The sequence below is a fragment of the Pseudomarimonas arenosa genome, from assembly GCF_014841215.1.
GTDB lineage: Bacteria > Pseudomonadota > Gammaproteobacteria > Xanthomonadales > Xanthomonadaceae > Pseudomarimonas > Pseudomarimonas arenosa.
The window spans coordinates 1-45,794 of the sequence record NZ_JACYTR010000035.1 but is presented as its reverse complement, the minus strand read 5'-3'; the positions used below and the strand labels follow the sequence as shown (position 1 = coordinate 45,794).

The following is a 45,794-nucleotide window of genomic DNA, read 5'->3' as shown; positions in this document are numbered from 1 at the left end:
AACCCGCAGCGTTTTCCTGGGAAATTCCGCTTACCGAATTACCGTCGCAACGACGGTTGACGACGACGATCGAAAAATGGCCGAAAGCGGGGTGTTTGTTCGGTTGGAGTGTGGGAATCAACAGGGCGAGAGTTTCGACCGATGGTGTTGAGATAACAGAGTGTTCGCGATCTTTCGGCGCTGGCACGGCCCTCATTCGGCCGCTGCGCGGCTACGCAGAGCATTCGCCCTGAGGTCCTTTGCGCCGATTGCCTCGGTGATCATCCGCACCCCCTCATGAAATATCCGGGTTAGTGCCCCGGAAGCCTGAAGTCCGAACATGCTGTTCAACTTCAAGTTCAGGGGCTCGCGGCTGCAATGCGCCTGCGGCGTCGCTCGCGAGCCCATCCATGGGCTGACCTACTTGCTTCGGACAATTGAAACCACTGGTCCGGAGCAATAAAACGCTATTTGCGGCGAGCTCAGGCCAGACGAAACTTCTTCGCCGCATCGGACAACTGCTCAGCCTGCTCCTCCAACGCCCGCGCAGCGGCAGTGGCTTCTTCCACCAATGCGGCATTCTGCTGGGTGGCCTGATCGAGTTGCACCACGGTTTGATTGACCTGCTCGATACCAACGCTCTGCTCTTCGCTGGCCGCCGAGATCTCACTCATCAGGTCACTGACACGCTTCACCGACGTGACGATCTCATCCATGGTACGACCGGCATCGCCGACCAGATTGGCGCCCTTGCTGACGTTGTCGCTGGACTCCACGATCAGCGACTTGATCTCCTTGGCCGCTTCGGCTGAACGTTGCGCCAGGGAGCGCACTTCGGATGCCACCACTGCAAAACCGCGGCCCTGTTCACCCGCCCGCGCGGCCTCGACCGCGGCATTCAAGGCAAGAATGTTGGTCTGAAACGCGATGCCGTCAATCACCCCAATGATGTCGGCAATCTTGGTTGACGAAGCCGAGATATCGCTCATCGTGGACACCACCTGACCGACCACACTGCCGCCACGACTGGCGATATCAGTCGCTCCCGCGGCCAGTTGCCGCGCTTGCCTCGCATTGTCGGTATTCTGCTTTACCGTCGAGGTCAGCTCCTCCAGGGACGAGGCCGTTTCCTCCAGATTCGCCGCCTGCTGCTCGGTGCGCACCGACAGATCGGTATTGCCTGCGGCGATTTCGCCCGAGGCCTGGCGAATGGTGTCACAGCTCTGTTGGATACCGCCGATGATCGCCGCCAGGGCTTCGATTGAACTGTTCAATCCATCGCGGGCACGGCCGAACAATCCGGGATAGTCGCGCGTGATCTGCTGGGTCAGGTCGCCGTCGGCCATGCTCTGGCTGACCCGCAGGATGTCACTCAGACCGGTGTGGGTGACCTCGGCAAGACGGTTCAGTAGCTCGGCCAGACGCAGGCTGAAACCCTGCTTGCCAGCCAGATCCATACGCACGCTGAAATCACCACTGTTGGCAGCCGCGGTGACCAGGCCATCGATCTCGCTCACCACGCTGCGCAGCGAAGCGACCGTGCCATTCACGCCTTCGCCGGTCTGACCAAACACACCGGGATAGTTCTGCGTGATGGTCTGACTCAGGTCGCCCGCTGCCAATGCATGCGCCACTCGCTGAATATCGCGCAATCCCTCGTCGGTGACTCGCATCAATTCGTTAAGTGCGTTGGCAATCGACTGGGCAAAGCCGCGATGCGCCGCGGCATCGATGCTGCGGCTGAAGTCACCTCGGCCAGCGGCATCCATACAGCTCTGGATATCGGCGACGATACGCTGCAGTACCAACTGCATTTCCGCCATCGCCGCCAGCAAGCTACTTCGATCACCGTTGGCCACCTCGATCCGGAAGTCGACGTCACCGGCCGCAATGCGGCGTGCAATCGGCACCACATTGGACGGATCAGCGCCCAGCTGTCGCATCAGCCCGCGCACCAACCAGACCGCGAACAGCAGGCCTGCGACCATACCGGCCAACATGATGGTCAACGACAGATTGCGTACCCCGATGTAGTCTGCCTGGGCCTGCTGGTATTGACTCTCGGCCAGCTTCAGCTCGTAGTCGATCAGAAAATCAAAGGTCTCGGTCAGCGGCCCCAACGATGGATTAAGTTCGAGCATGACGAACTCGTTGATCTTGTCGCCGTCTTCGGCAGCCAGATACTGCAGCAGTCGCTTGAGGCTTTCAGCAGCCTTGTCGAGGTCTCGACCGGCCTGCTCGATCCACTCCCCTTCCTCCTTGTCGGATATCTCGACATCGCGCCGAAAAGTCTCCCACAGCTGGCGCGACTCGGCGCTGGCCGCATTGATCTTTTCAATCGCATCGCTGGGATAGATGTTACCCATCGCGGCATCCACCGCGGCGCGCGCCACCTTGATGCTATAGGCCTCAGACGCCTGACGCAGTAACTTCAAGGGCAGCAAGCGTTGCGTGTAGACCGCTTCCATGCTGGCATTGCTGGCCGCCATGCCGCGCAATGCAAAGATGCCGACCAGGGCCATTGCAAGTAGCAGCATCGCCAACAGCAAGTAGAGTCGGGCAGCCAATGACAAGCGCTCGATCCAGTTCATTCCGTTTCCTCGTCTGATGACCCGCCGACGCGAACGGACAACCCGACCGCGCCTCGCTCAAGTCGACTCGGCTACTTGCAGTCGGGCTTGTCGACGTACGGATAGTCCGGATGACCGACGCAGAAATCCTTGCCGCCTTCGACCGGCTCACCATCAAAGGTGGCGGTGATCGACTTGTATTTGGTGATCGTGCGGCGGCTATTGGCGCAGGAGATCTTGGTCTTGGTGGCGCAGATCGCTGCACTGGGTGCCGGCACCTTCTGTTCGCAGCTGGCCTTGCCATCGCATTTGCTGAAGCTCTCGGCCTCCTTACCCGGGCAGGCAGTGCGGGTGATGCTCATTACACAGTCGCCGGCCAGTACCGAACTATTGCCGATCAGCAGGGCCAGGGCACCTGCCACCGCAGTGAACCTAGATGTGAACATGACTCTCTCCTGTTGCTGCGTTCAACCGACTGAGGGCTGCGATCGAACTTGCCAACCGCAGCGGACTACCAGTAAAACTGCGCGCGAAATTCCAGGATGCTGGGATCATCCTGGATCGGCGTCGAGCCGCGTTCGCTGGAGACATCGACGTAGTTCAGGGCGAACTTGAAGTTGGCGTGCCAGTAGTAGTTGACGCCCACGGTCAGGTTCTGCTCATCGCCGCCGAACACCGAACCATCGTCCAGATCGGCGATGTCATAGCGCAGGCCGACTTGCCACATGCCTTTGGCCGGATCGTTCGGTGCATTGGTGCGGACCACGCCTTCCTTGTATCCCCAGCCTTCGCCGCTGATATTCCACACGCCCTGCAAATAGGCGCTATCGACGTCGTAGTCCGGATTGGCCGTGCGGCGAACCCGACTCTGCATGTACTCGCCTTGCAGCTTGAACGGACCGTTGGCCCAAGCCAATTCGGCGCCTACCGTTCGAATATCGTCGGCGTCGGAGAACTGACCCGAATCAATCAAACGAACCCCAGCCAGATCGGCATCCGGGCGCACTCGAATTCTAGCCCGATTGTCGGCAGTGGCGTCTTCCGCGTCGTACTGCACATAGCTCAGGCCAAGGTGCAGAAACTGACTCTCGAAGTCCTGAATCGGCGTGTAGGTGCCGCGGATGCCGAAACCATCGCCGCGCGCGAGTCGATGGGTCAGTTCCTTGCCAAACAGGCTGGCACTGGCGGTCCACAGCTCGCCGCTACTGGTACCCGACACGCCCAATCTGCGCGCTACGGCGAACAGATTGGTGGTCATCGACTTGGAAATGAAGTCGTTGTTCTTGGTACTGGTCAGCTCTTCCAGACTGTTCGGTTGCTTGTACTGGCCAACCATCAGGCTGTTCTGACTGGAAAACTTGTAGCGGAAGTTGACGTCGAGGAACTTGTCGGCCTTGGCGTCGTAGCCGACCACCCAGTTCCAGTCAGCAGTAGCACCTTTCAGCACCAGTTCGGCGCGACGCAGTTCGGCATCGCTGTCATCGCCGTCCAAGGCGTCGCCGTTCAGATTGGCGCGATCGCTGTCAAACTTGTTGTAGTCGGCCTGAATCAGTCCTTCGAAGCTGATCAGGGTCGAACCGAAGGCATCAAGTTCGATTTCGGCACTCGCGGGTGCACTGAGCAGTGCCACTACACATCCACCTGCAACGCGTGTTCCCAAGCTCATGGTTCCCCCTCCCCAAGCATGGACAGCCAGCAATGTGTTTCTTCGTGCTTGACATCATTTCGTCACAATTGCGTGGATTGCGACAGTTAAATTTTTATTTCCTTTTTGTGACAATCATCACGAACGTTGGCCAGACCGCTCTATCGCCACCCGGTTCAGCCGACTCGGCCCGGCGCGGGCTGCTTACCGGCCACGCGTCCGGCGCCACGCTTGATCAGCGCCCCGAAAGCCAGGCGGGTATCGTCAAGAACGCTGTAGATGGTGGGCAGGAACAGCAGGCTGACCACGGTCGAGAAGGCCAGACCACCGACGATGGCGCGCGCCATCGGATAGTAGGCAGGGCCATCACCGCCCATCTGGGTACCGCCAGCACATAGCGGCAGCATGCCGAGAATGGTGGTGCCCATGGTCATCAGAATCGGCCGGAATCGCTCTTTGGAGCCTTCCACCAAGGCATCGACCCGCCCCTTGCCCGCACGTCTCAACGCATTGATGTGTTCAAACATGACGATGCCGTTGTTCACCACCACGCCCATCAACACCAGGATGCCAATCGACGACATGATGGTGAACGTGGTGCCAGTCAAGGCGAAGAACCAGAACACACCCAGCGCCGAGAAGAAGATGCTGGTGATGATGGCAGTGGGCATCAGCATCGACTCAAACAACGCCGCCATTACGATATAGACCATCAGCAGCGCAATCAGGGTGTTACGCGCCATTTGCGCTCCGGCCTCATCATTGCGCTCAAAGTTCCCTGACAGGCTATGACGATAGCCATCGGGCAGAGTAACCGAGTCCATGACCTCCTGAATCGCCTTGCGTGCATCATCCGTGGTCTTGCCCTCGGCCAGATTGGCCTGAATAGTCAGCGCGGTCTGCCGGCTCTGACGATTGATCTGAGTTGCACCGCGCTTCACCTCGGCGCTGACTACTGACATGATCGGCACTTCGGTGCCATCAGCACGGCGCAGCATCAGCGACTGCAGATCCTGTACGCGAAAATCTTCCGCTCCTGCGAAGCGCACCCAGACCGGAATCTCCGCACCGTTCTGGCGGAACTCGCGCATTGGCGTACCACGCAACGCAATGCCCACATAACGTGCCACTTCATCGGCTGAGAAGCCGTAGGCCATGGCCCGCTCACGATCGACCTCGATGGTCAGCTCGCTGTTGGCATCGCCGGTATCCACTCGCACATCGCGCAGCTCCGGCCGCTGGGCAAGGATCGGGATGATCGACTCGGCCAGATCAGCCAGCACTTCGGTTGAGTCGCCTTGCAGCGAGAACTGAATGCCTTCCTCACTTTCGCCGCCACCCGGCCCGTCACCGCCAAAGCCAAGCTCGGCGCGCGCCGATTTCGGCACTTCCTCACGCAGCATTTCGGCCAACTGCTGGGTAGTCATCAGGCCGTCTTCGTAGTTGCGCAGACGCAGATAGTCCAACAGTCCCGGATTCGGCTCGCGCAGTTTCAGCCGGGTGCCGGCCCAGCCGCGTTCGCTGAACCAGGAGTAGATCTGCACCACCTGATACTTCTCACGATTGGCGTAAACGAAATCCTCAACGCGCTTCACTTCGTCGGAAATCACATCGAGGCTGTAGGCGCCCTTCCACTTGTAGTAGAACTCCAGCTCTCGGCCGGCATCGTCCTGGAACATATCGACCTTGACGAACTGGAAGGGCACGAAACTTGCCATCACGATCATCGCGATACCGACCACGGCGGGTCCACGGTGACGCAAGGTCCAGCGCAAGAAGCCGGCGTAGCGATCGCCCAACCAGGGAATGAAGCCGGTCTTGACACCGAGGTTCTTCGGCGTCGGAATCTTCGCCGAGAGCATCGGAATCAAGCTGACCGCCACGATCCAGGAAGTCAGCAGGGCGATGGTAATCGTAATTGCCACCTGCCCCAGATAGATGCTGATGAAGTTGCGCTCACCGAACAGATTGGGCGCAAACACGATGATGCTGGTCAACGTACCGGCGCTGATCGCCAGCTGCACGCCCTTGGTACCTTCCACCGCGCAACGATACGGATCATTTGGCCAACGCTCACGGTATTGATAAATGCTTTCCACCACCACCACGGCGTTGTCGACCAACATGCCGATGCCCAGCAACAGCCCCATCATGGTCAGCACATTGAGTGTCAGACCGAAGAAATACATGCTGCCCAGGGTCATTACGATGCATAGCGGAATCGCCAGCGCCACCATCAACGTCGATGGCCAGTGACGCAGGAAATAGAACAGCACCAGCACGGACAACATGGCGCCGATCAGCCCGGCCTTGACCAACTCGTTCAAGGAGCTGGAAACGCTCTCGGCCTGATCGGAAATCACCTTCAGCTGGATGCCCTGGAAATCGTTGGTGTCGGCAATCAGCTCGATCTCACTGAGCAATCGCTTCGACACATCAACCAGATTCGACTCGCGCTCGCGGAAGATATCCAGACCCACTGCGGCCTGGCCATCCAGTCGACGACCGAAATCGACGCGCTGCTGCTTCAATCGCACCACCGCGATATCACTGAGCTTGATGCCTTTGTCATTGATGACCAGATTGCGCAACTCATCGAGCTCACGCAGCTCGCCCACCGGCTGCACGCGCAGGCGACGCACGCCATCATCAATCTCACCGGCGGATACCGAGAAGTTGACCGCCTGCAGACGGGCAGCCAGTTCATTCAAGGCAATGCCGTGCGCGCCGAGTCGACTGGGGAAGACCGCCACCTCGACTTCCGGTGGCGGTGCCCCGGTGATATCGACGCGCGCCACGCCCGGCAGGCGCTCCAGCCGACGCTTCATCGCGCGTTCGATCAGATCGTACTCGCCGACCATATTGCGTTCGCCGGCAAAGCGTATCCGCAACACCGGCTCATCGCTGGGCGAGAACTTGAACACGAAGTAGCGTTGAAAATCGTCGGGGAGTTCATCGCGAATGGCGTCGAGACGCTCGCGCGCTTCGCTCGCGGTCAATTCGATATCGCGATCCCAATCGCTGAACTGAACGAAGACATTGCCGCCATCGGCACGACTCACCGAATTGATTCGGCGAATACTCGGCAAGGTGGCCAGCACCTCCTCGGCGGGCCGAATGATGGTGCGTTCGACCTCTTCTGGCGTCGAGCCGGGATAGGGCAGATCGACGAAGATAAACGGCACATTGACGTCAGGAAACTGCTCGAGCGGCAGTCTGAACATGGCGATGATGCCCACCACCACCAGCGAGACGTAGAACATCACCGCGCTGACTGGGCGCTTCAGACTGAGCTCGGCAAGACTCATACGACCTCCGCTTCGGTTCCGCTCACGCCGCGCTCGGCATCGAAGACTCGTTTGCGCAGGCGACCGCGCTCACGGTAGACCTCGTCACCGCGACGGTCCAGTAGGTCGTAGACGACCGGAATGACAATCAAGGTGAGCAGAGTGGAGACGGCCAATCCGCCAATCACCGTAATCGCCATCGGCGACTTCACCTCAGCGCCCTCGCCGCCCATCAGGGCCAGCGGCAGGAAGCCGAACAGGGTGGTCAGGGTGGTCATCACGATCGGCCGCAGGCGCGACTCGGCGCCACCGATGATGGCGTCGCGCTTGGCCACGCCTTCCATCCGCAGCTGATTGACCTTGTCGATCAGCACGATGGCGTTCTTCACCACAATGCCGACCAGCAAGATCAGGCCGATGAACACCACCACCGAGATCGGCGAATTGCTTGCCCAGAGCGCGACGGCGGCACCCACCAGGGCCAAGGGCACGGTGAACATGATGACGAACGGATGCAGCAGCGATTCGAACTGCGAGGCCATCACCAGATAGACCAGGAAGATTGCCAGGCCGAGCGCAAACACCAAGGAGTCGATCGAGCTCTTCAGTTCTTCACCCTGTCCACCAAAGTGCATGTAGACACCTGCACCCAGCGGATTTTCGGCCACCATCTCATTGATCATCTCGATCGCCGTCCCGAGATCGACGCCGCGCAGATTCGAGCGCACCAGCGCGACCTGACTCTGATCGGCACGATGAATCTCGCTGGCGCCCATCGTTTCCACCACCTCGGCAACCGCATCCAGAGTGATCGGACGTTCGCTCTGCGGATTGATGATCAACTTGCGGATATCGCTGACCGAGGAGCGACTGCTTTCCTTGGCGCGCACCAGCACATCGATCTTGCGATCGCGGAAGCTGTAACGGGTGGCGACTTCGCCGCGGACCTTCTTGACCACCTGATCGGCGATCTGACGCGTGGTCAGACCCAGCGCGGCGGCGCGCTCCTGGTCGAAGCGAATCTGGATTTCCGGGTAGCCTTCTTCAACGGTCGATTTGACATCGGCAAAGGCCGAATTCGAGTTCATCATCTCGGTGAGACGCCGAGCCGCGTCTTCCAGCGCTGGCAGTTCGGGCCCACTCAGCTCGATTTCCAGCGGCGTCGACAGGCTAAACAGTTCCGGCCGACCAAACTTCACTTCCACGCCGGGATAGCCGCTCATGGTTTCACGCAGGCGTTCGGTGACCTGGTGTTCGGTCTGTCGGCTGTAGTTCTTGCCCAACACCACGGTCAGCTTGGCAATGTTCTCACCCGACTCGGTAGGATTGGCATCCAGCCGCGTGCCGCTGCCCGACACGCCGTAGAGCACGTCGATATCGGCATCATCCGCATGCTTGGCCTGAATGGCGCGGACCAGGGAGTCGGTATCACGCAGCTGCGTGCCCGGCGACAGCTTGGCCGTCATCTCGAAGCGATCCTGGGCAAACTGCGGGATCAGGTCGGCCCCCAGACCGAGCACCAGGGACAGCGCGAAACCGAAGGCCACCGCGGCAGAACCGAGCACCAGGAACGGATGCTTCAACACCCGCGGCAGGCTGTCGGCATAGAAGCGCTCGACGCGTGCAAAGCCGCGCATCACATAGCCGGCCACCCAGGACAGCGGTTTGCCGATGACGATTTTCAGCACTCGCCAGATTCCGCCCAGTCCCAGACCGCCCGAAAACACCACCATCGGCAACAGCCAAAGCAGCCCAACCACGATCAAGGTGGCCACAGCAAAGAACAGGCGCACTGGCAAGGTCACCACAAAGCCAGCCCAGCGCCCGGGCGTCTTGATCTTGTTGCCCAGCCGCAGTCCATCGTCGCTGACTTGATTCACCAGCGGCCACATCACCAAGAGTTTCACGAACACCCAGGCCCGACGCCAGGCTGGCAGCTGCTGCTTCTTGGTTTCATCGCCCTGGTCCAGGGCCAAGGGCGAACGCTCTTTCAGCGAGGACAGCATCGGAATCAAGGTCATCGCAGCGACCAGGGAAATGATCAGGGCGATCGACACGGTCAGGGCCTGGTCCTTGAACAACTGACCGGCCACGCCTTCAACGAACACGAGAGGGAAGAACACCGCCACCGTAGTCAGCGTGCTGGCCACCACCGCCATGCTGACTTCGCTGGCACCGGTGATCGTTGCTTCGATGACGCCGAGACCGCGTTCGCGCGCCTTGGCAATGCTCTCCAGCACGACGATGGAATCGTCCACCACCATGCCGGTGGCCAGGGCCAGACCCGCCAGCGACATCACGTTCAAGCTCAGGCCAAGCTGACCCATGAAGAAGAACGTAGCGATGATCGACACCGGTAGCGACAGACCGATCACCAGGGTGCTCCAGCCATCGCGCAGGAACAGGAAGATGATCAGAATCGCCAGCATGCCACCCAACAAGGCTTCCTTCTTGACCTCGCTCAGGGCCGCCTGGATGAAGTTGGCCTGATTCTCCACCTCACGCAGTTCCGTTGCCGGCGGCAGATCGCGCTTCAGCCGCTCCACCGCCTTGATCACCTCCTCGGCCACGGCCACGGTGTTGGCATCGCCCTCCTTGTAGATGGCGACTTCAATGGCTTCCTTGCCGTCGAGCCGGATGATCGCCTCGCGCTCCTTGTAACTCTGCACCACATTGGCCACATCACGCAGTTTGATCGACACCCCGTTCTGGGTGGTGACCAACAGCTCGCGCATGGCCTCCAGGCCCTTGAACTGATTCACGGTGCGCACCAGGTAGCGCTGGGAGCCTTCCTCGATGCGGCCACCTGAGATATTGACGTTCTCCTGCGCCAGGCGTTGGATCACCTGGTCGACCGACAGCTTCAACTGCGCCAGGCGGCGGTCATCGATCAGCACCTGCACTTCATCTTCCAGACCGCCGGAAATCTTCACCGCGGCCACACCGGATACCGGCTCCAGACGCTTCTTGATTTCCTCATCGGCATAGCGACGCAGGCGCATCAGTTCGGCCTGTTCGCTGACATTGCCCTCAGCCTTGGAGGCGAGAATCCAGCGCATCACCGGCTCGGTGCTGGGATTGAAGCGCAGCAGCACCGGTGGCTTGACGTCGAGCGGCAAGCGAACGATCTCCAACTTATCACGCACTTCAAGCGAAGCGCGGTTCATGTCGGTGCCCCAGGCAAACTCCAGCACCACATCGCTCTGGCCGGTGCGCGAGATCGAGCGCAGCTTGCGCAAGCCCTTGACCACGCCGACCGCTTCCTCCATCGGCTCGGTGATCAGATTCTCGATTTCCGTGGGGGCCGCGCCGGTGTACTCGGTGCGAACGGTCAGCGTCGGAAAGCTGAGGTCAGGCAGCAGATTGACCTTAAGCTCCGACAGCGCGATCAGACCGAACAGCACCAAGGTGACCATCGCCATGGCGATGGTCACCCGGCGCTGGGTGGACAACGCAACGATGTTCATTATTCGCTGGCTCCGGCCAGGCTGTCTCCGCTCGGCGTGCTGGTATCAGCCACGGCAGCCGCGTTGATCACCTCCACCTTGGAACCGTCGCGCACCGCGACCTTGCCGGCCGTGATGACCTGATCACCTTCGCTGAGTCCAGAGGTAACCTCGGCGAACTCGCCGTTGACATAGCCCAGGGACACTGGCGTACGCACCACCTTGCCATCGGCCACGGTGAAAACCGCAGGCTCGGCCGCTTCTTCCAACAAGGCGACACGCGGCACCGACAGTACGCCGGCCTTGCGCTCATACACCACATTGATGCGACCGAACATGCCCGGCTTCAACATTCCACTCGGGTCAATAAACTCTGCCGTCACACGGAAGGTGCCGGTGGCGGCATCGACCACGGGCGCCAAACGGTCGATCTCGCCCATGAAGCGCCGCCCCGGCAACGCATCGACGGTCAGCGAAACTGGCAGTTCAGACTTCAGTGTCTGCAGTTCGCGCTCGGGCACATTGAGCACAGCTTCCAGCCGCTGGGTATCCACGATGCGGAACATGGCCTGATTGAGCTGGATCAGATTGCCGATCTTCACCATGCGCTGAGCAATGACGCCGCTGATGGGCGCCTCGACCTTGGTGTAGCTCAGCTCAAGTTTGGCCAATTCATGCGCAGCACGCTGGCTGTCAACGTCGAAGCGCAGGCGTTCATGGGCGTCGGCCGCGACCAGCTTTCGAGCAAACAGCTCACTCGATCGCTTGAACTCAGCCTCGATCTTGCGCAGAGCTGCAGCGGTACGCTGCACCTCCAGCTGTGCGCGCTCGGGATCGATCTGCGCCAGCACCTGCCCCGCCTTGACCTGATCGCCCTCTTCCACCATCAATTTGTGCAGCACGCCCGAGGTCTTGGCCACGACCTGCGCTTCGTCTGGGGCTTCCAGAGCAGCCGTGCCGGCATAGCTGGCTTCGATATCGCGACGACCAATGGTGGCTACTTCGACCGGTACCGGCTTGACTTCCGGCTTGCCCTTTTCGCCCTTGCCTTCGCCAGCGTTCTGTTCCTTGGCTTCGACCTTGTCATCGTTCTGCGCCTGATCCTGGGTCGCTTGACCACCACCGCACGCGGCCAGACCGATGGCAAGCAACAGCACACCCGCCCGGGTCAGTGAGCGTGAGCTGGTAAGACCGGACTCGCGGTTGGTTTTCATAGTGATCGCTTTCCCAGGATGGAGGTGGTTTATTCTGGTGTATTACAGCACTACAACACCAGATATGCAATTCAGTTCGGTGCAGTCTGCGCCCCGCCCGACTTTCCGACCTGTGCAGGTAGTCACGCGTGGCGCCCCTCTTGCTAAATATTGCTGAGCCGTTCACGTTTGGGACAGGCAGTGGGCGGCGTGGCGATCGGCAACATAGGCGAGCGCAGAAACTCACCATCACCCCAAATTCTTGGCAGATCGCCATGCCCCGACGCTATAATCGCGCCCTTGTGCCGAACCCGCCCTGAAACGGAATTGCGATGAATTTGACGACTCGCCTGGCAGCCAGTCTGCTCATGCTATTGACCGCCCCATTGGCCGCTGCCCAAGGCGATATCGAGAAGGGCCGCAACCTTGCTTACACCTGCACTGGATGTCACGGCATCGAGGGCTACAAGAACATCTACCCGCATTATTCGGTGCCGAAGATCGGCGGCCAGAACGCCGAGTATCTGATTGCGGCCCTGACGGCCTACCAGAAGGGCGAGCGTGCGCATCCGACCATGCGCGCCCAGGCTGAGAGCTTCAGCGCCGAAGACATCCAGCACATCGCGGCCTATCTGGCCAGCGTCGGCAAAGAAACCAACAAGTGATCTCGGAGCGCAACGGAATGACTCGAAGCACCCTGGCCCTCGCCCTGCTGCTCGGCCTCACCGGCGCCCAGGCCGCTGACATTGAAGCTGGCAAGCTGAAATCACAGACCTGCCAGGCCTGCCACGGCGCCGACGGCAACGGCATGGGCGATCCGCAGTATCCGAAGATTGCCGGCCAATACCCAGACTACCTGGAAAAGGCGCTGAAGGACTACCGCTCCGGCGCGCGCAAGAACGCCATCATGGCGGGCTTTGCCGGCACGCTGAGCGATGAGGACATCAAGAACCTGGCTGCCTTCTATGCAGCGCAGCAGGGGCCGCTCAGTACCCTGCCGCAAACGCACGCAAAGAAGAACTAGCCGATCTGGACTCGCGATCAAGCGAGTCGTGGCTGAATCAGCGGGGCGAGGTGATGACACACCTCGCCCTTCGCTTTTCTGCGCGCTTGATCCAGGCAAGCCGGCATAATTCAAATGGTGGACCCACTTGAGTGAGACTGCGCAGCAGCCGTTGCCACGCAACGGCCGACCGAGCGCAGCGCCCTGCCTTGGCAGCGAGGAAGCGCGCAGACTGCGCAGCGGCCGAACGAGAGCCGTGCCAGCGACGAAAGACCGCGGACACTTTGTCAACCGGCGATGAACTGTCGGAGAACGTTGCTGTGCCTGGACTGGCGGTGTCTTTCGGCGCGTCGTCACCAAATATGCGGGCTAGAATATGCGCCCCGTTCAACTGAGTGGCCGGCGGCAGAACCGCCCGGCCAGCGGAGCTCCCATGCTTGATCATTCTCTGACTGCGCTTTCGCCCATCGACGGCCGTTACTCGGCCAAGGCTCACGCCCTGCGACCGGTGTTTTCCGAATATGGCCTGATCAAGGCGCGGGTCAAGGTGGAAATCGAGTGGCTGATAGCGCTCGCCGCAGAGCCGGGAATCGGCGAGCTGACCGGATTCTCGGAGCACACCATCGAGCGCCTGCGTGAGCTTGCCGAAAACTTCTCGGTGGCCGACGCCGGGCGCGTCAAGGAAATCGAAAAAACCACCAACCACGACGTCAAGGCGGTTGAGTACTTCATCAAGGAACGGCTGCAAAGCGATGCCAAGCTATCGGCGGCGCTGGAGTTCGTCCATTTCGCCTGCACCTCGGAAGACATCAACAATCTCAGCTACTCGCTGATGCTGAAGGAAGGGCGCGACACCGTGCTGTTGCCCGCCCTCGATGGCGTGCTCGACACGCTGCGCGAGATGGCGCGCGACTACGCTGGCTTGCCCATGCTGTCGCGCACCCACGGTCAAACCGCCTCCCCGACCACGGTCGGCAAGGAAATCGCCAACGTCGTGGCTCGACTGAGCCGCCAGCGCCAGCGTATCGCCGCGGTGGAACTGCTGGGTAAGATCAATGGCGCGGTGGGCAACTACAATGCCCATGTCGTGGCCTATCCGAACGTCGATTGGCCGGCCTTGTCCAAACGATTTGTTGAGGGACTCGGCCTCACCTGGAACCCCTACACCACTCAGATCGAACCACACGACTGCATCGCCGAGCTATGCGATGCCGTGCGACGCACCGGCATTATCGGCATTGATCTATGTCGAGACATCTGGGGCTATATCTCGCTGGGCTACTTCAAGCAGGCCTTGAAGGCGGGAGAGATCGGCTCGTCTACCATGCCGCACAAGGTCAACCCGATTGATTTTGAGAACGCCGAGGGCAATTTTGGACTGGGCAATGCACTGTGCGACCACTTCGCCAGCAAGTTGCCAATCAGCCGCTGGCAGCGCGACCTCACCGACTCCACCGTGCTGCGCGCCCTGGGCACGGCATTCGGCCATCATCTGATCGCGTTCGGCGCCCTGTCGCGCGGCCTCGGCAAGCTCAAGGCTGCGCCGGAAAAACTGGCGTCCGATCTCGATGCCGCCTGGGAAGTACTGGCCGAGCCGATCCAGACGGTGATGCGCCGCTACGGCCTTCCCAACCCTTACGAGCAACTCAAGGAGCTGACCCGCGGCCGGGAAATCAGTGCGTCCAGCCTGCGTGATTTCATTGCCAACTTGAACATCCCGGTCGAGGCGAAAGAGCGCCTGCTTGATCTCAGCCCGTCCAACTACATCGGCCTGGCCGAATCCTTGGCCAGCGATATCTAATGGCGGAGTTTCCGATCGAAGTGAGAGCCAGCCGCCAGCAGCGGCTCGGCATGCCGGTGAACACGTTCCTGCGCGATTACTGGCAACAGCGACCCTTGCTGGTGAGAGGCGCGTTCGCACCTTGGCGCGACCCGCTCTCGGCAGAGGATCTGGCCGGTCTGGCATGCGAGGACCTGGCACTGGCCCGCCTGATTCGCCTCGACCGCAAACGCAATCACTGGAGCGTGGAACGCGGCCCCTTCGACGAGCAGATCTTCCCTGCCCTGCCCAAGCGCGATTGGACGGTGCTGGTTCAGGATGTCGACAAATGGGATCCGGACGTTCGCCAACTGCTTGACGTCTTCGAATTTCTGCCCCGCTGGCGCATTGATGATGTGATGGTGAGCTTCGCCGCTCCCGGCGGTTCCGTCGGCCCGCACACCGATCATTACGATGTATTCCTGATCCAAGGCAGTGGCCAGCGACGCTGGCAGCTCGACCTGCGCGGTCACGCGGCGCGCTTTCGCCAGGACAGTGAGCTGAAGCTGCTGGAAAACTTTCAGTCCGACGTGGACTGGCTATGCCAACCGGGTGACATGCTGTACCTGCCGCCCGAAGTCCCGCACTTCGGCGAAGCGACATCGGCCTGCCTGACCTTCAGCATCGGATTTCGCGCACCCTCGCGCAGCGAACTGCTGGCCGATCTGGCCGATCATCTGGAAACCACGGACGACGGCCTGACCCGCTTTGCCGACCCGGGAAGGCAACCGGTGCGCGATAGCGGCCGCATTGAGCCGGACGATCTCGATCGCGTCCGCGACCTGCTGCGTCAGACCGCCGAACTCAGCGACGCAGCGCTTAGCGAGTGGTTTGGGCGCGCCATGACCCGCTATCGCAATCCCGGCCTGCTGGCTGCTCCGCCAAAAGCCATCAGCAAGGCACAGCTGATCAAGCGCCTGCAAGCGGGAACCCATCTGGTGCGCCATCCATTCACCCGACTAGCCTGGCGGGCCAGCCGCCCCGGCGCCCGGCTGTATGCCCTTGGTGATGCTCTGAGCACCTCAACCAAACTCGCCTCGACCCTATGCGGCTCGCTGCATGGTGATCTGGCATGGTTCGAGCAGCTGAGCGAAGATGAGCAACAGATCGTGCTGCAGTTGGTCAACACCGGCCACTTGGCGATCGAGCGCGCCTGAGGCGCTGCCGAGCGGCTGCTCCCTGCGGCCCGATAGGGCAAGGATGGACCGGCGACGCCGCGACCGTGGCCGCCGAGAAATGCCGGAAAGCAGAATTTCGGCATCCCGATAGAGGAGAGTGAACATGATTGCGGAGGGCTTCTTCGTCGAAATGGCCGACTTTGAGCGCGATCGCTCCGCAATCGCCGCGATTCGCGAACCCGTCTTCGAGGTCGAGCAACAAGTGCCGCACGATGTGGTGTGGGACGATCTTGACCCCCGATCGCAGCACGCGCTGGCCCGAGACCCACAGTGCAAGCCGATTGGTGCTGGCCGCCTGACGCCCGACTTCAAGATCGGCCGCATGGCGGTGCTGCCCGAGTGGCGCAATCGCGGCGTAGGCGCCGCCCTGCTGCAGGCATTGATCGACCGCGCCCGAGCCCGCCACGCGCCACAGGTGTGGCTGCACGCACAGGTCGAGGCAATCGACTTTTACCGGCATCACGGATTCGAGCCCGAAGGTGAGCAGTTCATCGAAGCCGATATTCCGCACCAGTTGATGCGACTCGTGCTATCCGAACTTCCGCCGCTTGAGCGGGATGCGCCGCCACCGGTGGTGGCCACCGAGGAAATCGAATTCTCCGATCTCGATCGCGCCCACGAGCTATGCCTGGAGCTGCTTAAATCGGCCAAGCACCAACTCTGGATCTACACCCGCGACCTCGACCCGGAATTGTTTCGCGGGCCGAGCATCGAAGCTGAGCTGCGCAGGATCGCGACCAGCGGCAGGCAGGCGCAGATCCTGATTCTGGTACAAGACCTGGAAACCGCAGGGCGCAACGGCGGCGCACTGCTGGCGCTGGCGCAAAGGCTGTCCAGTACGGTCAGCATTCGACAACCCGAGACCGAAGAGCATCTGCAGTTTGCCGGTTGCTATCTGCTCTCCGATCAATTTGGCGTTATGGAGCGACCCATCGCCAGCCGATTCGAGGGCAGCATGCAGTTGCGCGCCCCCGGCCGACAACGCCAACGACTGGACGATTTTCGGCAGGCCTGGGAACACAGCCGCAGCGCCACGGAACTCCGCGTGCAATCGCTCTGAATGAATTCCATTTGATTAGCACCGAAAAGCCACGAACTTCAGATCAACCCGCTATAATTCGCGGGCCTCGGCGTCCTCCGGTGAATCGCGACCGGAGCGGCACAAGGCGGATTGTGGCTTGGCGGTCGTCCGCGACCCCGGCCACAGCTCCGGTTGAACCGCGTGTTCGTCACGCCCCGCTCAGCCACGCAACAAACCTAGTCGTGCTTCCCTTTCACACAACAAATCCCGGACCAAGACTCGCCCCCGGGCAAGGGCCATCGTGAACAGCCTGATCGAGCAGTTTCTGCAGTCGTCGCATATTTCTGGCGGCAATGCCGTCTTCGTGGAGCAGATGTACGAGCGCTATCTGGTGGATCCCACCAGCATCGACGGCGCTTGGAAAGCCTATTTCGACTCGCTGGGCGGTCGTGGCACGGATATTCCGCATGGCCCGATCATTGAGCACGTTGCCGCGGCGGCGAAGCAAAAACGGGTCAACCGCTCCTCTACGGTTGCCGTGGATAACGAGGCAGCGCGCAAGCAAGGCGCCGTGCTCAAATTGGTCACTGCCTTCCGCTCTCGCGGCCACCTGCAGGCCGACCTCGATCCGCTGGGCATGACATCGAAGCCAGACGCGCCGGATTTGGGCCTGGCGTTCCATGGTCTGAGCGAAGCCGATCTCAACACCGAATTCAGCACTGGCACTTTCGGTGGACCGGAGCGGATGCGTCTGCGCGACCTGATCGGCCACCTGAAAGCGACTTACTCCGGCCCGATCGGTGCTGAGTTCATGCATATCACGGTGGCCGAGCAGCGCCGCTGGGTCTACGAACGACTCGAGCGCGCCGGCGGCAGCTACCCGATCGACGGCGACGGCAAGCGCCGCATCCTGCAGAAACTAACCGCGGCCGAGGGTCTGGAGCGCTATCTGCACACCAAGTACGTCGGCCAGAAGCGATTCTCGCTGGAAGGGGGCGACAGCCTGATTCCGATGATGGACGAGCTGGTGCGCCGCTCAGGCAGTGGCGGCGTGCGTGAGCTGGTGATTGGCATGGCCCATCGCGGCCGCATCAATGTGCTGATCAATACGCTCGGCAAGCCAGCACGTATGTTGTTCGAGGAGTTTGAAGGCAAGCACGATGGCCCGGTGGATCCGGCCCATTCCGGCGACGTGAAGTACCACATGGGCTTCTCCTCCGACGTGCAAACCCCGGGCGGTGCCATGCACTTAGCCCTGGGCTTCAACCCCTCGCACCTGGAAATCGTCGATCCGGTGATTGCCGGCAGTGTGAAAGCGCGACAGACGCGTCGCGGCGACGCCAACCGCGAGCTGGTCATCCCGATCCTGATCCACGGCGACGCCGCGTTTGCCGGTCAAGGCGTGGTGATGGAGCTGCTGCAAATGTCGCAAGCCCGAGGCTTTGCGGTTGGCGGCACCGTGCACATCGTGGTCAACAATCAGGTCGGCTTCACCACGTCGCGTCCGGACGACGCGCGTTCGACGCTGTATTGCACCGACGTCGCGAAAATGGTCGGCGCCCCGGTGCTGCACGTGAACGGCGACGATCCCGAGGCGGTCATCTTCTGTGCCCAGCTGGCGCTGGATTTCCGCCAGACCTTCAAGAAGGACGTGGTCATCGATCTGGTCTGCTATCGCCGCCACGGCCACAACGAGGCCGATGAGCCGGCGGCGACCCAGCCGTTGATGTATCAGAACATCCGCAAGCGCAAGACCACCCGTGAGCTGTACGCCGAGAAGCTGGCTGGCGGCGGCGTGGTGTCGGCAGATGATGCCAAAGCCATGATGGACGACTACCGCGATCTTATGGATCGCGGCGAAGGCGCCGTGGAACTGGTCAGCGGGGTGATTGACGAGTTCGCGGTGGACTGGTCGCCCTATCTGAAAGGCAACCTGGAAGACCCGGTCAATACGGCAATCAACAAGGAAGCGCTGGTTCAGCTGGCAAAGCAGATCAACACCCTGCCGGAAAACGTCGTGCCGCACGGACGGGTGGCCAAGATCTACGAAGACCGACTGAGGATGACCGCCGGTGAGATCGATATGGATTGGGGGTTTGCCGAAAACCTTGCCTATGCCACGCTCATCCGCGAAAACTACAAGCTGCGTCTGGTTGGCCAGGATGCCGGTCGCGGCACCTTCTTCCATCGCCATGCGGTGATCCACGACCAGAAATCCGGCTCGTCCTACATGCCATTGCGCGAGCTGAACAACAAGCCTGCGCATGCCGTGATCATCGACTCGCTGCTAAGCGAGGAAGCCGTGATGGCGTTCGAATACGGCTACGCCACCGCCGACCCGACCACGCTGAACATCTGGGAAGGTCAGTTCGGTGACTTCGCCAACGGCGCCCAGGTGGTCATCGACCAGTTCATCACCTCGGGCGAAGCCAAGTGGGGGCGCCTGTGCGGGTTGGTTCTGTTCCTGCCGCACGGCTACGAAGGTCAGGGCCCGGAGCACAGCTCCGCGCGCCTTGAGCGCTTCCTGCAGCTGTGCGCACTCAACAACATCATGGTCTGCACGCCAACCACGCCAGCGCAGATGTTCCATATGCTGCGTCGCCAAATGAAAATGGCCACTCGCAAGCCTTTGATCGTGATGACGCCGAAGTCGATGCTGCGTCATAAGCTGTCGGTGTCGACGCTGGACGATCTGGCCAAAGGCGAGTTCCAACGCATCATCCCCGATCATCGGGTCAGCGATGCAACGAAGACCAAGCGCGTGGTGATTTGCGCCGGCAAGGTTTACTACGATCTACTGGAAGAGGCCGACAAGCGCGAGATTAAGGATGTCGCCCTGGTTCGCGTCGAGCAGCTGTTCCCGTTCCCGCGCGAAGCTCTGATCGAGGAATTGAGCCGCCACGGCAAAGCCAAGGAAGTGATCTGGTGTCAGGAAGAACCACAGAATCAGGGCGCCTGGTACCAGGTGCAGCATCACCTGCGCTACTGCCTGCGTGAGGGACAATCGCTAAGTTATGCCGGCCGGGTGCGTTCGCCCTCGCCTGCCTGCGGTCACTTCGCCAGCCACCAGCGCGAGCAGGCCAAGCTGGTTGAGAATGCCATCGCGGCTGAATTCAAGACCGACGATCACGCTGAATGATTGTGACCATGGATGGCCCCGAGATTCGCATCGAGGCCATCTGCGCCCCAACTAAACACTAAGCTAAGAGCACGCCCATGAGCACTGAAGTCAAGGTTCCCGTTCTTCCCGAGTCAGTTTCTGACGCCGTTATCGCCAGCTGGCACAAGAAGGTCGGCGATTCGGTGAAACGCGATGAGAATCTGGTCGATCTGGAAACCGACAAGGTAGTGCTGGAAGTACCGTCACCGATTGATGGTGTGATCAAGTCGATCAGCGCTGAGGCCGGCGACACTGTCACCAGTCAGCAGGTGATTGCAGTCATCGAGGAAGGTGCGTCGGGCAAATCCTCAGATAGCAAGCCCAAGGACAAGGAAGAAGAGAAGGGCGAGAAGAAGTCCAAGGACAAGGACGAAAGCAAGAAAGACGACGAGAAAAACGACAAGCCCGACACCTCGGAGCTTTCACCGGCCGGACGTCGCGTTGCCGAGCAGCACAACATCGATGCCAGCAAGGTCGAAGGCACCGGCCGTGGCGGTCGCGTAACCAAGGAAGATCTGGTCAAGCACATGAATGCGCCGGCCAAGGAATCCTCAACCGGCACCCCGATGGGTGATCGCTCGGAACAGCGTGTCGCGATGACCCGCATGCGCTCGAAGATCGCCGAGCGGCTGATGCAATCGAAGAACTCGATTGCCATGCTGACCTCGTTCAACGAGATCAACATGGGCCCGGTGATGAAGATGCGCAAAACCATGCAGGAGCAGTTCGAGAAGACCCACGGCGTCAAGCTGGGTTTCATGAGCTTCTTTGCCAAGGCAGCAGCCAACGCCCTGCAGCGTCACCCCATCATCAACGCCTCGGTCGACGGCAATGATGTCATCTATCACAACTATGCTGACATCTCGATCGCGGTGGCCACCGACAAGGGTCTGGTGACCCCGGTGCTGCGCAACGTCGAGCAGATGAGCTTTGCCGACATCGAGAAAGCGATCGGCGACTACGCCCGCGCTGCTCGCGAAGGCGGCCTGAAGTTGGAGGATCTGCAAGGTGGTACCTTCACCATCACCAATGGCGGCACCTTCGGATCGCTGTTCAGCACCCCGATCGTCAATCCGCCACAGTCCGCCATTCTCGGCATGCATGCGATCAAGGACCGCGCCATGGTCGAGAACGGCCAGGTCGTCGCCGCCCCGATGATGTACGTAGCGATCAGCTACGACCACCGCATCATCGACGGCAAAGATGCCGTGCTGTTCCTGGTCGACATCAAGAATCAGCTGGAGAATCCGCATCGCATGCTGCTCGGGCTGTAGGCCCGAGCAGCCGGGATTCGGGATTTGGGATTCGGTAACAGCCGCTTCGAACCCAGACCTAACGCATCTCGCCGCAACCCAACGGCTTGCGGCGAATTGCTCTTACGAATCCCGAATCCCGACTCCCCCATCCCGGATCTAAAGACATGAGCGAACAACACTACGACGTCATCGTGATAGGCGGTGGACCCGGCGGTTATGTGGCGGCGATTCGCGCCGCACAATTGGGCATGAAGACAGCCTGCATCGATGCCACGCGCGGCAAGGCCGATGGCAAGATGGCACTCGGCGGTACCTGTCTCAATGTCGGCTGCATTCCATCGAAGGCCCTGCTGGATTCCTCGCGCCAGTTCCACAACCTGACCCATATGTTCAAGGACCATGGGATCAGCGCCGACAACGCCGCGATCGATGTCGGGACCATGATCGGTCGCAAGGACAAGATCGTTAAGCAGTTCAACGGCGGTGTCGCCCAGTTGTTCAAGGCCAACAAGGTCACTGCCATCCACGGCAAGGCCACCCTGCACAAGGGGCGCAAGGTGGTGGTCAAGGGCTTCGACGATAGCGAGCAGACCCTCAGCGCCACCAATGTCATCATCGCCTCGGGCTCGATTCCGATCGAGCTGCCGTTCGCCAAGTTCGATGGCAAGCACATCGTCGATAACGAGGGCGCGCTGGACTTCGATTCGGTGCCGCAGCGCTTTGGCGTCATCGGTGCTGGTGTGATCGGCCTCGAACTGGGCAGCGTGTGGAAGCGCCTCGGCGCCGACGTCACCATCATCGAGGCACTGCCGGATTTCCTCGCCGCCGCCGACGCCGATGTCGCCAAGACAGCCGCCCGCGAATTCAAGAAGCAGGGCCTCGACATCAAGCTGGGCGCCAAGCTGTCGAAAGCCGAAGTGAAGGGCGACGAAGTCCATGTCACCTACAGCGACGCCAAGGGCGAGCAGAGCGCAGTGTTCGACAAGCTGCTGGTCTCGGTGGGCCGTCGCGCCTACACCCAGGGCCTGTTGGCTGACGATGCTGGCGTGCAACTGACCGATCGCAGCCTGATCAAGGTCGATGACCACTGCCACACTGGTGTCGATGGTGTCTGGGCAATCGGTGACTGCGTGCGCGGCCCGATGCTGGCCCACAAGGCCAGCGAAGAAGGCATCGCTGTCGCCGAAATGATTGCCGGCCTGCCCGGCCATATCGACTTCAACACCGTGCCGTGGGTGATCTACACCGAGCCGGAGATTGCCTGGGTCGGTCGCACCGAGCAGCAATGCAAGGACGAAGGTATTCCTTACAAGACGGGTAGTTTCCCCTTCGCGGCAATCGGTCGTGCAGTGGCCATGAACGAAACTGCCGGCCTGGTAAAAGTGATTGCCCACGCTGAGACCGATCGGATTCTCGGTATGCACCTGTGCGGTGCCAACGTATCGGAGTTGGTGCACGAAGGTGTGGTAGCCATGGAGTTCAAGGGCTCGGCCGAAGACCTGGCGCGCATCTGCCACGCTCACCCGACCTTGTCCGAGGCCGTGCACGAAGCCGCTCTGGCGGTCGACAAGCGGGCCATTCACAAGGCCAACTAGCAGGCCGTTTGCGCTGAAAACCTCCACGATGGAGATCTCAGCAGCCTGCTAGGGCTTAACGATATATGGTGGGCGGCACGCCCACCCTACGTTTAGCCCGGATAGTTCATGAGGGTGCGCGGATGACGTCATGAAACATCCGCGTTAGCCCCTCTCCCCGTGGGAGAGATCGATGCGCACTGATTTTCGCGCGCCGGCTGGTGCCCCGGAACTCCCTCCCCGATGTTCGGGGAGGGCCGGCGTGGGGTTAGGGAGCCGATCTTTGCCTGCCCAGGGGCCTCGCATAGCGAGGTTCCTGGGTAAGGGTTGGGGTGAGGGCCGGGTGTCGAAGGTGTCTTGAAGAGAACTGACACCAGCGACCCACTTGTACCCTGGTCTATCGATGCCGCCTTTCAACATCAGCCGAGACCAACACCATGAGTTCAACCGAAGCCTTTCAAGCCTTTCGTATTCATTCCAGCGGCGGCAAGGATTATCGCCCTGGCCTTGAAACCATCAGTGCCGATGAGCTGTCTCCCGGCGAGGTGCTGATCAAGACAGCCTATTCCTCAGTCAACTTCAAGGATGCGCTGGCCGGCACCGGGAAAGGCAAGATCCTGCGCCACTTTCCGCTCAATGGTGGCATCGATGTCGCCGGACATGTGGTGGCTTCGACCGACCCTGACTTCAAGGAAGGTGACGCCGTCCTGTGCACCGGCTGCGGTCTGTCGGAGACGCGCGACGGCGGCTACGCGGAGTACGCCCGACTGGAATCGAAGTGGACCATCCCACTGCCCAATGGGCTCACCCTGAGAGAGAGCATGATTCTGGGCACGGCCGGCTTCACCGCCGCACTGGCCCTGTATCGAATGCAACAGAACGATCAGTCGCCCGAGATGGGCCCGATCGTGGTCACCGGAGCGACCGGCGGCGTCGGCATGCTGTCGATCGATATTCTCTCTCAGGCCGGCTACGAGGCACACGCCATCACCGGAAAGTTCGAGCATCTGGACTTCCTGACCGATCTCGGGGCCAAGCAAGTGGTGTCGCGCAAGGAACTGTATTGGGGCCAGAATCCGCTGGAGAAGGCGATCTGGGCCGGCGCGATCGACAGTGTAGGCGATGAGATGCTGAACGGCCTGACTCGGGTGATCAAACCCTATGGCAATATTGCGTCCTGCGGCTTGGCGGCAGGCCCGGCACTGGCTACCACCGTCATGCCTTTCATCATTCGTGGGGTTTCCCTGCTGGGTATCGCCTCAGCGGGCACCGCCAGACGAATTCGCGACATCGTCTGGGCCCATCTGGCCTCGGACTGGAAGCCACTCCATCTCGACGCCATCGCCACCCGCGTGGTCGGCCTGGAACAGCTGCCAAAGGTGTTCGAGAGCATGCTCAGCGGCGATTCGTTTGGACGCACGCTGGTGGAGATAGGCGATTGAACAGGTGATGCAGGTCAGGTGTGAGGTGCAGAGGGTCGTATTTGCCGATCACCGCCCTTCTGTGCAACCCCTTGAACGGCTATCATCGGATATCAAGCGCAGGCCGCGCACTGTGAAACTGGAGACCCTATGGCACGTGTTCTGATTGTCGACGATTCCCCTTCCCAGCTGATGGGCATGAAGCGAATCGTCGAGAAGCTGGGCCACGAGATCATCACCGCCGAAGACGGCCAGCAGGGCGTGGAAGTCGCCAAGCGCGAAATCCCCGATCTGATTCTGATGGACGTGGTGATGCCCAATCTGAATGGGTTTCAGGCCACCCGCTCGATCTCGAAAGAGCCCTCGACCGCACACATTCCGATCATCCTGGTCACCACCAAGGATCAGGAAACCGACAAGGTCTGGGGCATGCGCCAAGGTGCCAAGGCGTATCTGACCAAGCCGGTCAATGAAGCTGCCTTGGTGAAATTGGTGCAGGAGCTCCTGCCAGCCTGATTGCTTGGCGGCGTTCGGCAAAGGGCCCGCTTGCGGGCCCTTTGCGTTTCTGTGTTCGGCCATGTTTGCCGATCCAGCCGGCCGATCACCTTTCTCGCACTGGAAGCACGCCCTGCTATGCCCAAGCTGGCCGTAAAGCCACCCTCTCCTCAATTGCCTAAAGTGGCAGCAACGTCGCGATTGTCTACAGGATCACCAAGCGGAATCATATCCAGACCTTCGGCCTGCCAGCCGCCGCCCTGCTGACCTGGATAGGTCAATGCGCTGTCCAGTCGCAGACGCTGCGGAGTCAGCATATGCAGATCCACGGTGCCAGCCGGCTCCAATCGCACCGGAAAGGTAAGGTTGCTGCAGTCTGGACAGAAGCCGGTGTAACTGGACATCTCAAAACGTCCGGCGTCGCGTCCATCTGACGTGCCCAGCGCCCAACGCTGCTGCCCACTGTCATCGTAGTAGTAGATTGCGATCGCGGTCACTTCGCCGCGACGATTGACGCTGGCGCCATAGCCATTCAGCGTCGGCGGAAACCAGGTGCCGGTGATGTCGATTCTCGGCTCGCCATGGGCAAAGGCGAAGGCACTGATGTCTTCGCTGCCCCCACTGCTCCGCGCATCAAACTTCCAGCTAAGTCGTGCCGCACTGTCGCTGGAGAAATCGATGCCAATATCGCCCACCTCGGTTAGGCTGACCTGGCCGCTCTGCATGTCGCGACTGGCCAGTTTCAGCCGCCCACTCCAGCTCGGACCGGTCAACGGAGCAGCCGCCTGATACGCGGTCGGCAGGCCTTGCTCGTTATAGGTGTACCAAAGCAGGAACAGGATGTTGTCCCGCGTCTGCATGTCGATGCCGTGGCCCGAGCGCTCGGGAATCCAGAAACCACGCCAGGGGTTAACACCAAGCTCCACCGAACCCGCATCGCACTTCGGCTCCGCACCCGGGCTGGCCGCCTGTGGCCGGGGCGCGCCTCGTTGATCCACCGGACCACACTCGCCACCGAAGTCGATCGCCTGTGCCAATGGCGGCTTGTAGGCGGCGTCGGCGCCGATCCGGGCGGTGTCGCCCACCGCCACGCCAACCAGGTCGCTCTCAATCGGCTGGAAGCAATGACTGGTTCGGGCAATATTGAAACCGCCGCTTTGCACGCCACTGCAGATCGGCAACGGCCCGATCACCGGCACCGGCTCGCCAAGGTGCAGACTCGCACTGAGCAGAGTGTCGCCGCGGATGCGAAACTCATCGGCAAGTTCACCGGCGGTGCTGAGACTGCGGATAGTGGAGGGTTGCCCACCGCTGAAGGCAAAAATACTGTCCTGTAGCAACACCGCGCCATCGCCGCCAAGGTCGAGGCTGCTGCTGTTGTCGATCGAGGCCTGAGCGGCTTCAATCAGGGCGATCGATCCGGTTCGTCCCGCGGCACTCAGCGCCGAATCCAGCAGCGCCGACCCCGTCATGGACAGGGCGCCGGTGGTCGAGATCGCGTACCCTTCGGCCTGCTGCAGGATGACCCGATTCAAGGATAGACCAGCATCATTGCCCAACAGCAAGGGAATGCGGTCGCCGTTCTCGCGCCGCCCATCCAGCACCACGTCATGCAGTTCCACCAGGCCTTCACCTGACAGCTGCGACACCGTGCAGGCGCTGTCGCCGGGCAGCCAGTGTGAGCGATTGCCGTACACGACCAGCGGCGCTTCGAAGGCGAACTGCTGACACAGCGCAAGCGGATTGCTCGGCCCGCGGTAATCGCGACCGCCATCGGCCACCAGCTCCCTGGAGCTGCTGTCCACGTCTACCAGTCCGGCGAGTGTGGCGAAGGCATCGCTGCGAGCACGCATGACGATCTTGCCGGGCCGCTCGTTGTCCAGCACGCGCACCGTGCCAGCAGCAAACGGCTGCGCCTGGCCATCCACCATCGCCACCACAGTGAACGGCGTGTCGCGGTCGCCCTGCATCTCGGCATCGTCGGCGACCGGCACCAGCACGCTCTTGGGCCCAGCTTCACCATCGCTCCAACTGAGATTGACGCCTTCTCCACCATCAAGCTGGGCGCGCAGCAGCACCGCGCCCACGGCCGAATCAGCGGAGCGAGCGAAGCTGAGCTTCATGGCATCGCCTTCGCCTGCGATGGTCGGCGAACTCTCTTGCGTGACGCCGACGGGAGCGACCGTTGTGGAAATATTGAGAATCAAGCTGCTGCGGTCCGCCCCGCCTACATCACCGGCCACACCGCTGACGTCTTCAAGGCTGCTCCAGGCGCCGGACACCCAATCGACCGGTGTCGCCGCATTGCTATCGAGATTGCGACCGGCCATATCGCGGACTTGCACTTCAATCTGCAGCGAGTCGACATTCTCTGGCAAGGTCATCGGCAGCACGAAGCTATCATCGATATAGCGCAGGCGCTGCTCAGCGCCGCCCCAGAACCCTGCCTGCGTGTCGACGGGGATGCGCTCGCCATTTGCTCCGAGCAAACTCAGTGCTGGGTGCGCCGACACCGCCCCAACCCCCGGGAACACATCGACGACACCGCCACGGCGCTGTCGCATCGGCTTGCTGAAGCCCAGCTCGAGCAACACTTCTTGCCCGGCCAGCAAGGGCTCGCTCTGCTCAACCAGCAGTTCGCGCGCCTGAGTCTGCGGGTTGTACTGCCATCGACGCTCCAGCAGCAAGGCGCCGTCGCTTGCAGCGCGAACCCGGATGCGCGATAGATGAGCCGGCCCGGACATGACGTAGAAAGCCACCAGGTGGCTTTCTGCCCAGGCCTCACGCACGCGTCGAACCTGCGAATTGGGCAGCACGAAGCCGCTATGACTGACCCCGGTACCACCATACTCGGCGCCGCTGTTGACCGGCTCGATTTCCAGGGTCCAGGCTGGCACCAGCCAGGTGTAGGCAAAATACTCGGCCAACACCCCGATGCCGCGGTTCGGCGGGTCGGGTACGTCGCCGTAGAACTTGCCATTGGGCTGGCCGTTGGCAGTCGGCTGCTGGCCGTGATGCGCGCCGAGAGTGGCGAGCAAGTCGGCCTGAATCGAGTTCAGCCGGGCGCGTGAGGTGTTGGACGAAAAGAACACCTGGCTGAAGCTGTGCACATCAATGCCCAACCGCATCCGGCTCACCGGCCCGAGTTCCGCGGCCGCCAGTACAGCTTGGGTTTCCGGCTCCGACTGCGCGCTTGCGCCACGGTAGGTCAGGTCCTGGACACTGGTCAGCTGACCGCCATTAGTGACGGTGCCCCAGAAGGGTGGGTGATTGCGGTTCAGATCAACACCCAGCAGATGGTCAGCGAGGGAGTTAAGGTTTTCGTCCACGCCCAACATGTTCTTCCGACGCATGCGTCCATCGCGCGGCCAATCCGAAGGCACTCGCGGGTCGGCCCCGACAATCGCCTGATCCGGAAATCGTTGGGTTTGCTGGAAGCCATCGACGTTCAACACCGGAATGATCACCAGCCGGCTGTTGTCGAGCAGATAACGCACCAGCGCCTGATCCTCCGCACCGGCCAACATTCGTTCGATCAAGTAGGTGGAAATCTCCGGCGTACCCCACTCGCGGGCGTGGATGCCGGCATTGATGAAGAAAGCAGACTCCGCCCTGCCCTCCACATCGACGCCATCGGGATCCGACACCACATAGGCCCGAACGGTGCGACCGGCACGCGTGCTGCCCACATCGTGGCCCTGCAGCTGATCGGACTCCTGTTCTAGTCCTCGCAGACGGGCATCGATACTGGCGTAATCGCGAAAGCCGTCCACCGGGGTCAGCGAGGCCACCGGCATCGGCACCGGATAGCCCAGGGCGCGCAGATTGTTACCGCTTTGATTTTCGGTATAGCGAACAACGGATTGCGCGCCGGCCAGGCCCGCAACCGAAATCAACAGCGCGCCTCCAAGGGCAAGCATCGGCTTGATCATGGTTGCTTCCTCTGGTCCAGCGCGCGAAGCATGGCTTCGGCGCGCCGCATGGCCACCTCACCACCTTGCAGTTCCAGCGCCAGCATCAAGCCCTGGTCGATCTGCTTGTCGGCATTTGCCAAGCGCTCGATCACGGCCAACATTTCAGTCTCCGGCAACCGGGCGATGGCCGACGCAGTCGAGGCACGGTGCTTCGGATCCGCCAATCGGCTGACGATGGGCGCCGGCTTGTCGACCCACTTCGGCACCAAGGCCAGGGTTGCTGCGGAAGACCACTCGGACTGCGCCTCAAGCTCCACCAGCAACCGCTCGGCCGCAGGATCCGCCCAGTGCCGCAGCACGTCGATGGCGCCCAGGATCTCGCTCGACTGACCATGGTCGATCACCTGACGCAGCAATGACTCTGCCGGAGCCCGCCCGGACAAGGCCAAGGCGATCGAGGCAGGCAAACTCCGGACATCAATCAGCCGCTCGTATACGCGCTCGAAGAGCTGCGGCGGCAGCGACGCTAACACCTCAGCGGCCACGCGCATCTCCCGCTGGTATTCCTCGGTCGCCTCGCCTTGCCTCTGAACCAGTTGATCAACCCACTGCGCTGACACACTTGCGTAGCGCCCCAACCAGCGCTTCCGCCACTCATTGGCCTGCCACTGCGCCGGAAGCGCGCGGGCCTGGGCGTGGATATGAAACACCGGCACAAACCAATCGGCACGCGTTTCCTCATGCCGTTGCCAGACCTTTTGCGGGCGCTGCTGCACCCCATCGAGGTAGGCGCGCCGCGCCGGGCTGGCTGCCTGTTCCGGCAGCGCCTGCAAGACCAGCGCGGCGGCCTGGTCGTGAATCAGGGGATCATCGATGGCATCCAACACGCCAAGCGCCATCCCTGCCTCGGACTGATTCAGCAGCACGATCATCTGATCGGCCTTCAGCTGCGCGGCCCGCTGCCACTCAGGCGTCGGCGACAAGTGTTCCAGCAGTGCTTCCTGCGCATCCAGCCGCGGCTTTTCCGCCCGCGCCGATCCCGCCGCCAGCACCGAGAACAACAGGATCGCAACTATCGATTGCCACACATACGTCATGCCACAGCCCTCCATTCAGGCCATGACTACCCGCGCAACCGATCCTGGCCCGCTGCGGCAGCCCCTGCAGATCATCCGAATTTACTACGAAAAAGGCTGCAGCGAGCCAAGTATGCGACGGAACGCAGCCGCGCCGCGACCAAAGTGAGTCTGCGCGCGGGCGGGCAACCGAACCTCAGGCTAAGGGAACCTGCTCAGTAGCTGCACTGAAAGTACAGTACATCCTGCTGGTTAAGGGAAACGGTCTGCCCCAGGCTGATGGTGCCGGACTTGCGCAGGTGAATCTCATCGCGATGCAAACGCAGCTCCTCGTCATCGGCCAGCTTGACGTAGGTGCCATTGGTGCTGCGGTCAGCGATGATGAAGTAGCCCTTCTTGAACTCGATCAGGGCATGGTTGCGGCTCACCCACTCGGTTTCCACCACCAGCGAATTGGTGCCGTCGCGGCCCATCGAGAAGGGCTGCGAGTTTTCCGTCAGCTCAATTACCTGACCACGAAAGCGCAAGCTAAGCTTGACATTGGTGGTGCCGCCATCATCGATGCGGATGGCGCGCTGCACCGTAGTGACGTTTGACGTATCTTCCTGCCAGATGATGTCGACGATCTCGATCGGCAGCAGCTTGCCACTGACTCGTGCTCGCCCCAGTGAACGGTGGCGGATCGACCCGGCATTGGTCAGGCCCTTCAACGTGCTGGCCGTGGTGACGATCTGTTCACGCTTGGCCAGCGAGGCCATGCGTGCGGCGGTATTCACCGAATCGCCGAACACATCGCCATCTTCTTCCAGCGCATCGCCGTGATGCAGGCCGATGCGGATACCGATGTTGTCGCGCACAAAGGTAGTGTCATGCATCACCCGCTTCTGCATGTCGCAGGAGCCCAGAATGCCCTGCATGGCACTCGGGAAGGTGCACATGATCTCGTCGCCGATGGTCTTGATCACCCGACCGCCGTGTCGATTGCACACTTCGGTCAGGGCGGCAAGCACGGCGGCGATGATGCGACGTGCCTCCACATCACCGCGCTGTTCAAACAGCTTGGTGCTGCCAGCGACATCAGCGAACAGCGTTGTGAGCTGGGGCGTTTGACTCATAGGGGCCGATGATAGGTGAACCGGGCTTCGCCGTCATCTAGCTTGCGCCATTCATGTTTCCACACCGCCACCGTCACTGACTCAGACGGCAATCGGTACAGACTTCGTCTCTCAAGCGGCACAAGCCCCGACATCATGCCAGGGCCAGGGCCGCTTCGACCACCTCCTGATCACTCGGCAGCACCAGGAAGGCGGCACCGGCCAAGGGCGTAAAGGTATCGGCACCCACCACGCGGCGTAGTGGAATCTTGCCCAGACCCGCCTCGGTGATCGCGGTAATGACCCCTTCGCCGACACCGGCACTGCGCCGACCTTCGTCGAGCACGATGATGCGCTTGGCGCTCTTGGCCTGGGCCACGATGGCTTTCTCGTTCAAGGGTGCCAGCCAGCGCAGATCGAACAGACGGCCCTTCCAGCGCTTCTTCTGCTCCAGCTGGCGCAGCGCACGCAGGCCCATCGGCACGCCATTGCCGAAGGTGATGATCAACAGATCGTCGCCCTCGCCATATACCCTGCCCTCGCCCAGCGGAATCGCCTGATCCGGCGGCGGGTACTGGGTCAGCCAGCCACCGTCTCCGGCCTCGTACAGATCCTTGGTCATATACAAGGCAATCGGCTCCAGGAACGCGCAGACGCGCCCGTCGACCTTGGCCAGCGCCGCCAGGGTACGCAGCATCATGGCAGCGTCATCGCCGCGCGACGGGCAGCCAACCACCAGGCCTGGGATATCGCGCAGGGCGGTAATCGAATTGTCGTTATGAAAATGGCCGCCGAAACCGCGCTGATAGCCCAATGAGGCAATCCGCATCACCATCGGATTGCGATACTGGCCGTTGCTGAAGAACTGCAGGGAACTGGCCTCGCCGCGAATCTGGTCGCAGGCGTTGTGGAAATAGGCCAGATACTGGATTTCCGGCAGCGGCAGCATGCCCATATTGGCAAAGCCCTGCGCCAATCCCAGGATCATTGTCTCGTCGAGCAAGGTGTTGAACACGCGACGACCGGAGAACGCCTTGAACAGCCCCTTGGTGACGGTATAGACGCCGCCCTTCTGTGCCACGTCCTCTCCAAACAGCAGGGCCTCTGGATACTTGCAGAACAGATCGTGCAGGGCGTTGTTGATCTGGATCGCAAGATGCCGCGGCGGCAGCTTCTCCGGCAGCTTCGCCTCGCTGCCAAACGCGGCCAATCGACGCTCGGAATAATCCAGCCGCTCGGCTTCAATTTCGACTTCGGCCGGCGAATACGGCGCCAGCGGCCGCATCACCTCTTCCAGCGAATCGATCTTCGGCGTGCGATCGGCTTGCTCGGCGCCAGCAAAGCAGCGCGCCCGGATCGCCTCGTACTTCTCCAGCACCTGATCGCGGGTCATCAGCCCGTTCTGCATGGCGATCTCGGCCGAGCGCAACAGCGGGTCGGTCGCTTCGACCGCGCACAGCTCCTCGATCGAGCGCCACTCGATTTCAAAATCGGTGCCGGCGTGGCCCATGATGCGGGTCGTGCGTAGATGCAGGAAGGTCGGTCGTCGGCTACGGCGGCAGTGTTCAATCGCTTCGCGTACCTGGCCATAGCCGGTGGCCAGATCCAGCCCATCGGCGTAGAAATAGTCGAGTTCACGACGCCCGGAAAAGCTGGCCGAAATCCAGTCGGTGGGCGTTTTCACCGAGATTCCGATGCCGTTGTCCTCGCACACGAACAGCACTGGCGCCGGCAGTTTCTGGTAGGCCGTCCAGGCGGCGGTATTGAAGGCGGTCTGTGCGGTGGCGTGATTGGCCGAGGCATCGCCGAACGAGCAGATCGCAATGCTGTCATCCGGGATCGGCAGCTGATGTCCGATTCGACGTGCCTGCTCGACGGCCACGGCGGTACCGAGGGCCTTGGGCAGATGCGAGGCAATGGTCGATGTCTGCGGCAACACCCACAAGGGTTTGCTGCCCCACACTTTATGCCGACCACCGGAGGCCGGGTCGTTGGCGCTGGCGGCGAAACTCAGTGCTGAGTCCATCACCGGATCCATGCCTGGAAGCTTGCGGAAACGCTCGGCCATGAAACCGCCCGAACGATAGTGCAGAAAGGCCGGGTCGGTATGTCGGGTCAGCCGGGCGACCATGGCATTGCCTTCATGGCCGCTGGAACCAATGGTATAGAACACCTTGTCCTGCTTGCGCAGCACGCGCGCCATCAGATCCAGATGGCGACTGATCAGCTGCGATTCGAACAAGGCCAGAAAATCGGCCACGGTGCAGGCGCTGCCCGGCAAATGATGATGATCTGACGGCGGCGCCGGCAGCACGCTGCCGTTCCAGTTCTGCACGAACTCAATGAAGTTCTGGTCGCAGATCTCGGCGCGGTTGAGCCCCTTCATGCGGGCGGGAATCGGGTTCGGAATGGCAGCCATGGGATGATTGTGTTCTCTGGCGATAGCGAAGCGGCGCCCGAGGGCGCCGCGATAGATCGATCAACGAATCGACCGGATCAGAAAGCGTTGATACCGGTCAGCTCACGTCCCACCACCAACTGGTGCACGGTCTCGGTGCCTTCATAGGTGATCACCGATTCCAGATTCAGCGCGTGGCGAATCGGGCAGTATTCGGTGGTGATGCCGCTGCCGCCGAGAATGTCGCGCGCCTCGCGGGCGATATCCAGGGCCATCCGCACATTGTTCCACTTGGCCAGCGAAACCTGGGTCGGCTGCAGGGTACCGGCATCCTTCAGGCGGCCGAGCTGCAGCGACAGCAGCTGGGCCAGGGTGATCCGTCGCGCCATGTCGGCCAGCTTGATCTGCACCGCCTGGGTCGCCGCCACCGGGCGATTGAACAGGATACGGTCCTTGCTGTAGTTCACCGCTTCCATCAAACAGGCCTGAGCGGCGCCGATCGGGCCCCAGGTAATGCCATAGCGGGCCTGGGTCAGGCAGCCCAACGGGCCCTTCAGGCCGCGCACATTGGGCAGTCGGTTGGCATCGGGGATGCGCACATTGTCGAAGAACAGGCCCGAGGTGACCGAGGCGCGCAGACTCATCTTGCGGTGGATTTCCTGCGCCGTGAACCCTGGGGTATCGGTCGGCACGATAAAGCCTTGAATGCCGTCCTCGGTCTGCGCCCAGACGATCGCAATCTTGGCCAGGTTGCCATTGGTGATCCACATCTTGGCGCCATTGATCACCCAGTCACCACCGTCGCGCTTGGCATGGGTCTTCATGTTGGCCGGGTCCGAGCCACCATGCGGTTCGGTCAGACCAAAGCAGCCAATTACCTCGCCCTTGGCCATCGACGGCAACCATTCACGGCGCTGATCTTCAGAACCGTAGGCGTAGATCGGGTACATGCACAGCGAGCTCTGCACCGAGACGAAGCTGCGGATACCCGAATCGCCACGCTCCAGTTCCTGGCAGATCAGGCCGTAGGACACGCCGTTGAGGCCCGCACAGCCGTAGTCTTCAGGCAGCGAGGAGCCCAACAGACCGAGTGCGGCGATCTCCGGGATCAGCTCACCCGGGAATCGACCCTTGTCGAAACACTCGCCGATGATGGGCAGCACTTTTTCGTCGGTGAAGCGCGCCACGCTGTCTTGCACCATGCGCTCTTCTTCGCTGAGCAGGGAGCGGATGTCATAGAGATCGGTCGGGTTCAGGGCCATGGTGAGGTACATCCGGAGAGTAAAGCGCACAATTTTAGCGCGGCTTGGCATTACTTTTCATGAGTCTGTGAAGAATGCTCAGTCAGCACCTTGCCCAATGCAGGATTTGCCCAGTGTGCTAGCGTGGAACAGTCCCCCTCAGCGGTGAGCCCACGTGCCCCTACCCGTGCTCGGTGTGGTCGCTGCGTTTCTCGAACGCCTGCGCCACCCTACCCTGTTCAAACTCATGCTCGGCCTGATGCTGCTGTCCTGGTTGTGGCCGTTCGATCCGATTCCCTTCATCGACGAAGTGCTGACCCTGTGCGCCACCCTGTGGCTGGCCGGATGGAAGAAGAAGCCGACGCCGCTGCCCAACCAAGAAAGCGCCATGCGCTGAGTCTGCCCGTGCGCCTGTTCGACAGCCATTGCCACTTCGATGTCGACGAATTTGCCGTCGACCGTGACGCCGCCCTACAGCGGGCGCGGACCGCGGGCGTGGGCGGCCAGGTGGTGCCGGCGATCGACTTCGCGTCCTGGCCACGCATCGAGGCACTGTGCGCAGCCCATGCTGATCTGCACCCGGCCTATGGTCTGCACCCGATGTATATCGCCCACCACCTGCCTGAACATATCGAAGCGCTGGACGACTGGCTGCAACAGCACCCCGCGGTAGCGGTAGGCGAATGCGGTCTCGACTTTCTTGTCGAAGGCCTGCCAGCAGAGCCACAGCGGCAGTGTTTCGAGGCTCATCTGGAGGTTGCCAAGCGCCACGCACTGCCCTTGGTAATCCACGCCCGTCGGGCGGTCGAAGAGGTGATTCACCGCTTGCGTGCCAAGGGCGGTCTGAGCGGCGTGGTTCACAGCTACTCGGGTAGCCTGGAACAGGCCCATCAGTTGTTCGACCTCGGCTTCATGATCGGCCTCGGCGGCCCGGTAACCTATGATCGGGCCAGCAAGCTGCGACGCATCGTCAAAGAGATTCCGCTGGACTGCCTGCTACTCGAAACCGATGCGCCCGATCAGCCCGACGCCAGCCACCGAGGCGAACGCAATGAGCCAAGCTACCTGCCCCGTGTCGCCGAGGTGATCGCCGAGCTGCGCGGGATTTCGGTGGAAGAGCTGGCTAAGGCCACGTGGAACAACGCCACGCGCTTGTTTTTCGACGCCTAATGGTGGGCCACAGGCTCACCCTACGACAATGCCACGCGCCTGTTTGCACGCTGATGGTGGGGTCACAGGACCGCATCGGGCTTCGATCGGGTCGCCCAGTGGCCCACCGCTTTCGCCCCAACCTCAAACCTTCAACAACAACCCCATTGCCTTGCTGACCATGGCAAAGGCGAACGCACCGGTGACGTGGGTGGCGGCGCCCAAACCGGCGCCACATTCAAGTCGCAGCGCCGCATCGGCGTTCATTGCCGGCCGCGTACCGCATACCGTGCCATCGGCCTGCGGATAGCGCACATTCTCCAGCGAGTAGACCGCCTGTACGCCGAAATAGCGATCCTTGTTCTTCGGAAAATTGAACTCCTGACGCAGCTTCTTGCGAATAAGGGCCAGCATGGCATCCTGTTCGGTGCGCGACAGATCGCGCAACCGGATCATGGTCGGGTCGGTGCGACCGCCCGCCGAGCCACAGACCACCAGCGGGCGCTTGTTGCGCCGGCACCAGGCGATCAGCTCCACCTTGCTGCGAAAGCTATCGCAAGCGTCCAGCACCAGATCGCAGGGCTCGGCCAGCAGCTCCGCCTGATTATTCGCAGTCAGAAAACTCTGCACCGGCTCGACCTCGCAGGCCGGGTTGATTCTCTTCACCCGCTCGGCCAGCAGCATCACCTTGGCTTGACCAAAATTGCCTTCCATCGCCGGCAACTGTCGATTGACATTGCTTACGCACACATCATCGGCATCGACCAGACGCAGCCGCCCGACACCGCTGCGGGCCAATGCCTCCACCAGCCAGGAGCCCACGCCCCCGACACCGACCACGACCACACTGCGCTGCGCCAGTCGCGCAGCCGCACCGCTGCCGTACAGGCGATCAATGCCGGCAAATCGAGGATCGGGTAACACCTGGCTCATGGAAGCATCGCTGAGGCTTGGTTTGGCGGGGCATGGTAAGGCATTCTTGCCGCCTGATTGTTGGCACTCTGTCCACCCTGGAGCATGCAATGCGTCTGTTGATTGGCCTTGTGATCGGTTTTGTGTTGGGAGGTTTCGTCGGCGTCACCGCCTTCAAGGCGCTACGCGCATCGACCGAACTCCCGCGCGGCGTGATGCAGACCACCGCCTACCATTTCGGCGAGCTGCGCGAGGCCGCCAAGGCCAGCGACTGCCTCGGCCAGGCCGAGCCGCATCTGCAAGCATTGGCGCTGTTGGCCGATGATGTGCATCCTTCGTTCGCCGAGTTGCTGCCGGACGACGAGATATTCAATGGCTATGCCGCCAAGCTGGTCACCGCCACGCGCAATGCGCGCGACAACCCGGGCGTCGACTGCAAGGCGCTGAACGAAGCCATCGCTCCGATTCGCGATGCCTGCCAAGCCTGCCATCGCGACTACAAGTCATGAGCCGAACACAGCGCATGGGCTTGGCCATAGGGTTGTCGCTGTGTAGCTACTCGGCACAGGCCGAAGTGCAGCAGCTGTCCGCCGCCGGATTTGCAGTACGACATGAGGCGCTGCTGAGAGCCGATCAAGCCTCGATCTTCCAGACCCTGATTCACCCGGCCGGGTGGTGGCATCCCGACCATACCTGGTCCGGCGATGCCTCCAACCTGTCCCTCGAGCTTCGCGCTGGCGGATGCTTTTGTGAACGCTGGCCGCAAGGCGAAGCCGAGCACATGCGAGTGGGCTATTTCACCCATAACACGCAACTTCGCCTGCTCGGCGGACTCGGACCGCTGCAGTCGATGGCTTTGTCCGGTGCCTTGCAGTTCGACATCAAGGCGACCGAGGCTGGCCAGCAGCTCAGTCTCAGCTATCGCGTCAGCGGCGATCCAGCCCACCAGTTGGAGGCGCTCGCGCCGGTCGTCGACAAAGTACTGGCGGAACAGTTCACTCGACTGGTGCGAAAGATCGAAACGGGTGCAGCCGATGCACCGACAGCGCCCGAACAATAGTGCGACGAAAAATCGAATCGACTGGATATGTAGAATCGTGACGCCCTAAGCAGAATCGGAGCCGCGCTCAGAGCATTGACTCTAATCCTCTTTGCCAAGGTGGAGCCGCTCTTGCCAACGAGGCTCTCTGATGCGCTTGCCACTGCTCACCCTATGCCTACTTGCACTCCCGGCCACTTCTTCGGCCAAGGAGTTCTCGATCGGAAACCGTGATGTTCACGGACTGATTGCCGCTATCCACGAATCGAATCAGCGGCCAGGTCCGCATCGCATTCGGCTGTATCCGGGCGGCATCTACACCCTGCAATCAACGGATGAGCAGAGGCTCGGGCTGCCGGCTATCCGCAGCCAACTGAGAATCGACGGGCGCGGCGCGGAAATTCGTCGCTACAGCGATGCCTCGATGACCTTGCTGGAAGTGACTGAGACGGGGCGCTTGCAACTGCATCGACTGACCCTGGCTGAAGGCAGTCTCGGTGCCATTCGCAATCGTGGCGAGTTGCGTCTTGATGAGGTGTCGATCACTGATTCGAGCAGCGAGAACGCGCGCGGCATCGTTCTCAACTACGGCCACCTGACCGTTCATAACAGCTTGTTTGCCTACAACCACGTCAAGGACCTCGGTCGCAGCTGCGGCGTACTGATCAACCTTGGTCGCCTCGACATCCATAACAGCCGATTTGAGCATAACGCGGTCAATCTCAGTCAGCCAATGCTGGCGGCGGGTGCGATCCTCAATCTGGGCGTTCTGAACGCCGAGAACCTGCAGTTCGACGAGAACGTGATCATCGATCCGACCGGCGATCTCGCCTATCACCCGGTGGTCAACCTGGACAGTGGCTCGATCAGCGGCCTGCCGGCTCAGTACATCGTTGATGAGCGGATCGGCCGCTGAGTGCTGGCATTGCCGAAGCGCTGCCGCTCTCGGCATAGAAAAGAAGAGCCCCAACCTAGGCTGGGGCTCGAAGTACAGCGTCGGCCGATCAGGCCGCCTTGGACCAGGCTGTCTTGAATCAGACCTTTTGTACTTCGTCGGCCTGCAGGCCTTTCTGGCCCTGCACAACCTTGAAGCTCACCTTCTGCCCCTCCTGCAGAGAGCGAAAGCCCGTTCCTTGAATTGCCCGAAAGTGTACGAATACATCGTCACCGTTCTCGCGGCTGATAAAGCCAAAACCCTTGGCATCGTTGAACCACTTAACGGTTCCGATTTGACGCTCCGACATGAATCTGCTCCTCGCAACTGTTCGCAATTCGCGGTTGCCCGCGACTCCCCACTGCATTGCATTTGAGCGACAGCTCGAATCCGCACTGCGGTACCGCGCAATCCCCCCAGGACAGGCTAGGCCCGACCTGCCGCAATCACAGCGAAATCGAGTCTATCCCAACAAAATCCAGACGTGAAGCAGTTCACAGCCTGGCCCTGCACTTTCTTCACATCAGCTCGACGTTTCAGTGAAATGGCAGGTGATGGAGCCACACTGTGACCACGGGATGACAACCGATTGCGACAATTCGGCCACAGCCGAATTCAGCGTTTTAAAGCTCCATCTCCAAGGCCTGCGCCAGCGCACGAGTCTGGCTGCGGCTCCATGGTGGTGACTTACCCACATCGCCCGGGTGGGGGCGGCGCTCATCAGCGATCGCCTCGAGTTGCTGCATCAGGTAGGGGCTGCGCTGACCGGCCAGCCGCGGAATTCCGGACCGCCCCATCAACCGCTTGCCATGGCATTCGGCACAGACGGAAAGGTCAATGTCATCGGTCGCGGCAACCGCAGGTTCAGCGGGACCACTCTCCGACCGCGGCGACGGCCAACGGCGCGAAGCAAGCTCTCGACTCAGGGTCGCAATGGTCTTGTCGTCCAGGCCCTGAGTCAGGGCATCCATCGGAAACGACTGCCGCGCATGGTCGCGAAACCGCGCGATCTGCTGGTTCAGATAGGCTTCGTCCTGTCCCTCGAGGATCGGCGCCAGCGAGCTGCCATCGGAACCATGACAGGACAGACAGGCTTCGGTGTCAGCACTGCCAGGGTTGGCCGGCTCATGCTCATCCGCCGAAACCGCCGATCCAAACAGGCCGACCACTAGCAGCAGCAACCAGGGCCTGCGGTGAACGTGGGAAGCTGCCATTGCATTTCTCCGTTGCCAACCCTGACAGCTTAACGGCTCAGCCAGCGCGCTGATTGCTCAAAGTCAAACGCCGTCAAGACTGCAGCGCACGCAGAGTGGTCGCTGGCGAGCTGGCCAAGATGCGCCGAGTGGCCCACAGGCCGGCCGTCATCACCAGCAGGGTCCCGGCAACCATGCCAGCGCTCGCCACCGAGGCGTTGAACTGCCAGGGCAAGTCGAACACCTGGCTGGACACCAGACCCGAAATGACATTGGCAGCGATGGCGCCGATGCTTCCCGACAGTCCACCGATCAGAGCAAACTCAGTCAGCTGGGCGGCACGCACCTGTCGACGGCTGGCCCCAAACGCTCGCATCACCCCGCCTTCGAGCAGCCGCTCATCCTGACTGGCACTGATCGCGGCAAACAAAACCAGCAGGCCGGCAATCAGAGTGAATGCGAACACGTATTCCACGGCCGTGGCGACCTGATCGGCCGTGCGTTGCACCTGCTGCAGAATGGCGTCGATATCGACCATGCTGATATTGGGCATTTCAGTCAGCATCGCATTCAGCACCGCCTTGCCTTGATCAGGAACGCGCAACGCGCTGATATGGCTGGTCGGGTAGCCCTCGAGCATGCCGGGCGACATCAGCACAAAGAAGTTGGGCTGGAAGCTCTCCCAGTCGACCTTGCGCAGACTGGTGATTTCGCCTTCTACCCGAGAACCGGCCAGGTCAAATCCGATCCGATCACCCAGCTTCCATCCCAGCGTAGTGGCAAGCCCTTGCTCCACCGACAGTTGCGCTCGCTCCTGATTGGCCGCGGTCCAGTACTGCCCTTCCACCACCTCGTTGTCCGAACGCAGCTCGGCCATGGTCGATAAGTTGAACTCCCGCTCGGCCAGACGCCGGGCGCGTCGCCCCTCCTCGGCATAGTCATCGGCCGATACGGCCTGAGCATTCACACTGACCAGTCGACCGCGCACCATCGGATACAGCGCAGGCTGTTCAACGCCAGCCTGGCGCAGGCGCTGTCTCACCGCCTCCAGCTGATCAGGCTGCACATTGACCAGAAACCGGTTTGGCGCATGCGCTGGAATGGCCTGTTGCCAGCGCGCGATCAGATCTGTGCGCACCAAGGTCAACAACAGGATCGCCATCAGCCCGAGGCCGAGCGCACTGATCTGCACGATGCTTCCGGCCGAGCGCCGACCCAGCGAGGCCAGACCAAACCGCCACACGCCACGCGCCCGGCTGCGCAATCCACGCAAGCCCAAAACCAGCAAGGCACCAAGGCCGGCCAAGACCAGCAAGGTGCCGGCCACGCCGCCCAGCACGACGGCGGCCAGGGTCAGATCGGCCGCCTGCCACCACAACATGGCGATCAGCCCGGAGACACCCAACCCCAGGGTTGCCCAGGCACTGGGCGAACCGGCTGGCATGTCGCGGCGCAACACTCGCATCGAAGGCACCCGACTCAGACTGATCAAGGGCGGCAATGCAAAACTCATCAACACCAGACCGGCCACTGCCACACCGTGCACCGCGGGTCGCCAGCCAGCGCCCGGGATCGGCAGCCCCATCACCTGCTCAAGCATCGAGCCGACGCTGTACTGCAACAGCCAGGCCAGGGCCAGCCCCAGCGCTGAGCCAAGCAGGCCCAGCCAGACCAGCTCCCCGACGTGGATACTCAGCAGCGTGCGCTGCGAGGCGCCCATGCAGCGCATCACAGCACAGCCATCCAGATGATGTTGCACGTGACGGCGACTGGCCATCGCCACGGCCACACCGGCCAGAATGACCGCAATCATCGCCGCCAGACCGAGGAAGCGGTCGGCCCGGTTCAACGCCGAGCGAATCTCGGGACGCGCATCGGCGGCGGTTTCCAGCCGCTGGCCACGCCCAAGGCTGTCTTTCTGTGCCGCGACCCAGGTCTCGACCGCGCCGGGCGCGCCAGCAACAGCGAAACGATAGGTGATGCGGCTGCCGGGCAGCTCCAACTCGGTAGCCGGCAGTTCCTCCAGCGCAAAGAAGGCGCGCGGCGCGAAGTTGAAGTAATCGAGCGCCGAATCAGGCTCATCGATCACGAATCCGGTCAAACGCAGGGTCCTGGCCCCGACTACCACCGGGTCACCCAGCTTGGCCGCAAGTCGATCAGCGCCATTGCGCGACAGCCAGATCTCACCGGCAGGCGGCGGCCGGGTCTCGATCACCTCTTGCCCTTCGAGATTGATCAGTCGATAGCTGCCGCGCAAAGGATGTTCGGCACTCATTGCCTTCAGATCAGACAGGCGCAACGTGCTGCCGACCCGCAGCATGCTGGGGAAACTGCGTGTTTCGCTGCTGCGCAGCCCGAGTTCAGCGGCCAGTGCACGCGGCCCATCGGCGATCGGCTGGTCCGCGCGAATCAGCGCGTCACCGCCAAGCAGGGCGTTGGCCTGCAATTCCAGCGCACGCCCCGCCCGATCGGTCAGAAAGCCGACACTGGAAATCGCCGTCACCGCCAACACCAGGGCGAACAGCAGCACGCGCACCTCGCCCGAGCGCAGATCACGACGCAACAGCCGCCAGGCGATGCGCAGCGCTGTCACAGCAACCGCCCCGCCGCCATGCGCAGCTGTCGATGGCAGCGCGCCGCCAGGCGTTCGTCGTGGGTGACCAGAATCAGTGTCGTGCCATGGTGCTGATTGAGCTCAAACAGCAGGTCTGCCACCGCCCGGCCGGTCTCGGTATCCAGATTGCCGGTCGGCTCATCGGCGAACATCACCTTCGGTTTGCAGGCGAAGGCACGCGCGATCGCTACGCGCTGCTGCTCGCCGCCAGACAGCTGACGCGGGTAGTGTCCCAGTCGCTCGCTCAAGCCCACTCGCTGCAGAAACTCTTTAGCTTCCACTTCCGCCGAGCGATTGCCGGCAAGTTCCAGCGGCAACATGACATTTTCCAGCGCCGTCAGCGAAGGCAGCAGCTGAAAGCTCTGAAATACGAATCCGACCCGGGAAGCCCGCGCCGCGGCACGTCCATCCTCATCCAGTGCGGACAAGATCAGGCCATCGAGACTGACCTCGCCACTCGAGGGCAGGTCGAGCCCGGCCAGCAAGGCCAGCAAGGTCGACTTGCCCGAGCCTGAAGCGCCAACAATCGCCACGGCCTCGCCGGCATTGATCGTCAGACTGACTGTGTCCAGAATGGTGAGTGAACCATGCGGCAGCGGCACGTGCTTGCTGACCTCGCGGCATGACACCATCGCGGACGCAGGCCCGCGGCTCTCAAGGCCCGGCCTGCTGATTTCCTCTTTATTCATTGGATCCACAACTGCACTCATGCTTGGTAACTCAATCAAGATCCCGCCGCACAGATTGACCGACTCATCCCGGATCGCGCCATGGCTAATGGTCATGGTGCTGGCAATGCTGGCGATTTCAAGCCTGGCACAGGCCGCACAATCGAAACGCATTCTGGTGATGGGCGACTCGCTCTCGGCGGCGTTTGGCCTATCCAGTGAACAAGGCTGGGTCAGTTTGCTGCAAACGGATGTGAAAGCGCGGGGCTGGGAGGTGATCAATGCCAGTATCAGCGGCGAGACAACGGCCGGCGGCAAGACGCGCATCATCAACGCATTGGCTGAACACAGGCCGGACATCGTGGTGATCGAACTGGGTGCCAACGATGGTCTGCGCGGGCTGCCATTGGATCTGGCCAAGAACAATCTGTCTGCCATGATCGAGGCTGCCAAGCGTGCCGACAGTGAAGTCCTGCTGATTGGCATGCAGATCCCACCCAACTACGGCCCCGACTACACCCAGCAGTTCATCGGCATGTACCATGAGCTAGCCCAGCAACATGCAGTTTCACTGCTTCCCTTCCTGCTGGAACCGGTGGCTGAGTCGCGCGATGCCTTTCTGCCCGATCAGCTGCATCCGAATGCCGCGGCGCAGCCGGCCCTGGCGGCTCATGTCCGGCCGGCGCTATCTGAACTGATGACCAAGGTGGAAGCCGGCACCGTCGCACATCAGGCCACGCCATGAAGCGACGTCGGTGGCTGATTGCATCATGCGCGCTGACGACCGGCGCGGTCGCCGGCCCGTTGTGGTGGTTGCAAGGACAGCCGTCAGCGGTTTCCAGGTTTCCCGACATGAGCGCGGCACGCGCGTGGCTCAGCCGTCTGCAGAGCGCCACCGAGGTGCACAGTCAGACCGCCTGGCCGGTGCCACAGGTGATCGAACATCTTGCTCAAAGCATCGAATTCTCGCTCACCGGTTATCCTGAGCCGAAACCCGAGTGGTTTCAGTCCAGTCTGGGACGGCTGGCCAATGCTGCATTTCAGCGTGCCGGCGCGATGCATCACGACCTGGAAGCGCCTATTCCGGGGGCTGAGGCCTTGAGCATGCAGCACCTGCACGCCGCCTGCCGACGTTTGCACAAGGCATTGGATGACTTCCTCGCCTTTAGCGGCGAGTTTCATCCGCACTTCGCCTATGGCCCACTCGGTCGCGAGTCTTATCTTCGCGCCCACCTGATGCATCTGGCCGACCATGCGGCCAAGATCGAGCTGGTCGCTTGAACCTTGCCCTTACACACCGCGGGCCTGCCTGCATGAATCATTCAATCCACGCGAGGCTGGCCCTGTTGCTGGCCTTGCTCACGCTGCCCTCGACTGCTCCCGCCAGCGACGAATCCCCCAGCGCCTTGCTCGCCTGTCGACTGCTACAGTCTGATTCAGAGCGTCTGGCCTGCTATGACCGCTTGGCCGCCGCCGAACACGAAAGGCACGTCGAGCAACGCCGACAGGATATCTATCGCAACGACCCCAGCCCCTGGGCCAAGGTCGAGGCGATCGACCGCTCCGCCGAAGTGCTGTTGACGCCCTCACTGCTCGATCGACGCTGGGAACTGGCCGATCACGCCAAGCTGGGCACCTTCAACCTGCGTGCGCACAAGCCGATTTACCTGCTGCCCCTGGTCTGGAGCAGTCATCCCAACCAGTTGCCGCGCAGCGAAAATCCCGCCAACACGGTGACCGAGTCGCTGGGCCTGCGCAATGTCGAGAACAAGTTTCAACTCAGCTTCAAGACCAAGTTCATCGAAGGTCTGATTCACGATCGCGGCGATCTATGGTTCGGCTACACCCAAAGCTCGCGTTGGCAGCTGTATGACGATGACAAGTCGCGACCGTTCCGCGAAACCAATTACGAACCGGAAGCGATGCTGGTATTTGGCTTCGACCAACCTTTCGGTGGCTGGCGCGGACGCATGTTCGGTCTCAGTGCCGTGCACCAGAGCAATGGCCGCGGCCTGCCGCTGTCACGCAGTTGGGATCGCCTCATGCTCACGGCCGCCATGGAGCGCGAGAACTGGGTTGTGCAGTTGCGTCCGTGGTGGCGCATCCCGGAGTCATCGCACGACGACGACAACCCGGACATCGAGAACTACATGGGCCGCGGTGACCTGCACATCGTCCACCGCCGCAAGGACCACGAAATCGCCTTGATGTTGCGCCATTCCCTGCGCAGCGGGGACGACTCGAATGGCGCCCTGCAGCTCGACTGGAGCTTTCCGCTGGTCGGTAATCTGCGTGGCCATTTTCAGCTGTTCGACGGCTACGGCGAGAGCCTGATCGACTACAACCATCGCGCAACCTATGTCGGTCTGGGCGTGTCCCTGCTGCCCTGGTACTAGCCCGGATATTTCATGAGGTCGCGCCGAAAGATCCGGCAATTCCAAGCGGGGCGAGAGTTTCGACCGATGGTGTTGAGATAGCAGAGTGTTCGCGATCTTTCGGCGCTGGCACGGCCCTC

35 protein-coding genes are annotated in these 45,794 nt (G+C 61.5%); 18 read left to right on the top strand and 17 right to left on the bottom strand.

Going from position 1 to position 45,794, the window contains the following annotated elements; translation table 11 throughout:
• The 7 genes from IFO71_RS21940 to IFO71_RS14460 form a co-directional block, all read right to left on the bottom strand.
• The coding region (locus IFO71_RS21940; protein WP_225444659.1) for a hypothetical protein at positions 1-187 on the bottom strand (187 nt) is incomplete at its 3' end.
• 274 nt (positions 188-461) lie between these two features.
• Complete coding sequence (locus tag IFO71_RS22325; RefSeq protein ID WP_192030364.1) at positions 462-2,570, bottom strand: methyl-accepting chemotaxis protein; 2,109 nt, start codon at positions 2,568-2,570, stop codon at positions 462-464.
• Positions 2,571-2,641: 71 nt separating this feature from the next.
• On the bottom strand, positions 2,642-2,995 hold the full coding sequence (locus IFO71_RS14480) for a hypothetical protein (RefSeq protein WP_192030363.1): 354 nt from the start codon (positions 2,993-2,995) through the stop codon (positions 2,642-2,644).
• 65 nt (positions 2,996-3,060) lie between these two features.
• The gene (locus IFO71_RS14475; protein ID WP_192030362.1) at positions 3,061-4,215 is read right to left on the bottom strand and encodes an OprO/OprP family phosphate-selective porin; all 1,155 of its coding nucleotides are present in this window, start codon (positions 4,213-4,215) and stop codon (positions 3,061-3,063) included.
• 155 nt (positions 4,216-4,370) lie between these two features.
• Positions 4,371-7,502 (bottom strand): efflux RND transporter permease subunit, encoded by a 3,132-nt coding sequence (locus IFO71_RS14470; protein ID WP_192030361.1) that lies wholly within the window; start codon positions 7,500-7,502, stop codon positions 4,371-4,373.
• Positions 7,499-10,948: an efflux RND transporter permease subunit gene (locus IFO71_RS14465; RefSeq protein WP_192030360.1), complete on the bottom strand. Its 3,450-nt coding sequence runs from the start codon at positions 10,946-10,948 to the stop codon at positions 7,499-7,501. Before IFO71_RS14465 ends, IFO71_RS14470 begins: the two co-directional genes overlap by 4 nt.
• Positions 10,948-12,141, bottom strand: coding sequence for an efflux RND transporter periplasmic adaptor subunit (locus IFO71_RS14460; RefSeq protein ID WP_192030359.1), 1,194 nt, complete (start codon positions 12,139-12,141; stop codon positions 10,948-10,950). Before IFO71_RS14460 ends, IFO71_RS14465 begins: the two co-directional genes overlap by 1 nt.
• 311 nt (positions 12,142-12,452) lie before the next feature.
• On the opposite strand from IFO71_RS14460, the gene IFO71_RS14455 reads away from it, so the two are divergent.
• The 10 genes from IFO71_RS14455 (at position 12,453) to pilH (ending at position 25,068) form a co-directional block, all read left to right on the top strand.
• Positions 12,453-12,785 (top strand): c-type cytochrome, encoded by a 333-nt coding sequence (locus IFO71_RS14455; protein ID WP_192030358.1) that lies wholly within the window; start codon positions 12,453-12,455, stop codon positions 12,783-12,785.
• Between the two features lie 17 nt (positions 12,786-12,802).
• Positions 12,803-13,144 carry a c-type cytochrome gene (locus IFO71_RS14450; protein ID WP_192030357.1) on the top strand — a complete coding sequence of 114 codons (342 nt, stop codon included), beginning with the start codon at positions 12,803-12,805 and terminating at the stop codon, positions 13,142-13,144.
• 412 nt (positions 13,145-13,556) lie between these two features.
• The gene (purB, locus tag IFO71_RS14445) at positions 13,557-14,924 is read left to right on the top strand and encodes an adenylosuccinate lyase (protein WP_192030356.1); all 1,368 of its coding nucleotides are present in this window, start codon (positions 13,557-13,559) and stop codon (positions 14,922-14,924) included.
• Positions 14,924-16,099 carry a cupin domain-containing protein gene (locus IFO71_RS14440; protein ID WP_192030355.1) on the top strand — a complete coding sequence of 392 codons (1,176 nt, stop codon included), beginning with the start codon at positions 14,924-14,926 and terminating at the stop codon, positions 16,097-16,099. The genes purB and IFO71_RS14440 overlap by 1 nt, the downstream gene beginning before the upstream one ends.
• A gap of 124 nt (positions 16,100-16,223) precedes the next feature.
• Entirely contained in the window at positions 16,224-17,180 is a 957-nt protein-coding gene (locus tag IFO71_RS14435; RefSeq protein ID WP_192030354.1) for a GNAT family N-acetyltransferase, read from the top strand.
• Positions 17,181-17,442: 262 nt separating this feature from the next.
• Positions 17,443-20,280: a 2-oxoglutarate dehydrogenase E1 component gene (locus IFO71_RS14430; protein ID WP_192030353.1), complete on the top strand. Its 2,838-nt coding sequence runs from the start codon at positions 17,443-17,445 to the stop codon at positions 20,278-20,280.
• Positions 20,281-20,357: 77 nt separating this feature from the next.
• Positions 20,358-21,575, top strand: coding sequence for a dihydrolipoyllysine-residue succinyltransferase (gene sucB / locus IFO71_RS14425; RefSeq protein WP_192030352.1), 1,218 nt, complete (start codon positions 20,358-20,360; stop codon positions 21,573-21,575).
• Between the two features lie 146 nt (positions 21,576-21,721).
• Positions 21,722-23,152 (top strand): dihydrolipoyl dehydrogenase, encoded by a 1,431-nt coding sequence (gene lpdA, locus IFO71_RS14420; protein WP_192030351.1) that lies wholly within the window; start codon positions 21,722-21,724, stop codon positions 23,150-23,152.
• A 416-nt stretch (positions 23,153-23,568) separates the two neighbouring features.
• Positions 23,569-24,573 carry a YhdH/YhfP family quinone oxidoreductase gene (locus IFO71_RS14415; RefSeq protein ID WP_192030350.1) on the top strand — a complete coding sequence of 335 codons (1,005 nt, stop codon included), beginning with the start codon at positions 23,569-23,571 and terminating at the stop codon, positions 24,571-24,573.
• A 129-nt stretch (positions 24,574-24,702) separates the two neighbouring features.
• Positions 24,703-25,068, top strand: a complete 366-nt coding sequence (pilH, locus tag IFO71_RS14410) for a twitching motility response regulator PilH (RefSeq protein ID WP_192030349.1) — start codon at positions 24,703-24,705, stop codon at positions 25,066-25,068.
• A gap of 149 nt (positions 25,069-25,217) precedes the next feature.
• Here the strand turns inward: pilH and IFO71_RS14405 are convergent, their stop codons facing one another.
• From IFO71_RS14405 to IFO71_RS14385, 5 genes are all read right to left on the bottom strand, one after another.
• Positions 25,218-28,979 carry a M14 family metallopeptidase gene (locus IFO71_RS14405; protein WP_192030348.1) on the bottom strand — a complete coding sequence of 1,254 codons (3,762 nt, stop codon included), beginning with the start codon at positions 28,977-28,979 and terminating at the stop codon, positions 25,218-25,220.
• Positions 28,976-30,058, bottom strand: coding sequence for a hypothetical protein (locus IFO71_RS14400; RefSeq protein ID WP_192030347.1), 1,083 nt, complete (start codon positions 30,056-30,058; stop codon positions 28,976-28,978). The genes IFO71_RS14405 and IFO71_RS14400 overlap by 4 nt, the downstream gene beginning before the upstream one ends.
• 194 nt (positions 30,059-30,252) lie before the next feature.
• Positions 30,253-31,152 (bottom strand): adenylate/guanylate cyclase domain-containing protein, encoded by a 900-nt coding sequence (locus tag IFO71_RS14395; RefSeq protein ID WP_192030346.1) that lies wholly within the window; start codon positions 31,150-31,152, stop codon positions 30,253-30,255.
• A gap of 133 nt (positions 31,153-31,285) precedes the next feature.
• Positions 31,286-33,550 (bottom strand): thiamine pyrophosphate-dependent enzyme, encoded by a 2,265-nt coding sequence (locus tag IFO71_RS14390; protein ID WP_192030345.1) that lies wholly within the window; start codon positions 33,548-33,550, stop codon positions 31,286-31,288.
• A 77-nt stretch (positions 33,551-33,627) separates the two neighbouring features.
• Positions 33,628-34,791, bottom strand: a complete 1,164-nt coding sequence (locus tag IFO71_RS14385; protein WP_192030344.1) for an acyl-CoA dehydrogenase family protein — start codon at positions 34,789-34,791, stop codon at positions 33,628-33,630.
• A gap of 154 nt (positions 34,792-34,945) precedes the next feature.
• On the opposite strand from IFO71_RS14385, the gene IFO71_RS14380 reads away from it, so the two are divergent.
• Both IFO71_RS14380 and IFO71_RS14375 read left to right on the top strand, forming a co-directional pair.
• Entirely contained in the window at positions 34,946-35,167 is a 222-nt protein-coding gene (locus tag IFO71_RS14380) for a DUF6116 family protein (protein WP_192030343.1), read from the top strand.
• Positions 35,168-35,175: 8 nt separating this feature from the next.
• Complete coding sequence (locus tag IFO71_RS14375; protein WP_192030366.1) at positions 35,176-35,940, top strand: TatD family hydrolase; 765 nt, start codon at positions 35,176-35,178, stop codon at positions 35,938-35,940.
• A 123-nt stretch (positions 35,941-36,063) separates the two neighbouring features.
• On the opposite strand, the gene IFO71_RS14370 is transcribed toward IFO71_RS14375, so the two are convergent.
• Positions 36,064-36,852, bottom strand: coding sequence for a tRNA threonylcarbamoyladenosine dehydratase (locus IFO71_RS14370; protein WP_192030342.1), 789 nt, complete (start codon positions 36,850-36,852; stop codon positions 36,064-36,066).
• A gap of 89 nt (positions 36,853-36,941) precedes the next feature.
• On the opposite strand from IFO71_RS14370, the gene IFO71_RS14365 reads away from it, so the two are divergent.
• The 3 genes from IFO71_RS14365 to IFO71_RS14355 all read left to right on the top strand — a co-directional run bounded on the left by IFO71_RS14365 (position 36,942) and on the right by IFO71_RS14355 (position 38,786).
• Entirely contained in the window at positions 36,942-37,340 is a 399-nt protein-coding gene (locus IFO71_RS14365) for a cytochrome c (protein ID WP_192030341.1), read from the top strand.
• Complete coding sequence (locus tag IFO71_RS14360; protein WP_192030340.1) at positions 37,337-37,891, top strand: hypothetical protein; 555 nt, start codon at positions 37,337-37,339, stop codon at positions 37,889-37,891. Before IFO71_RS14365 ends, IFO71_RS14360 begins: the two co-directional genes overlap by 4 nt.
• Positions 37,892-38,021: 130 nt before the next feature.
• Positions 38,022-38,786, top strand: a complete 765-nt coding sequence (locus tag IFO71_RS14355) for a hypothetical protein (RefSeq protein WP_192030339.1) — start codon at positions 38,022-38,024, stop codon at positions 38,784-38,786.
• 118 nt (positions 38,787-38,904) lie between these two features.
• Here IFO71_RS14355 and IFO71_RS14350 read toward each other — a convergent pair whose 3' ends face one another.
• From IFO71_RS14350 to IFO71_RS14335, 4 genes are all read right to left on the bottom strand, one after another.
• On the bottom strand, positions 38,905-39,114 hold the full coding sequence (locus tag IFO71_RS14350; RefSeq protein WP_192030338.1) for a cold-shock protein: 210 nt from the start codon (positions 39,112-39,114) through the stop codon (positions 38,905-38,907).
• A gap of 313 nt (positions 39,115-39,427) precedes the next feature.
• Positions 39,428-40,018: a c-type cytochrome gene (locus IFO71_RS14345; protein ID WP_192030337.1), complete on the bottom strand. Its 591-nt coding sequence runs from the start codon at positions 40,016-40,018 to the stop codon at positions 39,428-39,430.
• A 73-nt stretch (positions 40,019-40,091) separates the two neighbouring features.
• Positions 40,092-42,590 carry an ABC transporter permease gene (locus IFO71_RS14340; protein WP_192030336.1) on the bottom strand — a complete coding sequence of 833 codons (2,499 nt, stop codon included), beginning with the start codon at positions 42,588-42,590 and terminating at the stop codon, positions 40,092-40,094.
• Complete coding sequence (locus tag IFO71_RS14335) at positions 42,587-43,321, bottom strand: ABC transporter ATP-binding protein (protein ID WP_425502898.1); 735 nt, start codon at positions 43,319-43,321, stop codon at positions 42,587-42,589. Before IFO71_RS14335 ends, IFO71_RS14340 begins: the two co-directional genes overlap by 4 nt.
• An 85-nt stretch (positions 43,322-43,406) precedes the next feature.
• Here IFO71_RS14335 and IFO71_RS14330 point away from each other — a divergent pair, with 85 nt between their 5' ends.
• The 3 genes from IFO71_RS14330 (at position 43,407) to IFO71_RS14320 (ending at position 45,675) form a co-directional block, all read left to right on the top strand.
• Complete coding sequence (locus tag IFO71_RS14330) at positions 43,407-44,024, top strand: arylesterase (RefSeq protein ID WP_192030335.1); 618 nt, start codon at positions 43,407-43,409, stop codon at positions 44,022-44,024.
• Positions 44,025-44,131: 107 nt separating this feature from the next.
• Complete coding sequence (locus tag IFO71_RS14325) at positions 44,132-44,560, top strand: DUF1569 domain-containing protein (protein ID WP_192030334.1); 429 nt, start codon at positions 44,132-44,134, stop codon at positions 44,558-44,560.
• 32 nt (positions 44,561-44,592) lie between these two features.
• Positions 44,593-45,675: a phospholipase A gene (locus tag IFO71_RS14320; RefSeq protein ID WP_192030333.1), complete on the top strand. Its 1,083-nt coding sequence runs from the start codon at positions 44,593-44,595 to the stop codon at positions 45,673-45,675.
• The last annotated feature ends 119 nt before the right edge of the window (positions 45,676-45,794 follow it).

Coding starts and splice junctions, on each gene's coding strand:
- IFO71_RS22325 (WP_192030364.1), bottom strand. CDS start 2,570: ATGAACTGGATCGAGCGCTTGTCATTGGCTGCCCGACTCTACTTGCTG.
- IFO71_RS14475 (WP_192030362.1), bottom strand. CDS start 4,215: ATGAGCTTGGGAACACGCGTTGCAGGTGGATGTGTAGTGGCACTGCTC.
- IFO71_RS14450 (WP_192030357.1), top strand. CDS start 12,803: ATGACTCGAAGCACCCTGGCCCTCGCCCTGCTGCTCGGCCTCACCGGC.
- purB (WP_192030356.1), top strand. CDS start 13,557: ATGCTTGATCATTCTCTGACTGCGCTTTCGCCCATCGACGGCCGTTAC.
- IFO71_RS14480 (WP_192030363.1), bottom strand. CDS start 2,995: ATGTTCACATCTAGGTTCACTGCGGTGGCAGGTGCCCTGGCCCTGCTG.
- IFO71_RS14320 (WP_192030333.1), top strand. CDS start 44,593: ATGAATCATTCAATCCACGCGAGGCTGGCCCTGTTGCTGGCCTTGCTC.
- IFO71_RS14395 (WP_192030346.1), bottom strand. CDS start 31,152: ATGAGTCAAACGCCCCAGCTCACAACGCTGTTCGCTGATGTCGCTGGC.
- IFO71_RS14390 (WP_192030345.1), bottom strand. CDS start 33,550: ATGGCTGCCATTCCGAACCCGATTCCCGCCCGCATGAAGGGGCTCAAC.
- IFO71_RS14465 (WP_192030360.1), bottom strand. CDS start 10,948: ATGAACATCGTTGCGTTGTCCACCCAGCGCCGGGTGACCATCGCCATG.
- sucB (WP_192030352.1), top strand. CDS start 20,358: ATGAGCACTGAAGTCAAGGTTCCCGTTCTTCCCGAGTCAGTTTCTGAC.
- IFO71_RS14470 (WP_192030361.1), bottom strand. CDS start 7,502: ATGAGTCTTGCCGAGCTCAGTCTGAAGCGCCCAGTCAGCGCGGTGATG.
- IFO71_RS14455 (WP_192030358.1), top strand. CDS start 12,453: ATGAATTTGACGACTCGCCTGGCAGCCAGTCTGCTCATGCTATTGACC.
- IFO71_RS14405 (WP_192030348.1), bottom strand. CDS start 28,979: ATGATCAAGCCGATGCTTGCCCTTGGAGGCGCGCTGTTGATTTCGGTT.
- IFO71_RS14355 (WP_192030339.1), top strand. CDS start 38,022: ATGCGCTTGCCACTGCTCACCCTATGCCTACTTGCACTCCCGGCCACT.
- IFO71_RS14370 (WP_192030342.1), bottom strand. CDS start 36,852: ATGAGCCAGGTGTTACCCGATCCTCGATTTGCCGGCATTGATCGCCTG.
- IFO71_RS14345 (WP_192030337.1), bottom strand. CDS start 40,018: ATGGCAGCTTCCCACGTTCACCGCAGGCCCTGGTTGCTGCTGCTAGTG.
- IFO71_RS14330 (WP_192030335.1), top strand. CDS start 43,407: ATGCTGGCGATTTCAAGCCTGGCACAGGCCGCACAATCGAAACGCATT.
- IFO71_RS14335 (WP_425502898.1), bottom strand. CDS start 43,321: ATGAGTGCAGTTGTGGATCCAATGAATAAAGAGGAAATCAGCAGGCCG.
- IFO71_RS14440 (WP_192030355.1), top strand. CDS start 14,924: ATGGCGGAGTTTCCGATCGAAGTGAGAGCCAGCCGCCAGCAGCGGCTC.
- IFO71_RS14435 (WP_192030354.1), top strand. CDS start 16,224: ATGATTGCGGAGGGCTTCTTCGTCGAAATGGCCGACTTTGAGCGCGAT.
- IFO71_RS14360 (WP_192030340.1), top strand. CDS start 37,337: ATGAGCCGAACACAGCGCATGGGCTTGGCCATAGGGTTGTCGCTGTGT.
- IFO71_RS14350 (WP_192030338.1), bottom strand. CDS start 39,114: ATGTCGGAGCGTCAAATCGGAACCGTTAAGTGGTTCAACGATGCCAAG.
- IFO71_RS14365 (WP_192030341.1), top strand. CDS start 36,942: ATGCGTCTGTTGATTGGCCTTGTGATCGGTTTTGTGTTGGGAGGTTTC.
- IFO71_RS14400 (WP_192030347.1), bottom strand. CDS start 30,058: ATGACGTATGTGTGGCAATCGATAGTTGCGATCCTGTTGTTCTCGGTG.
- pilH (WP_192030349.1), top strand. CDS start 24,703: ATGGCACGTGTTCTGATTGTCGACGATTCCCCTTCCCAGCTGATGGGC.
- lpdA (WP_192030351.1), top strand. CDS start 21,722: ATGAGCGAACAACACTACGACGTCATCGTGATAGGCGGTGGACCCGGC.
- IFO71_RS14415 (WP_192030350.1), top strand. CDS start 23,569: ATGAGTTCAACCGAAGCCTTTCAAGCCTTTCGTATTCATTCCAGCGGC.
- IFO71_RS14325 (WP_192030334.1), top strand. CDS start 44,132: ATGAGCGCGGCACGCGCGTGGCTCAGCCGTCTGCAGAGCGCCACCGAG.
- IFO71_RS14460 (WP_192030359.1), bottom strand. CDS start 12,141: ATGAAAACCAACCGCGAGTCCGGTCTTACCAGCTCACGCTCACTGACC.
- IFO71_RS14385 (WP_192030344.1), bottom strand. CDS start 34,791: ATGGCCCTGAACCCGACCGATCTCTATGACATCCGCTCCCTGCTCAGC.